This window comes from Stenotrophomonas sp. NA06056 (genome assembly GCF_013364355.1).
Taxonomy (GTDB): Bacteria; Pseudomonadota; Gammaproteobacteria; order Xanthomonadales; family Xanthomonadaceae; genus Stenotrophomonas.
The window spans coordinates 2,511,991-2,567,049 of the sequence record NZ_CP054931.1; the positions used below are offsets into that span (position 1 = coordinate 2,511,991).

Below are 55,059 nucleotides of genomic sequence, written 5' to 3' on the forward strand. Positions count from 1 at the left end.
GCCTGTATGCCGAGCTTGCACGCCTGCAGTTCATCGATTGATGACGGCCGGCTAACACCGGCCGGATCACTCTGGCGGCGTCGCGAAGAACCGCTGAAGGAGGTCACGCATGTCGTTCCGTCAGTTCCCCGCTGTCGACAGCAATGGCGAAAGCCACATCATCATCGAGTTCAAGCCCGAGGCCAGCGGCAGCGGGCATGGCTCCGAGACGACCCCGCGATATGAACTCGATGACGGCCGCCAGCTGGTGCGCAACGGTCGCGAGTTCACCACCAGCGGCGGTGAAGTCAGGTTGTCGATCTAGCGCTCCGCTGCAGCGCCGCGCCGCGCTTGGCTCACCTTCTGCTCCATGAAAAAAGGTTGGCCATTTTTTGACCAACCATCTTGACAGCCTTGCCTGCCAAGGCCTGCGGACGGTTATCCACATGTTTGCGCAGAAGCCATCCACACGCCCTGTGGATGAATGGCACTACGCGAGCACCCGACCGATCCCGCTGGCATCCACCTCGGCGGCGGCGGCGGCGATAGCCTCTGGCTGGCTGCCCGCCACGAAGCCGATGCGGAAATGCACTTCGCCCGCCGGTGTGCGCGAGGAGTGGATCGACGCCAGGCTGATGCCATGCTGCTCGAACACGTTCAGCAGTTCGCGCAAGGAACCGGCGCGGTCCTCAGGCAGATGCACCGACAGTGCGTTGCGCTCGGTCAGGTCGGCCAGCAGATAACCAACGCGTTCGAAGGTGTAGTTTCCCGCAGCCAGCGCCTGGTCGCCGAAAGCGCTCCTGTTGGCACCCAGCAGTTCCTGACGGAACGCACCACGCGCAGCATCGTCTCCCTGCCCGACCTGCGCCTGCAGGGTCTGCAGCTGGCCGATCAGGCGTTGCAGCATCGGCGCCACATAGGGATTGCCGAACTGGATGTCCTCGTAGATCGCCGGATTCAGCGACAGGATGCGCGAGATGATCGCCGTATCCAGTTCGAACGAAGCTGATCGATACGGCAGCATCGCCGCCAGCGTGCCCAACTGCGGCTGGTACTCGCGCAGCACACCGGCCTGGGCCAGATGGGTCGCATGCACCATCGCCTGCACCAGCGCCATCATCTGGTCATGGTGCTGCGGCGTGGCCCGCACGCATTCGGCCTGCAGCGCCAGGCACAACGCGTCGACCCAGGGCCGCCAATGCTGCAGGCGCGCCTCGCAGACCACCATCACCCGGCCCTTCAGGTTCGGCGCCTTGGGCGGCGCGGTCATCGGATGCAGGCCCACCACCTCGGCCCGCGAGGCCAACATCGCCTGCACCGGCGCTTCCTTCACCGAAGTCACATCCAGCCACAGGCGTTCCTGCTCGCGACCCGCCGACAGCCGCGCATACTCGGCAATCAACGCGGACGTATGCCGGATCGGTGCGGAGAACACCAGCACATCGGCCTGTTCCAGCAGCTGCTCCGGCGCATGCGAGCCCGGGTCAGCCGGATCGTGGCCGATCACCCGTACCTGCATGTGCTGTTCGAAGAAGCGAGTCAGCCAGCGCCCATAGGCGCCGGCACTGCCGACGATGCCGATCGTGCGCGGCGTGCGTTCGTGCAGCGCGCTCATGCCAGGCGTTCAGCGCGGAAGCGCATCCCGTCGGCCAGTGCCGCCGGCGCGGCCGCGATCACGTCGAATTCTTCGAAGCCATGGGCCAGGGTGGCCTCCAGCGCCGCATGAGTGCCGGCGATGGCACGCGAGATGGCCATCTGCATCGGCTCACCTCGCAGCAGGAAGGACACCATCAGCGACATCAGCACGTCACCGGTGCCTGCCACATCGACCGGCAGCAGCGGCGAGGTCCAGCGCCAGGTTTCCTCGCGACCCACAGCGAGCGTCACCAGTTCGCCCGGATTGCCGCCCACGCTGTGTGCCAGCACCCACTGCGGACCGCGTGCCAGCAGTGCGCGCGAAGCGGCGATGGCATCGGCTTCAGCCAGCGCCGGCATGCCGGTCAGGCGACCGAGTTCGAAGGCATTCGGGGTGACCAGCCAGGCGTGTGGCAGCAGGCGCTCAGCGAAGATCGCTTCCAGGCCGGGCTCCACGTAAGGACCGGTGTGGGTGTCGCCGATCACCGGGTCCAGGCAGTAACGCAGCTGCGGGCACGCCGGTAGGATTTCATCCAGCCAATCGGCAAACGCGGCACCATTTGCGGCGCTGCCGAAATAGCCGGACACCAGCATCTTTGCCCGTTGCGGAAGACCACGCTCGTGCGTGCCGAGCAGCAGGTCGGCGAACCAGTCGCTGGGCAGCACACGGCCACGGGTGGTCTCGTAGAACGGCGCATTGCTCAGCAGCGTGGTCGGGATCGAGGCCACGCGCACACCGAGCGCGCGCATCGGTGGCAGCGCGGCGCTGTTGCCGGCATGGCCGTAAACCAATTGTGATTGGACCGAAATGACATCGATCGGCGAAGGGCCGTCGGGCCGCTGGCGGCGGCCGTGGACCAGGTGGTTGTCGAGGGATTCGCTCATGCCCGCATTCTACGCCCGGTGAGGGGTTCGGCAGGGCTTGCAGCCCTGCACCTGCAGAGGCAACAGCCACGGCAACAGCAACAGCGGCATTCCGGGAGATGGCGGGGCACTGTGGGTTTGCGGGGCCGCCGCAAGTACGTCCATGTAGGCTTGGTCGCCGCTTGCTCGTGTGCGCTGTCCTGCGCACACGGCAAGACCGGGGTTGGGCATCCTGCCCAACCCGCCCGAGGCATGCCTCGGGCCCATGCGGCTCACACCCCGCAAACCCACAGTGCCCCGCCTTCGACAGTTCCCCGCGTAGATCCACGCCATGCGTGGATGAATCTCCATCGAAATCGAATATTTCGACAATTGATCGAAAAACATCCACGCATGGCGTGGATCTACGTGTCGACCAAGGTCGACACCCACCAGAGCAGAATGCTGTTCCAACGGATCGCAGAGAACTGTCGAAGGCGGGGTGGGTCCGGTTGCGGGGGCGTGAGCGCCATGGATGGCGCGACCGAGCTTACATGGACGTACTTGCAGCGTCCCCCGCAACCGGACCCACCCCGCCATCCCACGGAATGCACGCTTCTGCCGTTGCCGTTGCCGTTGCCGTTGCCGTTGCCTTGGCTTGAAGCCTCTGCGGGTGCAGGGCGCAGCCCTGCAGAAGAACCCCCTCAGTGCGCAGCAGGCCTGGACGACGGCAACCATGCCGCCACGATGCCCAGCAACGGCAGGAACGCGGTGAGCTGGTAGACGAATTCAATGCTGGTCCTGTCGGCCAACAAACCGAGCACGGCTGCGCCGAGACCGCCCATACCGAAGGCGAAACCAAAGAACAGCCCCGACACCATACCGATCCGGTGCGGCATCATTTCCTGCGCGTAGACCACGATGGCCGAGAACGCGGAAGACAGCACGAAGCCAATCAACACCGCCAATATCGTGGTCCACAGCAGATCCGCATGCGGCAGTATCAGTGCGAACGGTGCCACGCCCAGGATCGAGGCCCAGATGATCGGCTTGCGGCCGATACGATCGCCCAGCGGCCCGCCAAAGAAGCCACCCGCAGCGGACGCCACCAGGAAGGCAAACAGATGCAGCTGCGCCTGCGCCACCGGAATCCCGAAGTGATGCATCAGGTAGAAGGTGAAATAGCTGCCGATGCTCGCCATGTAGAAGTATTTGCTGAAGATCAGCACTAGCAGGATGGCCAGCACCCGGGCGATCGTGCGTGGCGGATGGCGTGCGGCAACTGCGCTGTGTGCTGCTGGACGGGGTGCGCCAAGGTGTAGCGAATACCAGCGGCCGACATAGGTCAGCAGGGCAATGCCGATCAACGCCGCACCGGCAAACCACGATGCGGAATGCTGGCCGTAGGGCACGATCACTGCTGCGGCGATCAACGGCCCCAGTGCCGTACCGAAGTTACCCCCCACCTGGAACACCGACTGCGCCAGGCCATGCCGTCCGCCGGAGGCCAAGCGCGCGATGCGCGAGGCTTCCGGATGGAAGATGGCCGAACCAATGCCGACCAGTGCGGCGGCCAGCAGCACCATCGCGTAATTGGGCGCGAAGCCGAGCAGCAGCATGCCGCACAGGGTCGAGGCCATGCCGATCGGCAGCGAATACGGGGCGGGCCGGCGGTCAGTGGCAAGCCCGACCAGCGGCTGGAAGATCGAGGCGGTGAGCTGGTAGGTCAGCGTGATCAGGCCGATCTGCGTGAAGCTGAGGTTGAAGCCCCCTTTGATCACCGGATAGATGGCCAGGATCAGCGACTGCATCATGTCGTTGACCATGTGCGAGCTGGAAATCGCCGCCAGCACTCCTGGCGATACGGGGCGGGTGGATACGGCGGGAGAAGCCAAGGCGGACATGGACACAGTCAGGTTGGGGGCGAGCCACGCATGCTACGGTTGCCCTTTCCTCCCTTCTGCCGCGTTCAGGTCATGGCCTATCGCAAAAAGGACATTCCCAGCGACGTCGATCCGGCCGCGCCATGGCGCGACGTACCTCAACATCGCCCGGTCACCTATCGGGTCACCCAGTACCCGGCCGGCACCCACATCCCAGGGCACAAGCACCAGCGTCACCAGCTGGTCTACGCCATCTCGGGACTGATGGTGGTGCGCTCGGAAGTGGGTCGCTGGGTGGTGCCTTCGACCCGCGCGATCTGGATGCCGGCCGGCATGGTGCACGCGGTGGATTGCATCGCCGCCGTACACATGCGCAGCCTGTACATCGAGCCGTCGTTCGCCCCACAGCTGCCGGCCGAACCGTTCGCCGTGCAGGTCGCACCGCTGCTGCGCGAGCTGCTGCAGGCGGCCACGCTGATCAAGGGTGAGCACATCGAAGACAGCCGCGATGGTCGCGTGGTGCGCCTGCTGCTGGACGAACTGCATCGCATGGACGTATTGCCATTGCATCTGCCCGCGCCTACCGACCCCCGGCTGCAGCGGATCTGCCAGCACCTGCAGAAGCATCCCGGCGATGACGCCACGCTGCTCGACTGGTCACAGGCGCTGGAGGTGGACGCGAAAACCATCCAGCGTCATTTTGCCGGCGAACTGGGCATGACCTTCGGCCAGTGGCGCCAGCAGGCGCGGCTGCTGGCGGCGTTGGAACGATTGGCGGTTGGTGACAAAGTCATCGATGTCGCGCTGGCGATGGGCTACGACAGCCCGAGTGCGTTCACCAGCATGTTCAAGCGGCAGCTGGGACTGACGCCAGCGGCGTTTTTCCGTTGATCCTTTGAACAGCATCCACGCATGGCGTGGATCTACCAGACCTGGCATTCCCGGTAGCGCGGGGCCAAGTCCGGCAGCATGCATTGAACAGCCGGAAACAAGAACGCCGGGCATCGCCCGGCGCTGTCGTTCAACGTTCCCGTTGAAAACTCAGGACGTCATCCGGTCCCAGAAGCCCTTCACGCCATCGATGAAGGTGGCCGACTTCGGCGAATGCTTGCGTGCGTCCTCGCCGTTGAAGGTGGCCTCGAACTGCTCCAGCAGCTTGCGCTGGTCGCTGGTGAGGTTGACCGGCGTCTCCACCACCACGCGGCAGTACAGGTCGCCTTCGCTGCGGCTGCGCACCGAACGAACACCCTTGCCGCGCAGGCGGAACAGCTTGCCGGTCTGGGTCTCGGCCGGGATGCGGATCTCCGCTTCGCCACCCAGGGTGGCCACGCGCACGGTGTCGCCCAGCGCGGCCTGCGAAATGCGGATCGGCACTTCACAGTGCAGGTCATCGCCGTCGCGCTGGAAGATGTGGTGCTCACGCACGCGTACTTCCACGTACAGATCGCCCGGCGGTGTACCGGCCGGACCGGCCTCACCCTCACCCGCCAGGCGGATGCGGTCGCCGGTATCCACGCCTGCCGGCACCTTCACCGACAGCACCTTGTCTTCTTCGACACGGCCGTTGCCGTGGCAGGTCTTGCAGGGCTTGGCGATGATCTGGCCGCGGCCACCACAGTTGTGGCAGGCCTGCTGCATGGCGAAGATGCCGCGCTGGATGCGCACCTGGCCGCGACCATGGCAGACGTTGCAGGTCTCGACCTTGCCGTCTTCCGAGCCGCTGCCATCGCAATCACCACACTCGGCCAGGGTCGGAATCTCGATGCGGCGTTCAACGCCACGCACCGCTTCTTCCAGGTCCAGCTCCATCACGTAGCCGATGTCGGCGCCACGGCGCGCCTGGCGCGGACCGCCACCGCCGGCACCACCAAAGATGTTGCCGAAGATGTCGCCGAAGATGTCGTTCATGTCCGGACCGCCCGGGCCACCACCGCCACCGCCCATGCCGTGTTCGAACGCGGCGTGGCCATGGCTGTCGTACATGCGGCGCTTGTTGCCGTCGGACAGTACTTCGTAGGCTTCCTTGCACTCCTTGAAGGAGGCTTCGGCCGCCGCATCACCCGGGTTGCGGTCCGGGTGGAATTTCATCGCGCAACGACGATAGGACTTCTTCAGTTCTTCGTCGGTGGCGGTGCGGGCAACGCCCAGCACTTCGTAGTAATCGCGCTTGCTCATATCGTGGATCGCATTCCGGAAAGTCGGGATTCGTCAAAGCGGAAGAGCGGAACCAGGTCCGCTCTTGCGTCGGGCGCCCCGACGCGCCAGAGGGCGGTCAGGACCCTGATACAACAACGGGACGCTGGCAAGCAGCGTCCCGCGTCGGTCCGGATCAGGACTTCTTGTCGTCCTTGACTTCGGTGAACTCGGCGTCCACCACGTCATCCTGCGCCTTGCCCGCATTGCCAGCATCGGCACCCGGGGCGGCACCGCCCTGGTCGGCCGAAGCGGCCGCGAACAGCGACTGGCCGGCTTCTTCCAGCACCTTCGACTTGGCTTCGATCTGTGCCTTGTCGTCACCCTTCATCGCGGTTTCCAGATCGGCCAGGGCCGCTTCGACCTTGCCGATCACTTCGCCACCGACCTTGCTGCCGTGCTCGGTGATCGCGCTGCGGGTGCCATGGATCAGGGCATCGGCCTGGTTGCGGGCCTGCACCAGCTCCTGGAACTTCTTGTCTTCTTCGCGGTTGGCTTCCGCGTCGGCGACCATGCGCGCGATTTCTTCCTCGGACAGACCCGAACCGGCCTTGATCTCGACCTTCTGTTCCTTGTTGGTCTTCTTGTCCTTGGCCGACACGTGCAGGATGCCGTTGGCGTCGATGTCGAAGGACACTTCCACCTGCGGCAGGCCACGCGGGGCCGGCTCGATGCCGGACAGGTCGAACTTGGCCAGCGACTTGTTGAAGCGGGCCTGTTCGCGCTCACCCTGCAGTACGTGCACGGTCACGGCCGACTGGTTGTCCTCGGCGGTGGAGAACACCTGCGAGGCCTTGGTCGGGATGGTGGTGTTCTTCTCGATGATCTTGGTGAACACACCGCCCATGGTTTCGATACCCAGCGACAGCGGGGTCACGTCCAGCAGCAGCACGTCCTTGACGTCACCGCCGAGCACGCCGCCCTGGATCGCCGCACCCAGTGCCACGGCTTCGTCCGGGTTGACGTCCTTGCGCGGTTCCTTGCCGAAGAACTCGGTGACCGCCTGCTGCACCTTCGGCATGCGGGTCTGGCCACCGACCAGGATCACTTCGCTGATGTCGCTCGAACGCAGGCCGGCGTCGTTCAACGCGACGCGGCACGGCTCGATCGACTTCTTGATCAGCTCTTCCACCAGCGACTCCAGCTTGGCGCGGGTCAGCTTGATGTTCAGGTGCTTCGGACCCGACGCGTCAGCGGTGACGTACGGCAGGTTCACTTCGGTCTGCTGGGCGCTGGACAGCTCGATCTTGGCGCGCTCGGCAGCATCCTTCAGGCGCTGCAGGGCCAGCGGATCCTTGCGCAGGTCGATGCCCTGGTCCTTGTTGAACTCTTCAACCAGGTACTCGATGACGCGGTTGTCGAAGTCTTCGCCGCCCAGGAAGGTGTCACCGTTGGTGGCCAGCACTTCGAACTGCTTTTCACCATCGACGTTGGCGATCTCGATGACCGAAACGTCGAAGGTGCCGCCGCCCAGGTCGTACACAACGATCTTGCGATCCTTGTTGTCGCCCTTGTCCAGGCCATAGGCCAGCGCGGCCGCGGTCGGCTCGTTGATGATGCGCTTGACGTCCAGGCCGGCGATGCGGCCGGCGTCCTTGGTGGCCTGGCGCTGGCTGTCGTTGAAGTAGGCCGGCACGGTGATGACCGCTTCGGTGACCTTCTCACCGAGGAAGTCCTCTGCGGTCTTCTTCATCTTTTCCAGCACCTTGGCCGAGATTTCCTGCGGCGCCATCTTCTTGGCATCGCTGGTGGCGACCCAGGCGTCGCCATTGTCATGGGCCAGGATGCTGTACGGAACGTGCGCGATGTCCTTCTGCACTTCGGCGTCGGTGAACTTGCGGCCGATCAGGCGCTTCACCGCGTAGAAGGTGTTCTTCGGGTTGGTCACGGCCTGGCGCTTGGCCGAGGCACCGACCAGGACTTCGCCGTCCTTGGTGTAGGCGACGATCGACGGGGTGGTGCGATCGCCTTCCGAATTTTCGATGACGCGGGCCTTGCCGCCGTCCATGATCGCCACGCACGAGTTGGTGGTGCCGAGGTCGATACCAATGATCTTGCCCATGGGGGACTCCTTGAAGGATGTTGTTTTTGTCAGTCCGGCCGTTCGGCCGGTGGATGAATGGGATGTGGGGGAGGCTCGTGGAACATTCAAGCCATCCCCCGAACGCTGTGTTTCCGTTCGCCGAATACGTTCAGCGTCGGTCGTGCCGATGCCCCGTCCGGGGCAGGGAAACCCGCGCCAGGCTTGGCCCGGCGCGCGCCGTCAATCGGCGGCAACCACCACCAGCGCCGGCCGCAGCAGGCGCTCGTTGAGCAGGTAACCCTTCTGGAACACGGTCACCACGCTGCCCGGGGCGGCACCGGGGGTGGCGACCTGGCTGATGGCCTGGTGGTGTTCCGGGTTGAACGGCTGGCCGGTCGGGTCCAGCAGGACCAGGCCATTGTCGGCGGCCACCTTCAGCAGCTGCCTGTAGGTCATTTCCAGACCTTCACGCAGCGGATGGGCATCGTCGCCGGCGGCCTTGAGGCCGGCATCGAGGCTGTCGAATACCGGCAGCAGCTCGCCCAGCAGCTTCTCGTTGGCGAACTTGCGCGCCTGCTCGATGTCGCGGGCCACGCGCTTGCGCTGGTTGTCGAGGTCGGCGCGCTCACGCAGCGCTTCGGCCTTGACCTGCTCCACTTCGGCGCGGAGCTGTTCGATCTGTTCGTTGACGCCCTCGGCGGCAGCTGCGTCGGCGGCGGCCTGCTGGGCGGCGATGTCTGGCTGATCTTGATTCATGTCTGGGTCCCTGGCGGTCACTCTCCGCCTCCACCCACCCTAGTGTGGGCGGGATGCTGCGTTTCAAGCGTCCGATGCACCGGGACTTCGTCCACCGGGCGAAAAGGCCGCACCGAGCACATCGGCGGTGGCCTGCACCAGCGGGATCATGCGGTCGTAGGCCATCCGTTTCGGCCCGATCACGCCCAGCACGCCCAGTACCTGGCCATTGGCGGTGTACGGCGCGGTGACCAGCGAGACGCCCTGCAGCGGCACCACGCCGGTTTCCTCGCCGATGAAGATGCGCACGCCGGGGGCCTGGATGGTCCGTTCCAGCAGCTGCAGGATCTCGCGCTTGCTGGAGAACAGCTCGAACAGCTCGCGCAGGCGCTCCAGGTCTGACAGGTCCTGCACCCCCATCAGACGGGTCTGGCCGGCCACCAGCATGTCATCGGCCGGCGGCTGCAGGGCCTGCTCGGCCAGCTCGATGCTGTGCGCCAGCACCTGCTCCAGCTCGGACCGCGCGTCGCGCAGCTCCAGCAGCAGGCGGGTGCGGATCTCGGCCAGCGGCAGCCCGGCGAAGTGCGCATTGAGGTAGTTGGCCACCTGCTCCAGCTGCCCGGGTGCGAAGTCCTGGCGGGTCTCGATCACCCGGTTCTGCACCTCATTGTCGGCAAACACCAGGATCGCCAGCACCCGGCGCCCGTCCAGCGCCACGAAATCGATCTGGCGGAACGCAAACTGCTCGCGGCGCGGTGCGCTGACCACGCCAACGAAATGACTCATCGCCGACAGCAGCTCCGAGGCACTGCCGAGCAGCGCCTGGGTACTGCCGCCTCCAGCCAGCTCCTGACGCAACCGGGCCAGCTCGCCTTCGCCCGGCGGCTGCATCTGCAGCAGGCTGTCGACGAACACCCGATAGCCATGCGCGGTCGGAATCCGGCCCGCCGATGTATGCGGCGAGGCCAGCAGGCCCAGGTCTTCCAGGTCACCGAGGATGTTGCGGATGGTGGCCGGACTGACCTCCAGGCCGGCCACGCGCGCCAGCGTCTGCGAACCCACGGGCTCGCCATCCTGGATGTAGCGCGCGATCAGCGTGCGCAGCAGGTGCCGCGCACGTGGCGCAAGTTGGTCGGGAGAACCGTGCATGGAATCAACCTGTGAGACAGGGACATTAGATAATGGCGGCGCATCCCCTTGGCAAGTCATTGGACGACCCCGCCGCGCGTGCTAGCGTTGCGCGGCTGCAGACACCCCCTTACCCATGCTCAGACATCTTTCAATCAAGGATTTCGCCGTCGTCCGCGCCACCGAACTGGAGTTCGGGCCGGGCATGACCGTGGTTTCAGGCGAGACCGGCGCAGGCAAGTCGCTGATGGTCGACGCACTGGGCTTCCTGTCCGGCCTGCGCGCCGACAGTGGCGTGGTCCGCCATGGCGCGGCCCGGGCCGAACTGTCTGCCGAATTCGCACTGGACCAGCTGCAGGCCGCCCGCCAGTGGCTGGCCAGCAATGAGCTGGACGATGACGACCAATGCCAGCTGCGCCGGGTGATCCGCGCCGACGGCGGCTCACGCTCGTGGATCAACGGCCGCCCGGTCACCCTGGCGCAACTGGCCGACCTGGCCGGCCTGCTGGTGGAGATCCATGGCCAGCACGAGCAGCAGGCCCTGCTGACGCGTCCGTCGCAGCTGGCCCTGCTGGACGCCTACGCCCGCAACGAAAGCGAACGCCGCCAGGTGCGCCGCGCTGCCGCCACCTGGCAGGCGCTGGTCGATGAATCCCTGGCACTGTCGCAACAGGGCGATGTGAGTGACCGCATCGGCTTCCTCGAACACCAGCTGCGCGAGCTGGACCGTGAGGATCTGGAGCCGGAGTCGATTGCCGCGCTCGGCGCCAGCCATCGCCGCCAGGCGCATGCCAGCGCGCTGTTGAGCGCCTGCCAGGCGGCTGCGGACCAGCTCAACGGTGACGAAGGCCACTCGGCACTGGATCTGCTGCAGCAGGTGCGGCATGAACTGGCGAGGGTCGCCGAACATGACCCGCGCCTGGGCGACGTCGACGCCTTGATCGACAGCGCCTCCATCCAGCTGCACGAAGCCCTGGCCCTGCTCGACCGCGTGCATGACGACCTGGACGCTGATCCGGACCAGTTCGAAGAAAACGAGCGCCGCCTCGGCCGCCTGCACGATCTGGCACGCAAGCACCGCGTGCCGATGGACGAGCTGGGTACGCAGCGCGAGCGCATGCACACCGAAGTGGAGCAGCTGCGCGGCGCCGACGAACGCCTGCAGCGGTTGGCTGGCGAGATTGAAAAGGCCGCAGCAGCCTGGCGTGTCGAGGCCGCAGTGCTGACCACCAGTCGCCGCACCGCGGCTGCCGAGCTGTCGGCCACCACCACCGGCATCATTGCCGAGCTGGGCATGGGCGGCGGCCAGTTCCTCATCGAACTGGAACCGCAGGACAACGGCAAGCCGGACCCGCAGGGCGCCGAGCGCATCGAGTTCCTGGTGGCAGCCAATGCCGGCCAGCCACCGCGCGCGTTGCGCAAAGTCGCTTCCGGTGGCGAGCTGTCACGCATTTCGCTGGCCATCGAAGTCGCCGCGCTTGACCTCGATGCGGTACCGACCATGGTGTTCGACGAAGTCGACTCCGGCATCGGTGGCGCGGTGGCCGATATCGTCGGCCAGAAGCTGCGCGCCCTTGGCGAGAAGCGTCAGGTGCTGTGCGTGACCCATCTTCCGCAGGTTGCCTCCAAGGGGCACGCGCACTACCGGGTCAGCAAAGCGCCGGTGGAAGGCATGACCCAGAGCGCGGTGGAAAAGCTCGACACCAAGGCGCGCGAGGAAGAACTGGCGCGCATGCTGGGTGGCGTGGAGGTGAGCAAGGAAGCCCGCGCCGCCGCACGCAAGCTGTTGCAGGTGTAGGCCCCTGCACGCCTGCTGGCGCGCGTGAATCGCGGGCATTCATCCACGCATGGCGTGGATCTACAGGAATCTCCCGAACGGAACCGACGTGTAGAGCCGAGCCCATGCTCGGCTTCCGCGCGGCAGCGCGGCGCATGTCACCCCAGCGGTCGCGCCAGATCCACCGTCTCCACCAGGAAATCGAGGAACGCGCGCACGCGCAGTGGCAGGTACCCCCCCTGCCCCAGGAACACGGCATGCACCTCTTCCAGGTCGCCCGGGTTGGCGTCCTCCAGTACCGGCAACAACCGCCCTGCGGCGATGTCGGCCTGCACCTGGAATGCCGCCAGCCGGGCCATGCCCAGCCCGCCCAGCACCAGCTGACGCAGTGCATCGCCATTGCTCGCGCGGGCATTGCCGCTGGGCAGCACCCGCTGCTGCTGGCCATCCTGCAACAACGGCCAGCCCTGCACCGACCGCGCGTGGCCGATATCCAATCGGTTGTGCGCCAGCAGCGCGTCGACGTTGCCCGGCAGTCCATGTCGTGCCGCATAAGCCGGTGCCGCCACGATCATCATCCGCGTTGCACCCAGCCGGCGCGCGACCAGGCTTGAACTCTTCAACGGGCCGGCCCGCACCGCCACATCGGTGCGCTGCTCCAGCAGATCGATCACCTCGTCGGTCAAGGTCAGGTCCATACCGATCTGCGGGTGCCGCTGCAGGAACTCCGGCAGCAGCGGCAACAGGAAGTGCTGGCCGAACGGCACGTTGGCATTCACCCGCAGCCGCCCGCGCGGCTCGGCGTGGGCGCTTGCACAACGCTCGGCCTCTTCCAGATCAGCCAGCACCCGCAGGCCGCGCTCATAGAACGCACAGCCCTCCGGGGTCAGCTGCAGCTGGCGGGTGGAGCGCTGCAGCAGGCGCGTACCCAGCCGCTGCTCCAGTCGGGCAACGAGCTTGCTGACCGCCGACGGCGTCATCTCCAGACTGCGGGCGGCGGCGGAAAAGCCGCCGGTTTCTATTACCCGCACGAACACTTCCAGTTCGCCGGATCGGTTGATGTCGGTGCGTGCCATTTCAGTGAATCTGGTTCACAGATGATTATCCATGCGCAGTCTAGTTCACAGATAGCGCCGGACGCACCATGGCCGTCCCTCCCATCGGGTCATTCCCATGAACCGCCTGAGCCAACTGACCGCCACCGCCCTGCTGGCCCTGTCCGGTACAACCATCGCGTCACCTCCCCCGCACTGGGTCGCCAGCTGGCAAGCCAGCCCGCAGCCGGTGTGGGGCAGCGACTTTCTGTTCCCTACCCTCATCCCCGGCCAGCTGCAGGACCAGACCTTCCGCCAGAACGCCCGCCTCAGCCTGGGTGGGCCGCGCCTGCGGATCCGGCTGAGCAATGCCTATGCCACCCGGCCGTTGCGGATCGGCGCTGCAAGTGTGGCCGCACATATGGGTGACACGCCGCGGCCGCTGCGCTTCAACGGCCAGCCCGGGGTCGTGATCGCGCCGGGGCAGGACCGCCTGAGCGACCCCCTGTCCCTTCCCACCGCTGATCGGCAGGCCTTGCAGGTCAGCGTCTATCTGCCCGAGCGCACACCGCTGCAGACCTTCCATTGGGACGGTCGGCAGACCAGCTGGATTGCCCCGGGTGACCAGCATCGGCTGCCTGCATTGCATGGCGCCAGCAGCACCACGGCCCGTCTGCTGTTGTCGGGTATCGACGTCGAGGCACCGGCCAGCGCGCGCAGTGTGGTGGTGATCGGCGATTCGATCACCGATGGCGCCACCGCCAGCCTCGACCAGGACCAGCGCTGGACCGATCACCTCGCCACGCGGCTGGCGCCAGAGGGTGTGGCAGTGGTCAATGCCGGCATCTCCGGCGGCCGCCTGCTGCGCGATGGCATGGGCGAATCGGCGCTGAAGCGCTTCCAGCGTGACGTGCTCGACCAGCCCGGCGTCGCCAGTGTGATCGTGCTGATCGGCATCAACGACATCAGCTGGCCGGGCACGGCCTTTGCCCGCGACGAGACGAGGCCGACCCTGGCCGAGCTGCAGGCCGGCTACCGCGACCTGGCCGAACGCGCCCATGCCCGTGGCCTGCGCATCCTCGGCGCCACCCTGACACCGTTTGCCGGCGCCCTGCCCGGCACCCCGCTGGACGACTACTACGCCCCCGACAAGGACGCCCTGCGCCAGCAGCTCAATGCCTGGCTGCGCACGGGCGGGCCGTTCGACGCGGTGATCGACCTCGACGCCGCCCTGCGCGATCCGTCCGATCCCTCACGGATGGCGGCTGCCTACGACTCCGGCGACCACCTGCACCCGGGCGATGCGGGGAACCGGGCGATGGCCGAGGCAGTGGATCTGGAGGTTCTGCTGGGTCCATCCACGCACGGCGTGGATCTACGGTGACAAACGAAAAACCCCGGGCATGCCCGGGGTTTCGTCGCAATCAGCTGGGTGCGGGGCTTACTTGCGCTTCTTGCGCACGTACAGCACCAGAGAGTGCTCTTCCAGCTCGTAGCCGTGATCGGCGGCGATCTTGCGCTGCAGCTCTTCGATTTCGGTACTTTCGAACTCGATGATCTTGCCGCTGTCCACGTCGACCATGTGGTCATGGTGGCCGCCGCGGTCGAGTTCGTAGACGGCCTGGCCGCCTTCGAAATTGTGCTTGAGCACGAGGCCGGCGGCCTCGAACTGGGTCAGCACCCGATACACCGTGGCCAGGCCGATCTCGTCGCCATGCTCCAGCAGCTGGCGGTAGATGTCTTCGGCGGTCATGTGGTGCTGGGCATTGCGCTGCTCGAGCAGCGCCAGGATCCGCATCCGCGGATGGGTCACCTTCAGGCCGACTTTACGCAGGTCGTGGGTTTCCATAGGTCTCCGTTCATTGGCGATTTAGCGCCAGCTGCCTCGGATTGGGTCGCGGTGGCACGCCGGGAGTGTATCATCGGATTGATTTCCCCAACCGCCAGTCCCGATGCGCAATCTCCTGTTGGTCGCCGCCGTCGCCTTGTCCACCACCGGGTGCGGCATCATCTACAAGCAACCCATCTACCAGGGCAACCTGATCCGGGAAGATGCCGTGGCCAAGCTGCAGGTCGGGCAGAGCAAGCAGCAGGTCACTGCCCTGCTGGGCACCCCGTCGGTGCCGGATCCGTTCCACGCCCAGCGCTGGGACTACACCTCGACCGAGCGCGTGAACCGCCTGGGCCGTACCGACGTGAAGAATTTCGTCGTGTACTTCGAAAATGATGTGGTCACCCGCTGGGATGGCGATTACTTCCCGGCCAACGACAAGGCCCTGGCCCAGCAGACCGTGCGCCAGTTCGGCCGCAACCTGCCGAAGGACAAGAAGAAGAAGGGCGGCCGCTGAGCCACCCTGCCCGTCCTTCGGGACGGGGCTTGAGGATCATCCGCCGCGCGCGCGTCGCCGGCGGTTGTCCTTCGGGTCGGCCTGCAGGCCGCGCAGCAGCTCCACGCGATCGCCATCCAGCAACACCTGCTGCGGCCGCGCCAGTACGCCATGCACCGCAGCAGCCGGACAGTCGGCACTGCCTTCCAGCCCGGCCGCTGCCACTGCATCAGCCACGGTCGCGCCTTCCTGCAGCTGCAACCGGCGCGACAGCACCCGCTGTGGCCAGGCCAGCACGACCTCGACCTCGATCATCGTTCAGTCCTCGTCGGCGACGCGGACGAAATCGTTGACCATCCGGTCGGCCAACCCCTGGAAGCCGATCGCCAGCGCCGGACCCAGCAGGCGTGAGCTCGGTTCGAAGTCCAGGGTAAGGGTGACCTTGCAGGCATCTTCAGCCAGGGCATGGAACTCCCAGCGGCCGTGCAGTTGCTTGAACGGCCCTTCGCGCAGCTGCATGTCGATGCTGTGCGGACGTTGCAGGGTGTTTTCGGTCTGGAACCAGGTGCTGAACGAACCCAGGCCCAGGTCCAGGCGCGCGACCAGCCGGTCTTCACCCTGCTCGAGGATGCGGGCGTCGGAACACCAGCGGAAGCGGCGCGGATAGGCCTGGACGTCGTTGACCAGATCGAACATGCGCGCGGCCGAATGTTCGACCAGGGCACTGCGGCGGATAGTAGGCATGAATACAGGACGCTTCGGCAATCGACCGGGCGGGCCCGAATCGGAGACAATACGGAAATGAGCAAGAACACCGGCAAGGATAAAGCAAAGAGCGCGACGGCCAACAAGACCATCGCGTTGAACAAGCGTGCCCGTCACGAGTACCACATCGAAGACCGCTTCGAAGCCGGCCTGGCCCTGCAGGGCTGGGAAGTGAAGTCGATCCGTGCAGGCCGCGGCAACATCGTCGACGCCTACGCCTACGTGAAGGATGGCGAGATCTTCCTGATCGGCGCGCAGATCACCCCGCTGATCCAGGCTTCCACCCACGTGGTGGCCAACGACCGCCGCGAGCGCAAGCTGCTGCTGCACCGGAGCGAGATCGACAAGCTGGTCGGCAAGGTCGAGCGCGATGGCTACACGATCGTGCCCACCGCGATGTACTGGAGCAAGAACAAGATCAAGCTGGAAGTGGCGCTGGCCAAGGGCAAGCAGACCCACGACAAGCGCGATGCGGCCAAGGATCGTGACTGGGCGATCGAGAAGCAGCGGGTGATGCGTCGCGGCAATCGCGACGCGTAAACGCTACGCTCTTGTAGAGCCGAGCCATGCTCGGCTTCGGCAAAAGAAGGCAGGCGAGCGCAGGCTCGGCTTTACAAGGCGCGGATCAGCCCGCCAGCAGGCCCTGCCCGCGCAGACGCGGTGACAGCGCCGCGTGCATCACCGCCAGGTGCATCACCACCGACAGCTCCGGCGCATGGCGATCATCACCGGCACGCCACTGCTGCGCCAGCCGCGCGGCGTCGACGGGCAGCAAGGCCAGCAGTTGCGCATCATCCAGCGCATCGGCGGAGGCCTGCAGCTGTCGGGCCAACTGCCGCGACTGCCACACGTGCACGCCGATGCTGAGGCTGGCCAGCGACATCAGGGTCAAGGCCAGACCATGCTCGAACCATTGTGAAAGCACGTCCGGGCCCCACAGCAGCGCGGCCAGCACAGCCAACGCCGGCAACCGCCAGCCCAGCCAATGAAAGCGGCCACGCCGTGGCCAATGCACCACCACCGCACTGGCAATCAGCGCGGCGGCAGCGGTGGCCGGCAGCTCGGTGGCCCAGGTTCCCGCCAGCAACACCGCCAGCACCGCCCAGACCCAGCCGGGCGGCAGCGCCCGCCGCTGGTAATCAGCCCCTACCGGGCCAACCAGCTGACGCAGGCTGCGTTGTTGCATTGCTTCGGTCACCGGCCGTCTCCGTCTCTGTGCTGGCTCGAATGGTCGTGGCCAGTGTGTCGCAAATTCGTGCCAACGACGTTAGCAATCCGCTATGACGGTGGCTCTACAACATGTTGCGGATTGACGTGACGACGGCTGGGCGTCTGCCGTTCAAGCGACAGAAAGGTCCTTGCTGAGGAAGACCCGGCTGGTGCCCGGCGGATCGCAAGGGACCTGGCCGAATACGGTCCAGCCATGCTTCACATAGAAGTCTGGTGCCTGGAAACTGATGGTGTAGAGCACGGCGGAACGGCAGCCTCGCCTGCGCGCTTCCTGTTCGGCAGCGGCAAGCATCTGCGAGCCCAAACCGTTGCCGCGGCGTTCGGGCGGCAGGTAGAACAGGTCGATGAACAACAGGCCCAGCGAGGTGCGCCCGCTCAGGCCCCCGACCACCTCGCCGCTGGCTGGATCGGTGGCCAGCACGGCCAGGGTGCGACGATCGGCATGGCCGGCGGCCTCCAGATTGAACTGATCCAGGCCATTGGCGATCAGCTCCAGCGCCTCGATAGCGGGTGCGTCGGTCACGGCGATTTCGAGCTGCATCCTGTCCTTTCCTTGGCGAATGTTGGAGCCGTCGATGTTAGCAAGCAGCCCACGGGCCGGGTGACTGTTCAGGATTTTTGGCGTAGCATGTGCAGTGTTAGGCGGGTGCTGATCGTGGCAACACGAAACAGGCCTTGTACCTTGCAGTACTTGAAGAAACCGGGGGTGCATTGGTTTCGACGGGGGTTGTGAAGTCGCCTGGCGCATGCCGAGGGGGTAGCTTTCCTCGTAAATCCAGCTGCAAAACTCTAGTTGCCAACGACGACAACTACGCTCCGGTCGCTCTCGCAGCCTAAAAACTGCGGTGCGTGACCTTCTGCCGACTTAGGCGGAGCCTCGAAACTGCTTGTGTCCATGCTCGCAGCGTAGAGTCATTATCATGGAATCGCGCTGGGCGGCTGCCTGTCAGTCCGGCACAAGAACACAACAGGCTGGTTCCCGGGTGCGCTTTGCACGCCGTGCTGCTCGGGGATGAGATTCAACGGTGAGCTAAGCATGTAGTGCTGGGGATGGAGTGCCTTCGGACGGCGGTTCAATTCCGCCCACCTCCACCATTTGTACCGCCCTTCGGGGCACGAAAAGCCAGATCTCCCGTCGATTGGGGTCTGGCTTTTTTGTTGGCTGCTCTCCGGCCGTTCCAGATTTTGCGGGCAGCGCCGATACTGCCCGTTGGACCGGCGGATAATCCGCCCAGGACAGGGAGCAGAACGATGGCGTTGGTGAATTGTGTGGAGTGCGACCGCGAGGTCAGTGACAAGGCAACCGCCTGTGTGGGCTGCGGCGCCCCGGTCGGATCGCCCCTGCCGTCACCGCCACCGCTGCGTGCGGGACAGGTCTACGCCGCTCCGCATGCACAACCGCAGCCTGTCGCCCGTACCCGCGTTGCCTACATTCTGCTGGGCCTGTTCCTGGGCGGTTTGGGCATCCACAACTTCTATGCCGGCTACCACGGTCGCGGCATCGCCCAGCTGCTGATCACCTTGTTGCTGGGTTGGCTGATCATCGGCGTGGTCATCACCGGGCTGTGGGCGCTGATCGAGGTCATCACTGTCGATACCGACGCGACCGGTGTACGCATGGTGTAAGCCTCGCGCGAGCGGTGGCGGCCGCCGGATCTTGCCCGGCCAAGCCGCCCTCCCCCACACTCCGGGCACGCGAGGGGCTGACAGCACGTCCCCTCGCTCCCCGCGAAACACGGAAGGAACTGCAATGAACACGCCCCTGATCGCCCTGCTGCTGGGCCTGGCCTCAAGCACCGGCGCACTCGCTGCTGCCCCCTCCGCGCGGGCAACCGGCACCACCTCCCTGGAAGCCCTGCTGGCCTGCAAGGCGGGTTCCGATTTCACTGAGTCACAGGTGGAGCAGGCATTCCATGACGCCGGCCTGAGCCGCGACCCCGGCAGCGTGTTCGAGCCGAAGGACACGCCGGTGGCGCTGTTCGGTGGCACCGTAGCCAGCGCGGATGTGAGCATTTCCAATCCTTACAAGAGCCTGCATGTGTATTTGAAGGGCGTCGATCACCAGCGTTTGGCCCAATCGTGGGGAGTGACGACGGTCAACGAGGCGGCCGAGACCGAAGCACCCTCTTACCTCAAGAAGGTTGATGCCAGGCACACGCTGCATGTGGGGGCCGGTGACGACTACGAGGGTTATTCGGCTGCGGTGACCTGCCAGATAGAGGGGTGATCTGCAGGGAGATCAGCTGATGGATGGTATGCGCCGGGCACGGCCCGGGGTTGCCGGAGCCCTGCTTCCGCGTTGACACGCCTGCCGCTAGAGTGGCGCCAGCGCAGGGAGTCCTCATGGCAAGAACTGGCACCGGTTTCATCGGCCGCACCACCTTCGTCCTCATTGCCCTGCTCACCCTGAGCGGATGCGCGACGCTGCGCCAGTTCGGCCCATCGGTGCAGGTGGGCACGGTCACGCCGGGCCAGTACATCGCGCTCAAACGTGGTGACATCCTCACCAGCGGCAAGCTCAGCGCAGCCACGATGGAGACCCTGCGCGTGGCAGGCCTCGACGAAGGCGCCTGCGCCAAGCCGGGCCTGCCGTGCATCGAGGCGATGGAGGCCAGCATCGTCGTCCGCGAGGAAGACAAGCGCTCGTCGCTGGCCGAGCTGTGGGTGCAGTACGCGATGACGATGCCGGCGCCGAAGCGCGAATCGGCGTCGGTGGCGCGCAGCAAGACCGCAACCGCCCAGCCCGACCCGACCTTCCAACCACGCCTGGATGCGTGGATGCAGATCGCACGGCAGTCCTATGCGTACCTGTTCTTCACCGAACGCACCGCCAACCAGCGTGGCTTCGAAGACCGCCAGACCCAGGTTCGCGACTACTACAATCTGGCCGTGCAGGAATCGGCCGTTCTGCTGTTCGATGCCTATTCGAGCAAACAGGTGCGCAACGACAACGGTCGATTCCAGCTGGGCCGCTGGACCTTCGTGCTGGCACCCGCCGACGATGGCGCGGCCGCGGACACACGCGAACCGATCGAGCTGGTACCAGCGGCATCGATGTCCTTCACCGGCACGCTGCGCAGCGTGCATCGTCGCGATGGCTTCGGCGCCGAACTGGTGGCGGTGATGGCCGACCCGGCCAGCACCGGGCTGGCGGCGGCCGCTGCAGGCACCGCACAGGCGGCCGAGCGCGACTGGAGCGAGATGCCGTCGCCGTCGATGACCGTGCTGCTGCGCTTTTCGGGCAAGAACCTGTGGGAGGTGTTGCACGACGACGAGCCGGAACTGGAGATCCACGACCCCTACCAGGTGGCGGTGGTGGAACTGCACGGCGAGCAGGTGCCGCTGGCGGCCAACTTCACTGCGGGCTACGCGCTGTGGCTGGCCCGCTCCAACTTCAGCCGGCAATCGCTGCGTTCGCTGTTCGGCGGCAAGGGCGGCATCGACAAGCCGCACCTGTTCATGATGCAGCCGTACGATCCCAAACGACGCGTGCTGCTGATGATCCATGGCCTGGCCAGCAGCCCGGAGGCGTGGGTCAACGTGGCCAACGAGCTGATGCGCGACGATGAGATCCGCGGCGACTTCCAGATCTGGCAGTTCTACTACCCGACCAACATGCCGATCGCACTCAGCCATGATGAGATCCGGCGGATCCTGCATGAGGCACTGCAGCACTTCGATCCGAGCGGCCAGGCGCTTGCCTCGCAGAACATGGTGGTGGTCGCCCACAGCATGGGCGGGGTGATTTCGCGGCTGATGGTGTCCTCCTCGGGTGACCATCTGGTCGACACCCTGTTGGCGACCGCACAGATGACCCCGGCACAGCGCGAACTGCTGCGCACGAAGGGCGCACCGGTGTTGACATTCCAGCCGGAGCCCGAAATTTCACGGGTAGTGTTCATCGCTACCCCGCATCGCGGCACCGATGTTGCCGGCACGCGCCTGGGACGCTGGCTGGGACGCTTCGTGCGCCTGCCTCTGACCGTGCTGGAAGACGTTGCAACGCTGGCAAACGACGGCAAGGTCGAGCGCAACGATGACAAGCACGGCTACCAGATGAACAGCATCCAGAACCTGGACAAGGACGATGCCTTCGTCAAGGCCGTGGCCGATCTGCCGATCTCGCCGAAGGTGCGTTACCACTCGATCATCGCGCGCTCCAAGGCAGAAGGCCCGCTGGAAAAGACCGATGACGGACTGGTCCCGTACTGGAGTTCGCACCTTCCCAATGCCGTCTCGGAAAAGGTGATCGTGTCCGGTCACAGCGTGCAGGAAGCTACGCCGGCCATCGTCGAACTTCGCCGGATCCTCCATGAGGACATGGAGGCGCATCCGCTGCCAGCAAAGTAGTGCACGAAATCCAGCAACCGTGGCCCGCGTTTTCCCGACCGGGCCACCGACAACGAGGCAATGGAATGCATATCTCAACACTGGTCGAGCTGCTCGGCAGCAAGGGCTCTGATGTCCGTCTGCAGGCATGGTTCGCACAGCACGGTATCGGCAAGCCGCCGGCCACGATCAGCGCGAACCAGGGGCAGAAGTCAGTCAAGGACAAACGCCACGACATGGAGTTCTACTTTGCCTTCGACATCATCAACGATCGCTTCTATCCACCCACCAGCGGAGCGCGTGGCAGCCTGCTGAGCCACTTCAAGTCCGCCACCCTGTTCAGTCGCCGCCCCAAGGGCAATCCGCCAAAGCCCGAAGGCTTCTGGGACGGATACGTGCAGCCTGCAGCGACACTCCAGGACTGCCTGGCGTATTTCAACGGCGTGATGGAAGAGTTTGGCGATACCGTCTACTTTGAAAAGCCGCTGACCGGGGACGTGGAAATCAAACTCTGGTTCTGCAAACGCAGGCAGCGCGTGGACACCATCCAGCTCAATCTGTGTGAGGACCGCGAGTTCATCAGCCATCATGATTTCGACCCTGGCAATGAACACAACACCACCCCGCAGGCGGCAACGCTGGTACTGAAGTGGCTGTTCGATCGCCGGCACCTGCGGGTGCCGAAGGCACTGTACGAGACAGGCCTGGAGGATGATCACCAGGCGATCCTGCGCTTTGCCGATCAACATCTTGGCAACCACGTCTGGGCAGGCCAGCTTCACGATTCACCTGCGCTGCGCAGCGTGCTGGCCCACACCAGGACCACCCGCCCCCTGCAACTGGACAACGGCAGCTCCCTGCACCTGTTCGACAAGTGGCTGTACCTGAAGGCAGGTAGGGTATGGGAACGGCATCAGGCCCTCTACAACGACGACACACTGGCGGACTGGGGTGCGAGCGTGGATGCGTTCGAGCGTGCAGTAGTGCTTGATGCCACGCAGCGACAAGCTTTCCTGGCACTCCTGGACGATGCCTACCTGCGCGTTCAGCAAGCGCGGCCGGCCTGATCGCATTGGGGGAAATCCCTCATCGTGCGTACGCATCGGGATGTCTAAGCTGACGACTCTCTTCCGCAGGAGGTTCACATGAACACGTCAGAGCCCAGCCGTCAGCCCAGCCCCGATCCGGCCGAGCGCGATGCGTTTTTCCCCTCGCCGTATTCGTTGTCCCAGTTCACCTCGGCAACCACCGATCTGTCCGGCGCGGATTATCCCGATGCCCGTCGTGACGGACGCTGGAAGGTGCTGATGATCGCTGCCGACGAGCGTTATCTGCCGACCGCCAACGGCCACCTGTTCTCCACTGGCAACCATCCGGTGGAGACCCTGCTGCCGATGTATCACCTGGACAAGGCCGGCTTCGAGATCGATGTGGCCACGCTGTCCGGCAATCCGGTGAAGTTCGAATGGTGGGCCTTCCCGCGCGAGGACCGCGAGATCGGCGGCCTGTACGAGCGCTACGAACCACGCTTCCGCCAGCCCCGGCAGTTGGACGATGTGGTGGCCGCGCTGGACGCCGGTTCGGACTATGCCGCGGTGTTCATTCCCGGGGGGCACGGCGCATTGATCGGCCTGCCGGAAAGCCGTGCGGTGAAGGCCGCCCTGCAGTGGGCGATGGACAACCAGCGCCACATCATCACCCTGTGCCACGGCCCTGCCGCGTTGCTGGCGGCCGGCGTCGATGAGGCCAACGGCGGTTCATTGTTCCGCGGCCATCGGATCTGCGCGTTCCCCGACGCGCTGGATCGACAGACCCCGGATATCGGCTACATGCCCGGGCAACTGCCGTGGTTCTTCGGTGAGCGCCTGGCCCAGCAGGGCGTGCAGATCGTCAACGAGGGCATCGATGGCAGCGTGATGCAGGACCGCCTGCTGTTGACCGGCGACAGCCCGCTGGCAGGCAATGCGTTGGGCAAGCTGGCCGCGCGTACTCTGCTTGATGCGTTGGCCACGCGCTGATCGACATGGACAGCGTCGTGCCGTCATTGCTGGTGCTGGAACGCGCACGTTCGCTGGCGGCGGTCGGCGCGTTGCTGCGCAGCATCGGCGCGCCGCTGGGCTATGACCGCACGTTGATGTTCGCCACCGGCACCGATCTGGAACGCGGCGCGCAGCGCCTGTACTGGATCGAGGGCGATTGGTTCGGGGATGGCACCAGCACTGACGTGGCGCACTATCTGCATGCGTGCCCGGTCAATCGCCATGTGCTGGACAGCGATGCGCCCTTCTTCTGGAGCAAGCAGCAGGGCATGCGCGGCGAGCGCTACCAAGTGGTGAAGCAACCACGCGGCGAAGGACTGCACGGCCTGCAGGTGCCCGTATTCGGTGCGACCGGGTTGGAAGGGGCGGTCAGCTGGGGCGGGCGCACGATCGACGCATCTCCATCGGCACGCTTGCTGCTGGAGCTGATCGGCGCCGCCGCCTTCCGTGCGGCGCATCGGCTGTCTGTCGCCCCGGCGGTTGTGCCTGCTGGCGCACTCAGCGCGCGCGAGCGTGAGGTACTGCGTTGGGTTGCCGCCGGTCGACGCCAGGCTGACATCGCTGCCACCTTGGGTCTGTCCACGCGCACGGTGGAAAACCACCTGCGCAGAGCACGCCAGCGGCTGGGCGTTGCGACCACCGCGCAGGCAGTGCGGGCGGCCGGCCGACGGGGTGAAATCGGAGACTGAACGAGGCGCGACACTTCCGGCTGCTGCGGTCGCATGCTAAACAGGCCAGGCGCATGTGCGCGATTGCAGAAGCAAGGATGATGCTGATGAAACTGCAACTGGCCTCGATGGCCGCATTGATGTTGATCGTGGGCAGCATGGCGACGATGGGGGACGCACACGCAGACCCCTCGGGTGGCGACATCTGCGTACCAGTGAAAATGGGCCCCCACTATCACCAGCGCTGCGAAACCCACGGCGTCGACGAGAACGGAAATCCCTATACCTGGGTGTACTGGATCGACCAGAACGGCCAGTGGTACCTCCCGGCGGACTGATCTGGATTGGACACCGACTACGACTACAAGGAGTGTGATCAATGACGCTGCACAATCGAATGACCGCTTTTTCCTTCGCTGCGGCAGTGGCACTTGCTGTGCTGGCCCCTTCGGCCCCAGCCCATGCCGCGGAGGTGGTTGGATTCGAGGAAGAGTGCGTCCCGTTCCGCGCTGGATTCGGTATCCACCAGCGCTGCATTGCGTATGTGATCTATGACGACGGCACCCGTGAAGCCAGCGACCACTACAACCGCGACGAGAACGGGATGATGTACGACCCCTGATCGCCCAGTAGCATCTGCCGGGCGGTCGCACGCCGTCCGCCCGGCCCTTGCAACCGCCCATCCCGGCATACCGCTGCCCTTGCCTTCCGTGGCATCCTCCATGAAACCGCTTTCATGGAATGGAGGGATTCCACGATGTTGTCACGCTTCCGCACGCCCGCGCTCTGCGCACTCCTGGCCTTGGCACTGCCTGCCGTTACCTGGGCAGCCTCGCCCGCACCGTTGAAAGTGATGTCCTTCAACGTGCGTACGCCCGCCGACACCGACCCTGGCAAGCGCTGGGAAGACCGCCGCGATGCGATGGTCAAGGTGATCCAGCAGGCGCACCCGGCAGTGATCGGCACCCAGGAACTGGTGCTGGAGCAGGCGAACTACCTGGCCGAGCACCTGCCCGACTATCGCTGGTTCGGCGAAGGCCGGCGCGGTGGCAGTGGCGACGAACACATGGGCGTGTTCTACGACAGCAAGGTGCTGGCGGTGGAAGAGTCCGGCAACTTCTGGCTGTCCGATACGCCCGAAGTCGCAGGCAGCATCAGCTGGGGCAACCTGTTCCCGCGTATGGTCACCTGGGCCGTGTTCCGCCGCTTGGACGACGGTCGCCGCTTCTGCTTCATGAACACCCACCTGCCCTACCGCGACGAGGACGAGCCGCGACGCATCAAGGGTGCCGAACTGATCGCAGCACGCGTAAGTACATTGCCTGCCGATCTGCCTGTGGTGCTGACCGGTGACTTCAACAGCGAACCGGGCGGCGGCACCTACCAGGCCTTCACCCGCGTACTTCAGGACACCCGTCGCCAGGTCAAGTCGCCGCAGGGTCCGCGGTTGACCTTCCACAATTTCACGGGAACGGCGACCGCCGAGCTGGACTGGGTACTGGTGCGCGGCTTCCATGCGCGCAGCTTCCTCACCGATGACCGCCGCATCGAGGGCGTGCTGCCCTCCGATCACTTCCCGCTGGTGGTAGAACTGGACTGGCCGAAGCACTGAGCAGTGCAGCGACTCCCGCTACGGCGGTGGTCGCTTGCCCAGCAGCCGATACAGCGCCTGATGCTGACTGCGCGCCTGGCAGATGCGTGCGCCGACGGCCAGGAACACGGCAACGCCGACAAGGCCAATACCCAGCATTGAATCGGGCAGGCGCAGGAAACCGATCACCGCGGCCATTGCGGCGAGCACCAGCAGCATCACCACGGCAACTGACAATCCGGCCCCGGGCGGACCGGGATCGCCCAGCAGCGTCCGTTGGGCCGACTGCTTCTGTTCGCTCATGTCCCGTGCTCCCTTGGCTTTTCCCACTAGTTACACGGTGGACGGTGCTTCCGGCAGAGTCAGAAACGTCATGACGGTGAGAACGCGCGAGGCAACGCACGCGCTACCCTGCCCACACCCTCATTGAGCGGAGACGGCACATGGCCCATCGCAGCCGACTGGCCGGATTCATCATCGATTGCCAGGACACGCCTGCCGCAGACAGCGCACGCTTCTGGGCCGCTGCGCTTGGCCTGCAGGCGGAACCGCCCCGTGCCGAAGGCGACGCAGAGTACGCCGACCTGACAGGTGCGCCGGCAGGCTTGAATGTGGAGGTTCAGCGGGTCGATCACCCGTCGCGGGTGCATCTGGATATCGAAAGCGACGACATCGATGCCGAGGCCGAAAGGCTGGAAAAACTCGGCGCCCGCCGGATCGGTTTCGTGAAGCGCTGGTGGGTGATGGAAGCGCCCACCGGTCATCGTTTCTGCATCGTGCGCATGCGCGATCACGATGCGCCGGCCAACGTCTGGCCATAGCGAAAAGAAGGGGACGGAAGCTGATGCTCCCGTCCCCTGCCGATCAGCGCGCCTGGGCCACGCTCGGCGCCTGCGGTGACTGGCCCCAGCCACCGAGTGCCTTGTACACACCTACCACGCTGACGTTGACCTCCGATTCGGCGGCCGCCAGTGCATCATCGGCCACCAGCTGCGTGCGCTGCGCGTCCAGCAGGGTCAGGAAGTCTTCCGAGCCCTCGCGGTAGCGGATCTGCGCCAGCGATTCGGCACGCCGTGCCGCCTGCGCCTGCTCGACCACGATCGCCAGCCGTGCCTGCTGCTTGGAATAGCGGGTCAGCGCGTTTTCGGTGTCTTCCAGTGCCAACAGCACAGCCTGCTCATACTGCGCGGCCACGCCTTCGGCCTCGGCCTTGCTGGCACGCAGACGTGCCTTGACCGTGCCGAAGTCGAAGGCCGCCCAGCTCAGCGACGGGGTCAGCGACCAGGCCTTGTTGTTGCCGTTGACCAGCCCGCTGGCATCGCCGCCGAGGAAGCCGACGAAACCAGACAGCGACAGCCGCGGGAAGAGATCGGCGGTGGCGACACCGACACGCGCGGTGGCGGCAGCCAGGCGACGCTCGGCCACCCGCACGTCGGCACGCTGACGCAGCAGCTCACGGGTATCACCCAGCGGCAATGCCTTGGCAAACGCCGGCACTTCGTGCGGTGCAAGCATGGCGGTCAACACTTCCGGGCGCTGCCCAAGCAGCACGGCAAGCCGGTTGCGCGACTGCGTCTCGGCCACTTCCAGCAGCGGGATGTCGGCCTCGATGGCCTTCAAGCGTGCGCGGCTGCTCTGCACGTCCAGCTCGCTGCCGGCACCCAGTTCCCAGCGTGCCTCGGTCAGCCGCTGCGTATCGCGCAGGTTGACCAGGGTGCGCTGGGCTACCGCGATGCGCTTCTGGGTGCCACGCAACTCGAAGTAGTTGCGTGCCACTTCGGCAGCGATCAGGACCTGCGCGTCGGCGAGGTTGGCCTGCTCGGCATCCAGGTCGGCACGCGCGGCCTCTGCAGCGCGGCGCTTGCGGCCGAACAGATCCAGCTCCCAGCCCGCATCGAAGCCGAGCTGGTAGCTTTCACTGAACACCCGCTGCCCACCCAGCTGCGGATCGGGTTGCTTGCGGCGGTCGTAGCTGCCGCCAGCGGTAACGTGTGGTGCCTGGTCGAAGCGGCTCTCGACGAACACTGCACGGGCCTGGCTGACGCGGGCGACAGCCACGCGCAGGTCCAGGTTGTCCGACAGCGCGCCGTGCACCAGTTCTTCAAGCACCGGATCATCGAACTGTGCCCACCAGCTGGCCACCGGCGAGGTGGTGCTGAACACCGGCTGCTGCGCGCCCTGCAGGACGACGGGCTCCTGCACCGGTGCCTTGTAGTTGGGACCGACGCTGACACAGCCCGCCAGCACCAGGCTGGAGACGGCCATCGCCAGGGTGCGGATCACCATGGCAGCACCTCGCCCAGGTAGGTGAAGCTGCCGCTGGCGCCGGACTCGCCGATCAGCGACATCTGTACGCTGGAGCGTGCGCCCTCGGCGATTTCGATCTCGCCGTTGCCACCGTTCATATCGGTTTTCACGTAACCGGGGTGCACGGTGTTGACCTTGATCGGGGTGCTGCGCAGTTCATGGGCCAGGGCCAGGGTCCAGCTGTTCACCGCGGCCTTGGACGCGTTGTAGGCCGGAATCTTGAAATCGTAGATGCCCGAGGTCGGGTCGGCATGCAGCGTCTGCGAGCCCAGCATGCTGGAGACGTTGACGATGCGGCCGGACTTGGCCTGCTTGATCAGCGGCAGGAAGGCCTGGGTCACCGCCACCAGCGCGTACACGTTGGTATCGAAGGTGCGACGCCAGGTGTCCAGCGACTGCTCCGACGGCAGCTGTGCCGGGTTCTCGATCATGATGCCGGCGTTGTTGACCAGGATGTCCAGACGGCCGTGGCGCTGGCGCACCTGCTCGACCGCTTCGGCGATGCTGGCGCCATCGTTGACGTCCAGCTGCAGCGCCTCCACCGGCAGGCCCTCGGCCTGCAGCTTCAGTGCCAGTTCGACGGCGGTTTCGCGCTTGCGCCCGGCCAGCAGCGTGTGTACGCCGGCCTGCGCCAGCTGGCGCACGGTTTCCAGGCCGATGCCGCGGGTTGCGCCAGTGACCAGCGCGATCTTGTTCTGATGGGTGTTCATGGATTCATTGCCTTGGTAGGGGGAAGCGGGCGCCGGTGGTTGCCGGCGCCGCTGTTTTCCATGTCAGTGGTGGATGGTCGGCTCGCCGTGCTGCACCAGCTGGCCACCACCGTTGCGGGTGACGAACTTGCGCAGTGCCACGTAGAACACCGGGGTCAGGAACAGGCCGAACAGGGTCACGCCCAGCATGCCGGCGAACACGGTGATACCGGTCACCGAGCGCACTTCGGCGCCAGCACCATGCGACAGCACCAGCGGCACAGTGCCGGCGATGAAGGCGATGGAGGTCATCACGATCGGGCGCAGACGCAGGCGGCAGGCTTCCAGTGCCGCTTCGACGATGCCCTTGCCGCCCATCTCCAGCTCTCTGGCGAACTCGACGATCAGGATCGCGTTCTTGCACGCCAGGCCCATCAGCACCACCAGGCCAACCTGCACGAACACGTTGTTGTCGCCGCCGGTCATCCATACACCGAACAGCGCGGACAGCAGGGTCATCGGCACGATCAGGATCACCGCCAGCGGCAGCGACCAGCTTTCGTACAGCGCGGCCAGCACCAGGAACGCCAGCATGATCGCCACCGGGAACACGATGAAGGCCGCCTTGCCCTGGGTCGCCTGCTGGTAGCTCAGGTCGGTCCATTCGGTCGCCATGCCCACCGGCAGCACCTTGGCGGCGATGGCAGTGAGGTTGTTCATCGCTTCGGCCGAGGACAGCACACGCGGGTCGGCTTCACCGGCCAGGTCAGCGGCCGGGTAGCCGTTGAAGCGCAGCACCGGGTCCGGACCGTAGGTTTCCTTGACGGTGACCATCGAGCCGATCGGCACCATCTCGCCACGATCATTGCGGGTCCGCAGCTTGCCGATGTCCTCGACGCTGTCACGGAACTGGCCATCGGCCTGTGCGATCACCTGCCAGGTACGTCCGAACTGGTTGAAGTCGTTGACGTACGCCGAACCCAGATAGGTCTGCAGCGTGTCGAACAACTCGGTCAGCTGTACGCCTTGGGCCTTGGCCTTGACACGGTCCACCTCGGCATCCAGCTGCGGCACGTTGGCCTGGTAACTGGTGATCGGGAAGGCCATGCCCGGGGTCTGCGCAACCGCGCCCTGCATCGACTGCACCGCGTTCTGCAACGCGCCATAGCCGAGGTTGCCACGGTCCTGGATGAACATCTGGTAGCCGTTGCCGTTACCGAGGCCGAGGATCGGCGGCGGCATCATGGCAAAGGCGAACCCTTCCTGCAGGCCTGCGATCTTCTGGTTGATCTCCGCATTGATCTGCGCGGCGGTACGGCCATGGCGCTCGCTGAAGGGCTTGAGCGGAATGAACGCGACACCGGTGTTGGGCGTGTTGGTGAACTGCAGGGCATTCAGGCCCGGGAACGAAATGGTGTGGGCCACACCGTCAGTTTCCTGGGCGATCTTGGCGACCTTGCGCAGCATTTCATCGGTACGCGCGATCGACGAACCCTCCGGCAGCTTCACACCAGCGATCAGGTACAGCTTGTCCTGGGTCGGAATGAAGCCCGGCGGCACCAGCTTGAAGATGAAGCCGGTACCGACCAGCAGCACCGCGTACACCACGAACACCGCACCACGACGGCCGAGGATCTTGGACACGCCACGCTCATACTTTTCCGAGCTGGACTTGAAGAAGCGGTTGAACGGACGGAACACCCAGCCGAACAGACGGTCGATGATGCGGGTCGGGGCATCCTTCGGCGCGCCGTGCGGCTTGAGCAGGCGGGCGGCCAGGGCCGGCGACAGGGTCAGCGAGTTGATCGCCGAGATCACCGTGGAAATGGCGATGGTGACCGCGAACTGCTTGTAGAACTGACCGGTGACGCCCGACAGGAACGCCATCGGCACGAACACCGCACACAGCACGAGCGCGATGGCGATGATCGGCCCTGACACTTCGCGCATCGCCTGATGCGCAGCGGCCAGCGGCGTCAGGCCTTCTTCGATGTTGCGTTCAACGTTTTCCACCACCACGATCGCGTCATCGACCACGATGCCGATGGCCAGCACCAGGCCGAACAGGCTCAGTGTGTTGATCGAGAAACCCAGCAGGTACAGCGCGCCGAACGTACCGACGATCGACACCGGCACCGCGATGAGCGGGATGATCGAAGCACGCCAGGTCTGCAGGAACAGGATCACCACCAGCACCACCAGCGCGATGGCTTCCAGCAGGGTGGATACCACGGCCTTGATCGAGTCGCGCACGAAGATGGTGGTGTCATACACCGCTTCGTACTTCACGTCGGCCGGCATGGTCTTCTGCATCTCGTCCATGCTGGCCATCACCGCATCGCGGATCTCCAGCGCGTTGGCGCCGGGGGCCTGGAAGATGCCGATACCTACCGCGTTCTTGCCATCCAGCTGCGAGCGCAGGGTGTAGTCGCCGGCACCCAGTTCGACCCGAGCCACGTCCGACAGCCGCACCACTTCACCGTCGGTGCCGCTCTTGAGCACGATGTCACCGAACTCCTGCTCGCTGCGCAGGCGACCCTGGGCATTGATCAGGGTCAGGAACTGGCTGTTGGGCATCGGCTCGGCGCCGAGCTGACCGGCCGAGACCTGCACGTTCTGCTCACGCATGGCACGCACCACGTCACTGGCGGTCAGGCCGCGCGCAGCAACCTTGTCCGGATCCAGCCAAGCGCGCATGGCGTAGTCGCCACCGCCGAAGATCTGCGCATCACCCACGCCCTGGATACGTGCCAGCGCATCCTTGACGTGCAGGCGGGCGTAGTTGCGCAGGTACAGGGTGTCGTACTTGCCGTTGGGCGAGGTCAGGTGCACCACCATCAGGAAGGTGGGCGACTGCTTCTGGGTGGTCACGCCTTGCCGGCGCACGTCCTCGGGCAGTCGCGCCTGGGCCTGGGCGACACGGTTCTGCACCTTCACTGCCGCTTCGTCCGGGTCGGTGCCCGGGCGGAAGGTGATGGTCATCTGCAGCACGCCGTCCGAACCGGCCACCGACTTGAGGTAGATCATGCCCTCAACGCCGTTGATGGCCTCCTCCAGCGGGGTGGCTACGGTTTCGGCGATCACCTTGGGGTTGGCGCCCGGGTAGACCGTGCGTACGACCACCGACGGCGGCACCACTTCGGGGTACTCGCCGATGGGCAGCATCGGGATCGAGATCAGGCCGGCGGCGAAGATCACGATCGACAGCACCGCCGCGAAGATCGGCCTGTCGATGAAGAAACGGGAAAAGTCCATGGAAGAATTCCTGGAAAAGGCCGTCGGCGGGCAACAGCCGCCCTGCCCCTCGCCAATCTGGCGAAGGCAGTGACGGCTGCCGCTGGCACCGGCAGCTAAGCGGGTACGCGAATCAGGAGACGGCGGATCAGTGGTTCAGTGCGGCAGTTGCATCGCGACCCGGCGCCGGCGCAGCGGTGGGCTGCATCGCCACCGCCTTCGCCTGCACCGGCATACCGGGCATGAAGACTTTCTGCACGCCATCGATGATCACCTTGTCACCGGCGGCCAGACCCTGCTCAACGATGCGCAGGCCTTCGGCGGTGCGGCCCAACTGGATGTCGCGGCGCTGGGCCTTGCCATCCTTGTCGACCACGTAGACGTACTTGCGGTCCTGGTCGGTCAGCACGGCCTTGTCGTCGATCAGCATGGCCTGGAACTGGCCGCTGCCGAGCAGCTGCACGCGGGCGAACAGGCCCGGGGTGAACTGGCGGTCGGCGTTGTCCAGCAGCGCACGGACGCGGATGGTGCCGGTGCTGCGGGTCACCTGGTTGTCGAGGAAGTCGACCTTGCCCGTGTGCGGATAGCCTTCTTCGCCGGACAGGCCGACCTTCACCGGCAGCTCGCTGTCGCGCTCGCTCGGGCGTTCGCCCTTGCGTGCCATCTGCGCATACCGCAGGAAGGTGCTTTCGTCGGCATCGAAGTAGACAAACACCGTATCCAGAGAGACCAGCGTGGTCAGCACGCTGGCGCTGTCGCCGGCGGTGACCAGGTTGCCGGCGGTGACCATCGCGCGACCGGCACGGCCGTCGATCGGCGCACGCACCTTGGTGAACTCCAGGTTGAGGCGGGCTGCATCCAGGGCGGCCTGCGCAGCCTGCACTGCCGCACCGGACTGGTCGGCGGCCGCGCGACGCTGTTCAGCCGTCTCGGTGGAGATCGCCTGCTGCTCGGCCAGGCGCTTGGCGCGCTCGGACTCGCTGCGGGCCAGGGTGGCCTGGGTGCGTGCACGGGCCAGTTCGGCGTTGGCGCGATCGTACTCGGCCTGGTAGCTGCGGGCATCGATGGTGAACAGGACGGCGCCCTTCTTCACTTCTTCGCCTTCAACGTAGTTGACCTTGTCGATGTAGCCGGACACGCGGGGGCGCAGTTCGACGCTCTGTACGGCCTCGACGCGACCGCTGAAGTCGTCCCACTGGCTGACCTGCTTGAGCAGCACGGGGGCGGCGCTGACCTGCGGCGGGGGCGGTGCGCCAGCTTCTTCGGCATGGCCACCGCTGCAGGCAGCCAGGACGGCGGCAGCGAGGATCGACACGCCAGCCATCGCCAGGCGATGACGGAAACGATGTGGAGTGGTGTTGGGGGAAGTCATGGCATGCATCCGTACGGAGGGGTGGTACAGCTATTTGAGAATTGCTATCAACTTTTTTCGGCGGCGTATCCTGCGACCTCAACCAAGGTCGAGGTCAAGCAACGCCTGCGGTATCGCGCCACAGCGGCGGTATTTCCAGATGCAGCAGGCCGCGTGGCAGTTCGGCATCACTGCTGTCGCAACGGACGATGGCGCGGTTGTCGCGGCAACCGTCGAGCAGGGAGACCACGCGGCGGCCGACCAGCAGCGAACTCGGCCATTCGATGCAGGCGTTGGCAGCGTTGGCCGGGGTGCAGACCGGGCTGCACACTTCCAGCATCTGCGCGCGCACACCTACGGCCTGCGCTTCCTGGTGCACCACCTGCGCGTACATGCGCATCGCCGCCGCGGTGATCGAGCTTTCGCCGTAGCCCGCCCACGGCTTGACCGCCGCCGGGCTGCCGATCATCACGTAGCGGCGTGCATGCACGTTGTCCTGCAGCAGCGGCAGCAGGTGACGCACCGCATGCACGTGCGGCATCAGATCGGCCTGCATCGCGCCGAGCAGTTCGTCGCCGTTGCGATCGACCACACGGCCGCGCCGATACGGGCCACCCACTGCGGCGATCACCGCCGCCAGCGGGCGCGGACGCTGCGCGATGCGCTCGGCCAGCGCGCGTGCCGAACCGTCATCACTGAGCGAGCCCAGCATCGTCTGCAGGCCCGGCTCATCGGCGAACTGCTCGTGCAGCGCAGCCAGCCGGCCCGGATCGCGGCCGACCACCAGCACCGGGCTGCCAGCCTCCAACAGTGCGCCAACCACGCCCTGGCCAACGGCACCGGTGCCGCCCAGAACCAGGACTTCGGGCGTCAGCATCCCATTCACGGGACATTTCCTCCCAAATCCGGGATAGTCCCAATTCGGCGCAGTCGGTCACCCTTGTGCGGAACCAGACGGATGGCGCCGCCACGCTGCTGACGCATGGGCGCGGTAAACTCACGAAAGTCCTTGTGCACCAAGGAACTCGGACGGGCTTCGACGGTCATCGCCAGGTCCAGGGCGTTCTGGCCGGCGTTCCGGAGTCGGGCAAGAATGTTGCGCAGGCTCATGGCGGACGGGCTCCAATTAACGAATGGCGCCACGATAGACCTCAAACCCCTACTTGATTAGTCCTGATTAAGGGGAATAATCATCCCGTCCCCGGTCCAATCGTTCTGTCACGATTGCCCCATCCCCGACGTCCAGGATCCCTGACCATGTCCCACGATCTCAACGAGACGCTGATCTTCGTCAAAGTGGTCGAGCAAGGCAGCTTCATTGCCGCTGCCAAATCGCTCGGCCTGCCCAAGACCACGGTCAGCCGCAAGGTGCAGGAACTGGAAACGCGCCTCGGTGCGCGCCTGCTGCACCGGACCACGCGCCGCCTCGGACTCACCGAGGCCGGCTCGATCTATCACGAGCATTGCCAGCGCATCGCACGCGAGCTTGAAGAGGCCGAAAGCGCGGTAAGCCAGCTGCAGTCCGGCCCGCGTGGCTGGCTGCGCTTCACCGTGCCCTATTCCATAGGCATCACCTGGATCGCACCGCTGCTGGGCCAGTTCCATGCGCAGTACCCGGAGATCCGCCTGGACATGCACATGGGCAACGAGAAGCTGGACCTGATCGCCGGCGAGGCCGATCTGGCCCTGCGCGTAGGTGCCCTGCCCGATTCCAACCTGGTGGCGCGCAAGCTCGGCAGCCTGCGCACGCAGGTGTTCGCCAGCCCGGCCTACATCGAACGCTACGGCGAGCCGCTGCATCCGGAAGAGCTGCAGTTCCACCGCATCCTGGCGATGCGCAAGCCGTACCACACGGGCAATTCACCACGCTTTACCTGGCAGCTGGGCGAGAACGGCGGCGAACTGCGCGACTTCCCGGTGACGCCGCTGATGACCGCCAACGACATGTCTGCGCTGAACGGCGCGCTGGTGTGTGGCGAAGGCCTGCTGTTGACCGGCGACGTGATGGCCAAGCCGTTCGTCGAATCGGGCATGGTGCGCCGCGTGCTGGCTGGCTGGACCGGGCCGGAAGTGGATTTCAACGCGGTGTTCGCCGGCGGCCGCCTGGTCTCGCCGAAGGTGCGCGCGTTCGTCGATTTCCTGGTGGAGAAGCTCAACTTCGACGCCAACTACATGCTTGCGCAGTGCCCCGGTGCAAAGCTGGCGCAGCAGCAGAAGGAACAGGAAGAAGCGGCATTGGCCAGCAGCGGCAAGCGGATTCTGGAGAAGGTCGCGGCTTCCGCGGCATGATCGAGGATATCCACGCATGGCGTGGATCTACCCAGGCCGCTGTGCGAGCACATGCTCCACCAGCGCGCGCAGCTTCGGCTCAGCCTGGCGACGGCTGGGGTAGTACAGGAAGAAGCCCGCGAACCGCGGGCAGAACGCATCCAGCAGAGACACCAGTTCGCCGCGCTGCAGCCAGGGACGCCAGGTCTCTTCCATGCCGATGGCCAGCCCTGCGCCGGCCAACGCCAGCCTGAGCATCACACCCATGTCGTTGCTGGTGATTTCCGGCTGCACGTCCGCGCTGAACTCCCGGCCACGCTCTTCGAATTCCCAGCGATAAGGTGCCCTGCCCGGCGCACTGCGCCAGCCGATGCAGCGATGGGCAGCCAGCTCGCGGGGATGGGCAGGCAGCACGTGTGCGTCGCGATAACCCGGTGAGCACACCACGAGCTGACGCTGCCGCGCTGATACCGGCACGGCGACCATGTCCTGGGCGATGACTTCCCCCAGCCTCACGCCGGCATCGAAGCCTGCACCGACGATATCGAACGCTTCGTCGGTGACGGTGATGTCCAGCTGCAGCGCTGGATAGCGTGCGGCGAAACTGGCCAGCATCGGGCCGGCCAGGAACGCCTCGGCAATGGAGGACACAGCAAGCCGCAGCTGCCCGGAAACGGCAGCCTGACGGCGCACGCTGGCCTCCAGCGCATCGTCCAGTTCCGCCAGTGCTGGCCTGATCGAAGCCAGCAGCGCCTGACCGGCGTCGGTAAGGCTGACACTGCGGGTAGTGCGCAACACCAGGGCAGCGCCCAGCGACTGCTCCAGTTTGGCGATGGTCTGGCTCACCGCCGAACGGGTCACCCCCAGTTGTTGGGCCGCGCCGGTGAAGCTGGAACAGTCGGCCACCCGCTGGAAGACAGCCAGGGCATTCAGATCGACGGCCATTGGTTAGAAACCCTGAACAAGGTGATCAGCGGTCGCCATCTTATCGCGACAAGGTGTGCGGTCTACCGTGGCTGCACCGGGCACGACCCGGCATTCCCCAACCCTTCAGAGACACCGCCATGACCCCTTCCCGAACCATTCTGATCACAGGCGCCTCCAGCGGCATCGGCGCCGGTATCGCCCGCTCCCTCGCTCGACCCGGCGCACGCCTGGTGCTGGGGGCCCGCCGAGTGGACCGTCTGCAGGCACTGGCCGACGAACTGCGCCAGCAAGGCGCTGACGTGCGGGTTCACGCACTGGATGTGACCCAGCGCGCGCAAGTCGAGGCGTTCGCCGACGCCGCGCGGCAGCACTTCGGCTCGATCGATGTGATCGTCAACAATGCCGGTGTGATGCCTTTGTCCCGGATGGCGTCGCTGAAGGTGGAAGAATGGGACCGGATGATCGACGTGAACATTCGTGGCGTGCTCTACGGCATCGCTGCCGTGCTGCCCGGCATGATCGCGCAGCGCAGTGGGCAGATCATCAATATCGCCTCGGTGGGCGCATTGACCGTGTCGCCGACGGCGGCGGTGTACTGCGCGACCAAGTACGCCGTGCGTGCGATTTCCGAGGGCCTGCGCCAGGAACACCGCGAACTGCGGGTGACCTGCATCCATCCTGGCGTGGTTGAAAGCGAGTTGGCCAACAGCATCACCGATCCCGCCGCTGCCGAGTTGATGGTCGGCTACCGCGCCATTGCGCTGCAGCCGGATGCGATTGGGCGCGCGGTACGGTTCGCCATCGAGCAGCCGGCCGATGTGGATGTGAATGAGATCGTGGTGCGGCCTGTCGCGACGATGTGAGCGGTTGGCCCAGCGTCTGGCAAATACCGACCTTGGTCGGTAGCGTTGGGAAAAGCTGCGAACGGAAGCGCTATCGGCGTGCCGGGCAAGCCCGGCACCTACAAAAAATGCCGCCTGCAAGGGCGGCATTTTCGTTCCGGCTGCGCCGGAACAGCAATAACGCTGCGCGTTATTGCTTCAGCGGAATCACGCGGATCTCGACGCGGCGGTTCTTAGCGCGGCCGGCATCGGTGCTGTTGTCGGCAATCGGATACGACTTGCCGGCGCCCAGGGTCTCGATGCGCACGCTCTGCACGCCCTGGCCGATCAGGTATTGCGCCACCGAATCAGCACGTTCCTTGGACAGACGATTGTTGACCGCGTCGCTGCCGATGCTGTCGGTGTGACCGACCACTTCGATCATGGTCTGGTTGTAATCGCGCAGGGTGCCGGCCACGCCGTTGAGCGAGCCGTAGAACTGCGGCTTCAGGGTCGACTTGCCGAAGTCGAAGGTGATGCCGTCCGGCAGGTTCAGCATGATGTTGTCGCCCTGGCGCTGCACATCGATGCCGGTGTTGGCGGTGCGCTCGCGCAGCGCGCGCTCCTGGCGATCCTGGTATTGACCCACGGCGGCGCCACTGAGCGCACCGATGCCCGCGCCGATCAGCGCATGCTGGCGACGTTCGGTCGCGCTGTCGCCGGTCAGCAGGCCAGCGGCCACGCCGATGGCGGTGCCGATCAGGGCGTTGCGGCCGGTGCGGTTCTGCTGCTCGGTCGGGTTGCCGTACTGGTCGCTCTGCACATAGGAGCCGCCGGTGGCGCAGGCCGACAGGACGGCCGCGCTCATCAGGGCCAGTGCGACGTTGCGGGTGGTGTTGCGGATCATGGTGTTCTCCTTGGTTTCCGGTCGGGCCGGCGGCTTGCGGGCGGCAACGAGGATAAACAGCCGGACGCGATGTCGGGATGATGATCGTACCGGTCGACAGGGACGTGTTCAGCTAGCTGTCTGGACCGCTCAGCCAGCGCTTTACCCGGCCGCCGACTGGCGGTAGGCCGCCAGTGCCGCATCCCGGCCGGCGGCCAGGTCTACCAGTGGCGTGCGCGGGTACCCAGGCGCACGTTCGGCCAACAACTGCGGGTGCTGCCACGGCGCGAAGCGTGCCTTCACCGGCAGCGCCGCCAGTTCCGGCACCCAACGGCTGATGTAGCGGGCCTGTGGATCGAACTTCTCGGCCTGGGTTACCGGATTGAACACGCGGAAATAGGGAGCCGCATCGGCACCGGTGCCGGCCACCCACTGCCAGCCCATGGTGTTGTTGGCCAGATCCGCATCCACCAGCGTATCCCAGAACCAGCGCGCGCCGTGCAGCCAATGCGCACGCAGGTGCTTGCACAGGTAGCTGGCCACGATCATCCGCACCCGGTTGTGCATGTAGCCGGTATGCCAGAGCTCGCGCAGGCCAGCATCAACGATGGGCACACCGGTGTTGCCGCGCTGCCAGGCGTGCAGCTGGGCAGCGCTGGGGTTGGCCCAGGGGAAGCGATCAAAGCGCGCATTGAGGTTGTCGGTCGGCGTCTTCGGGAAGTTGTGCAGCAGGTGGTAGGCGAAGTCGCGCCAGCCGAGCTGGCGCAGGTAGCCGTCGATGTCGGCGTCGGTACCAGCGCTGCGCAGGCCTTCCAGCGCGTGGGCGATGCGCCATGGGGCGATCTCACCGAAATGCAGATGCGGTGACAGCCGCGAGGTGCCCGTGCGATCGGGCAGGTCGCGCTGCTCGCGATAGCCGCGCAGCGCACCGTCCTCGAAGACGGACAGCGCCTCCAGCGCACCGGCCTCACCCGGCTGCCAGTGCTCCCAGAAGCCGGAGTCCCAGTCCAGCGTCGGCGCCAGCTGAAGGTCATCCAGTGCGAGGCTGTCGACCACGTGCGCCGCCAGTGCCTTCGGTGCGGCCTGCAGCGCCGGCAGGCGCCAATGACTGAGTACGTTGCGCCAGTACGGCGTGAACACTTTGTACGGCTGGCCCTGCTGGGTGGCGATATCCCAGGGCTCGAACAACAGGCTGCCGTTGCAGCTCTGCGCATCGACGCCCTGCTCCCGCAGCGTGCGCTTGATGGTGGCGTCGCGCGGTTGCGTCGCCGGTTCGTACTTGCGGTTCCAGTACACCGCCTCGGCGTGGGTCTGTTCGATCAGCGCCTGCAGGGTCGGCAGGCTGTCGCCGGCACGCAGCACCAACGATGAACCCCGCGCACGCAGGTCGGCATCCAACGCTGCCAGCGAGCGATGGCGCCACGCGTTCGACGCAGCACCCGGCGCCCAGTCGCCCTCTTCGTACGGCGCGTGGATGTAGACCGGCACCACATCGTGGCCCGCGTCCAGCGCCGCCTGCAGCGCCGGATTGTCCTGCAACCGCAGGTCCCGACGGAACCATACCAACGCTACCGACACGTGCACTGCCTCTCTGTCTCTGGGCGGCCATGATAGCTATTGAGGGTGAAGGCGATGCGTGCGACCGGCTCTGCTAGGCTGCGTGCTCTTCCGCTTTCGCCCTGCCCTCGTCATGGATGATCTTCGCGCCACGTTTGCCCGCTTCGGCCGCCTGCAACCGCAATCCGCTGACGCGTGGCAAGGGCCGTTCCCGTTGCCAGACGCGCTGGCTGGATTCTATGCGCGCGTCGGCCCGTTCGGTGTGGTGTTCAATCCTGCCAAAGGCCCCAGCGGCATCACCGTTCCGGGCGTGGAGGTGTGGCTGCCGCCGCTGCAACGCCTGTGGGCGTATCAGGCAGGCTACCGCTGGAATGGCATTGATGGCGAGCCGATCAGCGACTGGCCAGCGCACTGGCTGGTGATCGCCGACCGTGGCGCCGATCCCCTCATCCTCGACATCAACGACGGCCGCGTGCTGTTCGCCCGTCATGGCGCGGGGCACTGGGACGGCGGTGACTTCGTTGCGGACGTGCTGACGCTGATGGCCGCGCTCGCCGCGGCGGGGAGCGTGTATCTGGATGCCGATGAGGATCTGTACAGCGATGACGACGACGGTGGAATCCGTCCCGTTCATCGCACAGCGGCGCTGCGTGCGGTCACTGCGGTGCTGGGCAGCACGGACGAAGCAGAACGGTTCCTGGATGCGATGCAGTAGATCCACGCCATGCGTGGATGGTGTACCGGAAGGCTCAATCCACGCATGGCGTGGATCTACTTCATGGCTTCCCTCATCACCCACCCGACTTTCTTTCCTGCGGCGCCTGCTTCGGCGCTGCTGGGTGGTACGGATGAAGCAGAACGGTTCCTGGACGCGATGCAGTAGATCCACGCCATGCGTGGATGGTGCACGGGAAGATTCAATCCACGCATGGCGTGGATCTACTTTTCGAGCCGCTGCATGGCTTCGCCCATCTTGTTTTCCTGCGGCGCCTGCTTCGGCTGAGCGGTCAGGAACGGATGCAGTACCGTATCCGCAGCGGCCACCGCGCTGCCCATCAGCAACAGGGCAACGGCAATGGCGGCCATGGGGGCGAAGCGGGGGCGCGTGCTCATCGGTCTGTCCTCACTCCCAGCAGCGGTCGGCACGACCCTTGGCGGTCTGCGCACGCGGGCAGTCGCGTGGCGTGATGCGGCCTTCGGTCAGCTCCGTGCGCTGCTTGCCACCGTTGGCATCGCGGCGCAGTTCGAAGGCATCGTAGAGACGGCCGGTCACGGTGCGTGCTTCATAGCGCAGGTGCTGCGGATCGATGTTCAACACCTGGAACAGCTGGGTGTCTTCGGCCACCGGGTCCATCGTCCTGCGCGCTTCGTCGGAAAGGCGGTACTGCTTCGGTCCCGCCACGGTAACCACATACTGCGGCGTCGCGGCCTGCCCTTCACCACGGCGACCATAGGTGTGATCGTGGCCCTGCAGCACCAGGTCGACGTTGTGGCGGCGTACCACCGGCAGCAGCACGTCACGCAACGCGGCGTTCTCGCGCCCTTCGCGCGGCGAGTAGAACGGCTGGTGCAGCAGCACGATGGTCCACGGCTGCGGATTGCCGGTCAGCACCTTGTCCAGCCACTGTGCCTGTGCCTTGGCGGTGCCCAGGTCGAGCGCCGACGTGCCATCGACCACGGCCACGCGCACGCCCTGCGCATCGAACCAGTAGCTGGTCTGCTGGGCGGCGGTGGCGCCATTGCCCGGCAGCGCGAACGTCACCGGCCAATGCTTGCCCAGCACGCGGCGCTCCTGCGGAGTGTCCTCGAATTCCTCGAAATACTCATGATTGCCGATCGCCGGGGCTACCAGGGTTTCCTGCGCCAGCCAGCTGGTGGCAGCGAACCACTCACCCCATTCGCTGTCATCCATGTTGTCGCCACCGCTGACCAGATCACCGGCGAACAGGCTGATCCGTGCATCCGGAGCAGCCTTCTGTGCGGCCCGCACCACCCGGCTGACATGGCTCACGTTCTTGTTCTGGGTATCGCCGAAATACAGCAGGGTCAGCGGCTGGTCGGCCGCGGCCAGCGTGCGCAGCTGGTTCCAGGCGCTCCAGCTGCCGTTACCCTGTACGCGGTAGACATACAGAGTGTCCGGCTGCAGGCCATCGATGTCGGCGCGATGATGATGCGACAGACCATTCTCGGTCTGCAGCAGCTGGGTCTTCGCGCGCACCTCGCGGATGCCCTCGATGGCCGGCGAATCGTCGGCCAGTGCGATCTGCAGCAGCGGCGACTGCACACTGCCATCGGTGCGCCAGGCCACCGCAAAACCGTGGGCGGGGTCGACCGACGGAGAGGCGACGATGCGATCCGGCACCGGTGCGGCCGCGTAGTAACGGCTGCCCGACGGCACCTGGGTGTTGGGCTCGGCGGCCGCCGGCGCCAGCGACGGCAGGGCCAACAGCAGGCCGAGCGCAAGCGCGCGCATCGAACGCCCGCTCAAGAACCGCACTCCAGCGGCAGGGCCAGCTGCTTTGCAATGCTCTCCCAGTCGAACGCCACCACGCCCTGGTCATCGTGCACCGCATACAACGCGCCGTGCGGGAACCGCGGCGTCGGCTGCTGCATCATCCAGATGCCGTCGGTGTTGGCCACGGTATTGCCCTGGAACGCGCCCACCGGCTTCAGCGTATGGCGGTCGAACAGATGGAACACGCTGCGCTGCTTGCCCTGCTCGGTGGTGATCCACCAGCCGTCCTTGCCGCAGGTGCGCAACATCACGCCTTCGGCCTGCGCCTTGAACACGTCCCGACCGAAGGTGGTGCCGGTGAAGCGTCCGGCCAGGGTGTAGACCTTGAATTCGCTGGCGTAGCTTTCGTCCTCTTCGGCGATCAGCAGGCGATCATTGGCCGGATCACCCCAGATCGATTCGACCACGCGCAGCGCGCCGGCTTCGCTGGTATCACCGATGCTGGCCGCCAGCGTTGCCTGGACCTGAGTGCCGTCGCGGATCACGTGGTACTGGCGCACGCGCTTGTCCAGCTCGGCCAGCGGCGGCAGGATGTCCTTGCCCTGCGCGTCCTCGCCGTTGTCCCAGGAGTCGGTGACGTAGACGCTGTAACCATCGGCGCGACGGTCCACCCACAGGCCGTAGGGCTTGCGCAGGTCGTCGGCACCGAAGGTGGCCAACGGAGTGAAGTCCGGCAGTGACAGCACCTGCACACGGTGGTTGTCGCGCTCGACGATCCACAGCAGGTCATCGGTCACTGCAATGCCATTGGGACGATCGAACTGGCCAAGGCCGGCGCCGGTGCTGCCGACCTCACGCAGGTGCTGGCCATTGCTGCCGTCGTAGACCACCAGCTTGTCGGTGGCCTTGGCCGTGGCAATCAGCCAGGTCTTGCCATCCGGTGCCTGCCAGGCAGCCGGCGAATCGATGTTGTCGGCCGGGGTCATCGGAGTCAGGAACGCCTCGGCGATGGTCGCCACCTTGCGCTCCGCGGTTGCCGCAGCGTCAGTGGCTGCAGCCGCTGCCGGCACCTTGTCTGCTGCCGGCGAGCAGCCGGCGGCAAGAACGGCTGCCAGCGAGGCGGCCATCAGGGTCATGCCGCGCACCATCACAGTGCCACCTTCAGGCCAACGGCGTAGGTGCGGCCATATTCCTCCAGCTGCAGGGTGCGCGAGCGCGTGCCCTGGTACAGCTCCAACGGCTTGTCCAGCAGGTTCTGCGCTTCGAAGTACAGGCTCACGTTCGCGTTGAACTTGTAGTCAAGCGAGAAGTCGAGCTGGGTGTTGGGTGCCACGTAGATATCGAACGCACGGCCCTTGCCGATCGTGTCCAGGTACTCGCTGCGGTACACCGCCGCCAGGCGCGTGCTGAGGCCGTACTTTTCATAGCCGATGTGTGCGCTGTATACGTGCTTGGAGGCGCGCGGCAAGGTGAAGTCCTCACCGGCGCGATCCTCGATGCCGGCGTCGAATCCGGTGTCCAGCCAGGTGCCGCTGGCGCCCACCAGCAGGCCGTCCAGGCCGGCGGGCAGGAAGGCCAGCTGCTGCTGCCAGTTCAGCTCCGCACCCCGCACCGTGGCCTTGCGGCCGTTGATCGGCTGGGTCACGTCGAAACCGCCGTACGCCGGATCATTGGTACGCACGGTCTGCACGATGTAGCCGTCGATGGACTTGTGGAACAGACCGAGCGAGACGATGCCGGTGCTGCCCAGGTACTTCTCGACCGACAGATCGATGTTCTTCGACTCGTACGGGTCCAGCTCCGGATTACCCAGGCGCACTTCCTCGTCGCCGCGGCTGTAGCCGACGCGCGGCGAGATATCGCCGAAGGAGGGGCGCGAAACCGTCTTGTTGGCCGAGGCACGCAGCACCCAGTCGTCGGCCGCGTCATAGCGCAGGTGCAGGCCCGGCAGCACGTTGGTGTAGCTGCTGTTGGCAACGCGCGGGGTCACCGTGTAGCTGCGGCCGTTGGCAGCCACATCGACCTGGTTGCCCTCGGCCTTGAAGCGGGTGTTCTCCACGCGCACGCCACCGATGATGCGCAGCGCACCGACATCCCAGGTACCCATGGCATAGCTGGCGAAGATGTCTTCACTCGCGGTGTAGTCCTCTTCCAACGACGTCATCGCATTGGCGCCGACGTCCTGCGGACGGGCGCTGTACTGGCCGCCGTTGGCCGCCCAGAACGCACGCATGGCGTCCGAATCCATGCCGTCACCCAGAGTGCCGTGGCGGTGGTCGGGCGAGCCGGTGGTCCAGCTCGACAGCGCGACCTTCGGGCCGACGCGCAGCTCGCTTTCGTCGACGTTGACGTCGCGATCGCGCCAGCGCCCCAGCACACCGAACTTGATGCTGCTGGTGTCGCCGTCGAAGCGTACGTTGACCTGCGCACTGTGTTCCTTGTCGTTCACCTGCTTGGGCGAGAGCACGAAGCGATCGAACGCGTAGCTGCCGTTGTCCAGCCACTGCGGATTGTCGAAGCTGTAGCTGGGCAGGCGGCTGCTCTGGTCCAGGGTGCCGTTGAACGCCTTGCCGTTGAGCTTGAAGCGCGCCTCCATCTCATCGTTCACCCGCTCTTCGGTACGGGTGAAACCAACCTTGTAATCGACCACCGCGTTGGTCAACTTGTTCTCGCCGCCCAGGCTGGCCGCGAAGGTGTTCTCTTCCTTGGTGCGGTAGCGCATGCGCTTGTCGATGGAATCCTTCGGCATGCCGTCCAGCCGGTACTGGTCGGTACCGGTCTTGACCATCTTCGCGTCGTCGAAATTGAAGATCACGCGCTGGCGGGTTTCGGCATCGTCGAACTGGCTGTACAGCGCACGCAGGTAGTACTTGCTGTCCTCGTTCGGGCGCCAGTCCAGGTTGAGGTTGGCGCCGATGCGCTTGCGCTCGATTTCGTACTTGCGGTGCTGCAGGTTGATCGCGGTGACGTCGCCCGGCGCAGCATCGTCCTCGCCGTCGTACTCCACTTCGGTATTGTCCGACTCGAACGTGCGCTTCTGGTAGTTCACACCCAGCGCCACGCCGAAGGTGTCATTGAACACTTCGCTGTAGTTGAAGGCAGCCTTCGGGCTGGTTTCGCCGGACAACTGCTGGTGGCTGGCTTCGATCTTGCCACGCAGGCTGCGGCCATCACGATCGAAGGCCGAGGCCGACTCGACCAGGATCGCGCCGCCGATGGCGTCGCCCGGCATGTCCGGGGTCGGCGACTTGACCACGCGCAGGCGCTCGGTCGAATCGGACGGAATCACATCCAGCGGCGCAGCACGGCTGGAATCTTCCGGGGTGCCGATGGCGATGCCGTCGACGCTGACGCTGTTGAGGTTTGCATCCAGGCCACGCACCACCACGAAACGGCCTTCCCCCTGGTCGCGGGTCACGCTGATGCCCGGCAGGCGCTGCAGCGACTCGGCCACGTTCTTGTCCGGGTACTGGCCCAGCGCGTCGGAAGACACGGCGTCCTCGATGGCATCGCTGCTGCGCTTGAGGTCAACCGCGCGGACCTGCGATTCCAGCTGTGCACGCACTTCGATGCGGTCCAGATCGGTCGCAGCAGCGGCACCGCCTGCAACTGCAGCGGAAGCGGTTTCGGCCGCCAGCACCGACGGGCTGGCCGTCACCAGCAGCGAGAGGCTGATTGCCAGGCCCAACGTGTTCTTCTTCTGCACAGCTATCCCCAACGGTGTAAAGATTGGGTCAGCACGGTATGTCCGCGAGGTTGCATGGGCATGACACCGGTGGAGCCCGGCCTGCCGGACCGGCTCGGCAGCACCGCGCATTCCGCTTAAAATGGGGCTCTCCCCTTCTGCCAGACCCTCCCATGAAGATCGTCGAAGTGCGCCACCCGCTGGTGCAGCACAAGATCGGCCTGATGCGCAACGCCGCGCTCAGCACCAAGGATTTCCGCGAACTGGCCAACGAACTTGGCACGCTGCTGGCCTATGAGGCCACCGCCGACCTGGAAACCGAGCCGCATACCCTGCCGGGCTGGTCCGGCCCGGTCACCGTGCAGCGCATCGCCGGCGCCAAGATCACCGTGGTGCCGATCCTGCGTGCCGGCCTGGGCATGCTCAGCGGCGTGCTGTCGCTGATTCCGGCGGCCCGCGTCAGCGTGGTCGGCCTGCAGCGCGATGAAGAAACCCTGCAACCGGTGCCCTACTTCGAGCGTCTGACCGGCCGCCTGGAGGAGCGCGATGCGCTGATCCTCGACCCGATGCTGGCCACCGGCGGCACCCTGATCGCCACCATCGACATGCTCAAGCGCGCTGGCGCCCGCCGCATCAAGGGGATCTTCCTGGTCGCCGCGCCGGAAGGCATCGAAGCCGTCAAGGCCGTGCACCCGGACGTGGAGATCTACACCGCCGCGATCGACGCGCAACTCAACGAAAAGGGCTACATCCTGCCGGGCCTGGGTGATGCCGGCGACCGCATCTTCGGTACCCGCGTGGGCTGAGATCGACCGGGATCGGAGCGCTTTCGAAAGCAAGTGCTCCACCTGCTCCAGGCACCTTCACGCCGGCTTTGCGGCGACGGGCGAATGCTCCGCGCACCCGCCCTGCCCTGGAGCCACCATGAAAGCCTCTTTCCTGCTCGCCGCCGCCCTGCTGGTCAGCCTCCCGCTTGCCGCCAACGCAACCACCCCACAGCAGCAGCGCATGGCCGACTGCTCGGCCAAGAACAAGGGGCTTAAAGGCGACGCCTACAAGTCCGCGCAGAGCGCATGCCTGAGCTCACACGCAGCCGCCCCGGCAACCCCCACCACGCCGCAGGAACGCATGAAGAAGTGCAACGCCGACGCCGCCACCAAGAAGCTCGCCGGTGACGCCCGCAAGACCTTCATGAGCAGCTGCCTCAAGGCATCGTAAGAACAGCGAAGAAAGGCCCATCCACGCATGGCGTGGATCTACTGACCGTCACCTCGAACCTATGCGCGCATGGCGTGGATGTACTGGCCACCGGAAAACGGTCGAAGGTGGGGCGGTGTCGGATTGCGGGGTGTCAGCCGCATGGATGCGGCTGCCAAGCCTACAGGGACGTACTTGCGGCGTCCCCGCCATCCGACACCGCCCCGCCACCCCACGGATAGCCCGCTGTTGCTGTTGCTGTTGCTGTTGCTGTTGCTGTTGCTGTTGCCGTTGCCGTTGATTCGGCAGGTGCAGGGCGCAGCCCTGCCGGCAAACCTCACCCCAACGCCCGCGCCTTCAGCTCACCCTGCTCGTGCAGCGTAACGAAACGCCCTTTCTCATCCCGCCCAACCTGCGCCAATGCCACCTGCGGGTCATGGGTGAAGAACAGATGCACGTTGCGCGCCAGCTTGTCTTCCAGGAACTGCCGCTTCTCGTCGATCAACAGTTCGGCATTGCGGTCGTACCCCATCGTGATCGGCACGTGCACCCACGAACGACCGGGAATCAGGTCGGCGCAGAACACCACGCCGCCGTGCGCCCTTTCGCCTGCGCGCCCCTGCCCCACGATCTCGGCCAGCATCAGCCCCGGCGTGTGGCCGTCGCTGTAGCTGAAACGCACGCTGTGGCCGAGCACCTTCGAATACTCACCGTCCACCACTTCCAGGCGTCCACTGGCCTGCAGCAGGCCCGGCAGTTCCGGAATGAAGCTGGCACGATCGCGCGGGTGCGGCTGCAACGCACGCTGCCAATGCTGCGCACCGACCACGTACGTCGCATTGGGGAACAGCAGTTCCGCTTCACGACCTTCGCGCCACGCTGCCAGCAGGCCACCGGCATGATCGAAGTGCAGATGGCTGAGCACCACCACGTCGATGTCTTCGTGCTCGAAGCCGGCTTCGCGCAGTGAATCGATCAGCACATGCTGGCTTTCCTGCACGCCATAGCGCTCGCGCATGCGCGGATCGAAAAACGCACCGATGCCGGTTTCGAACAGCACCGTCTTGCCTTCCAGCGGGCTGGCCAACAACGCCCGGCAAGCCAGCTCGATGCGATTGAGCTCATCCGGTGCTGCCCATTTTTCCCACAACGCACGCGGTGCATTGCCGAACATCGCACCGCCATCCAGGCGTTGTGTATTACCGCGGATCGACCATAGTTTCATGACGCAATTATCGGTGGCCGCTCGTTAAATAATCGCTAGCGGGGAAATGAAAAACCCCGCCGTTGCGGGCGGGGTTCTCAGATCTGCGTCCGCCGGGCATGGCCCGGCGCTTCCGCCGGATCAGGGGGCCGGCACGACCTGGGCGCTGCCGACCGGGTTGCGCGGATCGCTGCCGCCAAACAGCTTGTTGGCCTTGCGGTCCCATTCCACCGTCTGCAGGTTGCCCCACACATGGCTGGAACCACGACCACCGGCGGCGACTTCACCCGGCAGGTCGATCTTGTGGCCCATCGCCTGCAGCTGCTTGATGGTGGCAGCGTCAAACGCGTTGCTCTCGGCCTCGATCAGGTCCGGCAGCCACTGGTGGTGGTAGCGCGGCAGCGCGGCGACCTGCTGCGCATCCAGGCCAGCGTCGTAGCCGAGGATGCCCAGCAGCACCATGGTGATGATGCGGCTGCCACCAGGCGTGCCCAGCACGATCACCTTGTCGTCGTTCTCCATGAACGTCGGCGTCATCGAGCTGAGCATGCGCTTGCCCGCTTTCGGTGCATTGGCGGCGTAGCCCATCACGCCAAAGGCGTTGGGCGTGCCCGGCTTCAGCGCGAAGTCGTCCATCTCGTTGTTCAGCAGCACACCGGTGCCCTTTGGAATCAGGCCCGAGCCGTACAGCAGGTTGACGGTCTGGGTGGCGCCGACACGATTGCCATCACGGTCGATGATCGAGAAATGGGTGGTCTCGTCATCCTCCAACGGCGTCGGATTACCCGACAGCAGGTCGCTGGGGGTGGCCTTTTCCGGGTGGATGGTGGCACGCAGGCCCTGCGCGTAGTCCTTGCTGGCCAGCACCTTCTGCGGGATCTGCACGAAATCCGGATCGCCAAGGAAGAAGGTACGGTCACGGTAGGCACGGCGCATCGACTCGACCACCAGATGGGTGCGGTGCGCCGCATCCATCTGCTTGATGTCCCAGCCTTCCAGGATCTGCAGCATGCTGGCCAGGGCGATGCCACCGGAGGACGGCGGCGGTGCAGTGGTGATCTTCCAGCCGTTGTAGTTGAAGACGATCGGCGCGCGCTGCTTCACGCGGTAGCCAGCCAGTTCTTCGGCGGTCCACTTGCCGCCGGCCTGCTTCACGCCGGCCAGCAGCAGCTTGCCGGTCTGGCCCTTGTAGAAGCCATCGAAGCCACCGGCAGCCAGGCGCTCCAGGGTCTGCGCCAGTTCCGGCTGCTTGAACAGGTCACCGGTGGCGATCGGCTTGCCGTTGCGCAGGTAGACCTCGCGCGTGCCGGGGTAACGCTCCATCACTTCACGGCGCGAGGCATAACCCTTGGCCATGCGGTCGTACACCGGGAAGCCCTCACGCGCGATGCGGATCGCCGGCTGCAGCGAGGCCGCCAGCGGCAGCTTGCCGTGCTTGGCCGACAGCTCGACCAGTGCCGCCGGCAGGCCCGGAATGCCGGCCGACCACGGGCCGTTGACCGATCGGTCGCGGTCCAGGTCGCCCTTCTTGTCGAGGAAGGCCTGCGGCGTGGCTGCGGCCGGCGCGGTCTCGCGCGCGTCCAGCATCACGTCCTTGCCGGTGGCCGCATCATGCAGCAGGAAGAAACCGCCGCCACCGAGGCCGGAGCTGATCGGCTCGACCACGGCCAGGGTGGAGGAGACCGCCACCGCCGCGTCGAAGGCATTGCCGCCCTGGGCCAGGATGTCGACACCGGCCTGGGTGGCCAAGGCGTGTCCGCTGGCGATGGCCGCGCCGTCAGGACGCTCGGCGCGGGCCGGGGCATCTGCCCAGGCGATGGGGCTCAGCAGCAGGCCGAGCAACAACAGGGGGCGGGCGAACGGCTTCATTCGGATGGGGGCTCCGCATAGAGTTCGGGATGATCGTGCTGCAGTTGGCGCAACTTGGCCAGCAGCTCGATTTCGGTTTCGACGATGTCCGGATCCGGGTCGATGCATTCGACCGGGCACACGACCACGCACTGCGGTTCGTCGAAATGGCCCACGCACTCGGTACAGCGGGCGGGGTCGATCACGTAGATGGTTTCACCCATCGTGATGGCCTGGTTCGGGCAGGCCGGCTCGCATACGTCACAGTTGACGCAGAGCTCATTGATTTTCAGCGACATGGCGATACTCCACGCCCGCGCCTTGGGACAAGGACCGGACTGCGCGGGCGCGCGGGCCGGTCAGGTCATCAGCGGCGCCCATCGCAGGGCGCCGCCCGGGTCGTGCCGCAGCACGACCGCCTCGGCTCGGTCTTACTTGGCTTCGACGAAAATGTACTCGGCACCGGTCGGCTGGACCACGGCCTGGACGCGGGCGTTGTCGGCGGACTGGCCGATGAACACCACGCGCACGCCCTTCATGGAATCCGGCGAGACGTCCTTGAACACGACCTGGATCATGTCAGCCATCTTGCCCGAGGCCGACGAACCGAAGGCCAGCATGTTGCCCGGCTGCACGCCACGGGCCACGGCCTGGGTCGCGCTTTCGGTCTGGCGCTCGTACTTGGCCTGGAAGTCCGGGTCGGTTTCCGGCGAGAGGTAGTACAGGAACGGGCTGTTGGTGATGTTGCCCATGTTCTGGATGGCCACTTCCTGCAGGTACTTCTTCCAGCCTGCGTCGTCTTCCTTGGCCGGCGCGACCAGCGCCTGCTTGGCTTCGTCGACCGGAGCGGCTTCTTCCTTCTTGCAGGCGGTGAAAGCCAGGGCAAACGAGGCGATCAGCATCGCGCGCATGGTGTTGTTCATGGGTTTCCTCCCGGAATGTTGCGTGTTGGTGTGCGTAATAGGGTGCGTGGTACTACAGGATCTACTGCTGGGCAGGGCTTACGACTGCGCCGACTTCGCTTCGCGGACCTTGCGCAGCGCCTCGAGCACGGCGGCCGGCACGAAGCCGGACACATCGCCACCCAGGCGTGCGATCTCGCGGACCAGCGAGGACGAGATGAAGCTGTGCTGCTCGGCCGGGGTCAGGAACAGGGTCTCGACCTCCGGAATCAGGTGGCGGTTCATGCTCGCCATCTGGAATTCGTATTCGAAGTCGGACACCGCGCGCAGCCCGCGCAGCAGCACGCCGCCCTGCACCGAACGTACAAAATGGGCCAGCAGCGTATCGAAGCCGATGACCTCGACGTTGCCGTGGTGGCCCAGAGCGCCACGCGCCAGCTGCACGCGCTGTTCCAGCGGCAGTGCAGGTCCCTTCGAGGGGCTCTGCGCCACGCCCACCACGACCTTTTCAAACAGCGGCGCGGCCCGGCTCACCAGGTCGATGTGACCGTTGGTGATGGGGTCGAACGTGCCGGGATAGACGGCGATGCGGCGGTTGGCCACGGTCATGGGCGGTTGCAGATGTTCAGATGAGGTCAAAGTGTAGCAGTGGCACGGCGGTACAGGGCAAAGCGCACCTCGCGGGTGCTGCCATCGCGGTGCAGCAGCCATTCCGGCGGCAGCACCGGCACGTGGCTGGCCGGCGATTCCAGATACAGCCAGGCATCGGCGGCCAGGTGTCGCGGCAGCTGGGCCAGCACGTCCTGCCACAGGCCATCGGCGAACGGCGGGTCGATGAAGACCAGATCGGCCTGCTGCGCCGGCGCGCTCTGCAGCCAGCGCAGGGCATCGGCCTGCACGACGGTGACCTGGTCGGAGGCCTGCAGCTTGGCCACGGCCGCGGTCAGATTGCGTCCCAGCTGCGCGTCGCGCTCGACCAGAGTGGCGTGGGCGGCGCCGCGCGAGACGGCCTCCAGGCCCAACGCGCCACTGCCGGCGAACAGGTCCAGCACCCGCGCGCCGCCCAGTCTGGGCATCAACCAGTTGAACAGGGTCTCGCGCACGCGGTCGCTGCTGGGCCGCAACCCCGGCAGGGTCGGGACCGGCAGGCGGGTATTGCGCCAGCGTCCGCCGATGATGCGGACCTGGCCGTCATTGCCCCCACGGCCGCTCATCGGCGCCCCCGGCGGGGTTCATTCGAGAATTTCAGCATGAGCAGGATTGTAGTTCGGCCGGGCGGCGCCCGGCACCCGCAGAGGCCGAAGCAACAGCCGAAGCAACTTCAAAAGCTTGATCCCTGTGGGTTGGCGGGGTGGGTCCGGTTGCGGGGGACGCCGTGAATCCGTCCATGGAGGCTCGGTCGCGCCATCCATGGCGCTCACGCCCCCGCAACCGGACCCACCCCGCCTTCGACAGTTTCCTGCGATCTGTCGGAACGACTCTTGGGGTCAGATCCGTTTTCCGTAGGAAAACGGATCTGACCCTGGTTTGGATTTCGATATCTGGGAGATTTCATCCACGCATGGCGTGGATCTACTGCAGGTCGCGACGATCTGTCGAAGGCGGGGTGGTGTGGGTTGGCAGGACCGTTGGCGCCATGGATGGCGCCATCGAGCCCCCATGGATGGGTTTACGGCGCGTCCTGCCCACCCACACCGCCCCGCCATCCCACGGAATGTCCGCTGTTGCTGTTGCCCTGGCCTCTGCGGGTGCAGGGCGCAGCCCTGCCCGACCAACCCCTTGATTTCGGGACAATCACCCTTACCCCTTGGCGAGGCCGCACGCGCTGACGCGGCACCGCACATGGAGCCCTACCTGATGACCGAGACGATCCAGACCGAAACCCTTGGCTTCCAGACCGAAGTCAAGCAGCTGCTGCAGCTGATGATCCACTCGCTGTACTCCAACAAGGAAATCTTCCTCCGCGAGCTGGTCTCCAACGCCGCCGACGCCGCCGACAAGCTGCGCTTCGAAGCCCTGACCCAGCCTGCCCTGCTGGAAGGCGACAGCGAACTGCGCGTGCGCGTCAGCTTCGATCCGGCCGCCCACACCATCACCATCGAAGACAACGGCATCGGCATGAGCCGCGCCGAAGCCATCGCCCATCTGGGCACGATCGCCAAGTCCGGCACCGGCGACTTCCTGCGCCAGCTGTCCGGCGACCAGAAGAAGGATTCGCAGCTGATCGGCCAGTTCGGCGTCGGCTTCTACAGCGCCTTCATCGTCGCCGATGAAGTCGAAGTCACCTCGCGTCGCGCCGGTCTGGCAGCCAATGAAGGCGTGCGCTGGACCTCGCGTGGCGAAGGCGATTTCGACGTCGCCACCATCGACAAGGCCGAGCGCGGCACCCGCATCGTCCTGCACCTGAAGGATGGCGAGCACGACTTCGCCGACGGCTGGCGCCTGCGCAGCATCCTCAAGAAGTATTCGGACCACATCGGCCTGCCGATCCAGATGCCGAAGGAAGACGCTGAAGAAGGCGCCGCGATCGAGTGGGAAACCGTCAACCGCGCCAGCGCGCTGTGGACCCGCCCGCGCACCGAGATCAGCGATTCGGAGTACACCGAGTTCTATAAGCACGTCGCCCACGATCACAGCGACCCGCTGGCGTGGAGCCACAACAAGGTTGAAGGCAAGCTGGAGTACACCTCGCTGCTGTACGTGCCGGGCCGTGCGCCGTTCGACCTGTACCACCGCGATGCGCCCAAGGGCCTGAAGCTGTACGTGCAGCGCGTGTTCGTGATGGACCAGGCCGAGCAGTTCCTGCCGCTGTACCTGCGCTTCATCAAGGGCGTGGTCGATTCCAACGATCTGTCGCTGAACGTCTCGCGCGAGATCCTGCAGTCCGGCCCGGTCATCGATTCGATGAAGGCTGCGCTGACCAAGCGTTCGCTGGACATGCTGGACAAGCTGGCCGCCGACAAGCCCGAGCAGTACGCCACGTTCTGGAAGGAATTCGGCCAGGTGCTGAAGGAAGGCCCGGCCGAGGACTACAACAACCGTGAGAAGGTGGCCGGCCTGCTGCGCTTCGCCTCCACCCGTGGCGAGGCCGATGCACAGAGCGTGTCGTTGGCCGATTACATCGGCCGCATGGCCGAAGGCCAGGACAAGATCTATTACCTGACCGGCGAGAGCTACAGCCAGGTGCGCAACAGCCCGCACCTGGAAGTGTTCCGCAAGAAGGGCATCGAAGTCCTGCTGCTGACCGATCGCATCGATGAATGGCTGATGGGCTACCTGACCGATTTCGACGGCAAGGGCTTCGTCGACATCGCCCGTGGCGACCTGGACCTGGGCGCGCTGGAAAGCGAAGCCGACAAGCAGGAACAGGAGGCGGCAGCGAAGGACAAGCAAGGCCTGGTCGAGCGCCTGAAGACCGTGCTCGGCGATGACGTGGCCGAAGTGCGCGTCTCGCACCGCCTGACCGATTCACCGGCGGTGCTGGCCATCGGCGAACAGGACCTGGGCCTGCAGATGCGCCAGATCCTGGAAGCCAGCGGGCAGAAGGTA

Annotated in this window: 55 protein-coding genes, 1 other RNA gene and 1 pseudogene (2 of these 57 cut by a window edge); 24 read left to right on the forward strand and 33 right to left on the reverse strand. The window is 65.6% G+C overall.

The features are described 5' to 3' along the window. Together HUT07_RS11115 and HUT07_RS11120 are read left to right on the forward strand one after the other, a co-directional pair. Positions 1 to 41, forward strand: partial view of an ABC transporter transmembrane domain-containing protein gene (locus tag HUT07_RS11115; protein WP_176021003.1) — the 3' portion only. It extends 1,738 nt beyond the left edge of the window; the window shows 41 of its 1,779 coding nt (coding positions 1,739–1,779); the start codon falls outside the window, past its left edge; the stop codon is at positions 39 to 41. A 68-nt stretch (positions 42 to 109) separates the two neighbouring features. Next, positions 110 to 304: a hypothetical protein gene (locus HUT07_RS11120; RefSeq protein ID WP_088101408.1), complete on the forward strand. Its 195-nt coding sequence runs from the start codon at positions 110 to 112 to the stop codon at positions 302 to 304. Between the two features lie 165 nt (positions 305 to 469). On the opposite strand, the gene HUT07_RS11125 is transcribed toward HUT07_RS11120, so the two are convergent. The 3 genes from HUT07_RS11125 to HUT07_RS11135 form a co-directional block, all read right to left on the reverse strand. Further along, complete coding sequence (locus tag HUT07_RS11125) at positions 470 to 1,594, reverse strand: prephenate dehydrogenase (RefSeq protein WP_176021004.1); 1,125 nt, start codon at positions 1,592 to 1,594, stop codon at positions 470 to 472. Then, positions 1,591 to 2,499 carry a pyridoxal kinase gene (gene pdxY, locus HUT07_RS11130; protein WP_059063846.1) on the reverse strand — a complete coding sequence of 303 codons (909 nt, stop codon included), beginning with the start codon at positions 2,497 to 2,499 and terminating at the stop codon, positions 1,591 to 1,593. Before pdxY ends, HUT07_RS11125 begins: the two co-directional genes overlap by 4 nt. Positions 2,500 to 3,161: 662 nt before the next feature. Further along, positions 3,162 to 4,361, reverse strand: coding sequence for an MFS transporter (locus tag HUT07_RS11135; RefSeq protein ID WP_176021005.1), 1,200 nt, complete (start codon positions 4,359 to 4,361; stop codon positions 3,162 to 3,164). 72 nt (positions 4,362 to 4,433) lie between these two features. Between HUT07_RS11135 and HUT07_RS11140 the strand changes: the two genes are divergently transcribed. Next, on the forward strand, positions 4,434 to 5,231 hold the full coding sequence (locus tag HUT07_RS11140; RefSeq protein WP_176021006.1) for a helix-turn-helix transcriptional regulator: 798 nt from the start codon (positions 4,434 to 4,436) through the stop codon (positions 5,229 to 5,231). A gap of 150 nt (positions 5,232 to 5,381) precedes the next feature. Here HUT07_RS11140 and dnaJ read toward each other — a convergent pair whose 3' ends face one another. The 4 genes from dnaJ to hrcA all read right to left on the reverse strand — a co-directional run bounded on the left by dnaJ (position 5,382) and on the right by hrcA (position 10,440). After that, on the reverse strand, positions 5,382 to 6,515 hold the full coding sequence (gene dnaJ, locus HUT07_RS11145; protein WP_025878872.1) for a molecular chaperone DnaJ: 1,134 nt from the start codon (positions 6,513 to 6,515) through the stop codon (positions 5,382 to 5,384). A gap of 154 nt (positions 6,516 to 6,669) precedes the next feature. Beyond that, a complete protein-coding gene (gene dnaK / locus HUT07_RS11150; RefSeq protein ID WP_099820185.1) occupies positions 6,670 to 8,595 on the reverse strand; it encodes a molecular chaperone DnaK in 1,926 nt (641 codons plus the stop codon). 201 nt (positions 8,596 to 8,796) lie between these two features. Beyond that, positions 8,797 to 9,312 carry a nucleotide exchange factor GrpE gene (grpE, locus tag HUT07_RS11155; RefSeq protein ID WP_176021007.1) on the reverse strand — a complete coding sequence of 172 codons (516 nt, stop codon included), beginning with the start codon at positions 9,310 to 9,312 and terminating at the stop codon, positions 8,797 to 8,799. Between the two features lie 63 nt (positions 9,313 to 9,375). Then, a complete protein-coding gene (gene hrcA, locus HUT07_RS11160; protein WP_089240450.1) occupies positions 9,376 to 10,440 on the reverse strand; it encodes a heat-inducible transcriptional repressor HrcA in 1,065 nt (354 codons plus the stop codon). Positions 10,441 to 10,555: 115 nt separating this feature from the next. On the opposite strand from hrcA, the gene recN reads away from it, so the two are divergent. Further along, entirely contained in the window at positions 10,556 to 12,217 is a 1,662-nt protein-coding gene (recN, locus tag HUT07_RS11165; protein ID WP_176021008.1) for a DNA repair protein RecN, read from the forward strand. A gap of 137 nt (positions 12,218 to 12,354) precedes the next feature. On the opposite strand, the gene HUT07_RS11170 is transcribed toward recN, so the two are convergent. Continuing rightward, the gene (locus HUT07_RS11170) at positions 12,355 to 13,272 is read right to left on the reverse strand and encodes a LysR family transcriptional regulator (RefSeq protein ID WP_176021009.1); all 918 of its coding nucleotides are present in this window, start codon (positions 13,270 to 13,272) and stop codon (positions 12,355 to 12,357) included. Positions 13,273 to 13,369: 97 nt separating this feature from the next. Here HUT07_RS11170 and HUT07_RS11175 point away from each other — a divergent pair, with 97 nt between their 5' ends. Beyond that, positions 13,370 to 14,614 (forward strand): SGNH/GDSL hydrolase family protein, encoded by a 1,245-nt coding sequence (locus HUT07_RS11175; RefSeq protein WP_176021010.1) that lies wholly within the window; start codon positions 13,370 to 13,372, stop codon positions 14,612 to 14,614. 57 nt (positions 14,615 to 14,671) lie between these two features. On the opposite strand, the gene fur is transcribed toward HUT07_RS11175, so the two are convergent. Further along, positions 14,672 to 15,079, reverse strand: coding sequence for a ferric iron uptake transcriptional regulator (gene fur, locus HUT07_RS11180; RefSeq protein WP_100552275.1), 408 nt, complete (start codon positions 15,077 to 15,079; stop codon positions 14,672 to 14,674). A 103-nt stretch (positions 15,080 to 15,182) separates the two neighbouring features. Here fur and bamE point away from each other — a divergent pair, with 103 nt between their 5' ends. Further along, entirely contained in the window at positions 15,183 to 15,578 is a 396-nt protein-coding gene (bamE, locus tag HUT07_RS11185) for an outer membrane protein assembly factor BamE (RefSeq protein WP_025878864.1), read from the forward strand. Between the two features lie 36 nt (positions 15,579 to 15,614). On the opposite strand, the gene HUT07_RS11190 is transcribed toward bamE, so the two are convergent. After that, the gene (locus HUT07_RS11190) at positions 15,615 to 15,872 is read right to left on the reverse strand and encodes an RnfH family protein (protein ID WP_176021011.1); all 258 of its coding nucleotides are present in this window, start codon (positions 15,870 to 15,872) and stop codon (positions 15,615 to 15,617) included. Between the two features lie 3 nt (positions 15,873 to 15,875). Further along, on the reverse strand, positions 15,876 to 16,301 hold the full coding sequence (locus HUT07_RS11195) for a type II toxin-antitoxin system RatA family toxin (protein WP_080149115.1): 426 nt from the start codon (positions 16,299 to 16,301) through the stop codon (positions 15,876 to 15,878). Positions 16,302 to 16,358: 57 nt separating this feature from the next. Between HUT07_RS11195 and smpB the strand changes: the two genes are divergently transcribed. Further along, positions 16,359 to 16,862 carry an SsrA-binding protein SmpB gene (gene smpB, locus HUT07_RS11200; RefSeq protein ID WP_025878861.1) on the forward strand — a complete coding sequence of 168 codons (504 nt, stop codon included), beginning with the start codon at positions 16,359 to 16,361 and terminating at the stop codon, positions 16,860 to 16,862. A gap of 85 nt (positions 16,863 to 16,947) precedes the next feature. Here smpB and HUT07_RS11205 read toward each other — a convergent pair whose 3' ends face one another. Together HUT07_RS11205 and HUT07_RS11210 are read right to left on the reverse strand one after the other, a co-directional pair. Further along, positions 16,948 to 17,520 (reverse strand): hypothetical protein, encoded by a 573-nt coding sequence (locus HUT07_RS11205; RefSeq protein WP_108264897.1) that lies wholly within the window; start codon positions 17,518 to 17,520, stop codon positions 16,948 to 16,950. 141 nt (positions 17,521 to 17,661) lie between these two features. Further along, a complete protein-coding gene (locus tag HUT07_RS11210) occupies positions 17,662 to 18,093 on the reverse strand; it encodes a GNAT family N-acetyltransferase (protein ID WP_176021012.1) in 432 nt (143 codons plus the stop codon). Positions 18,094 to 18,254: 161 nt separating this feature from the next. Between HUT07_RS11210 and ssrA the strand changes: the two genes are divergently transcribed. The 10 genes from ssrA to HUT07_RS11260 all read left to right on the forward strand — a co-directional run bounded on the left by ssrA (position 18,255) and on the right by HUT07_RS11260 (position 26,200). Continuing rightward, positions 18,255 to 18,647: a transfer-messenger RNA gene (gene ssrA / locus HUT07_RS11215) on the forward strand. Positions 18,648 to 18,803: 156 nt separating this feature from the next. Then, a complete protein-coding gene (locus HUT07_RS11220; RefSeq protein ID WP_176021013.1) occupies positions 18,804 to 19,178 on the forward strand; it encodes an NINE protein in 375 nt (124 codons plus the stop codon). Positions 19,179 to 19,302: 124 nt separating this feature from the next. After that, entirely contained in the window at positions 19,303 to 19,779 is a 477-nt protein-coding gene (locus HUT07_RS11225) for a hypothetical protein (protein ID WP_176021014.1), read from the forward strand. Positions 19,780 to 19,895: 116 nt separating this feature from the next. Next, entirely contained in the window at positions 19,896 to 21,902 is a 2,007-nt protein-coding gene (locus tag HUT07_RS11230; protein ID WP_176021015.1) for an alpha/beta hydrolase, read from the forward strand. A 65-nt stretch (positions 21,903 to 21,967) separates the two neighbouring features. Next, positions 21,968 to 22,948, forward strand: a complete 981-nt coding sequence (locus tag HUT07_RS11235) for a hypothetical protein (protein WP_176021016.1) — start codon at positions 21,968 to 21,970, stop codon at positions 22,946 to 22,948. Positions 22,949 to 23,026: 78 nt separating this feature from the next. Next, positions 23,027 to 23,899, forward strand: a complete 873-nt coding sequence (hchA, locus tag HUT07_RS11240) for a glyoxalase III HchA (RefSeq protein WP_176021017.1) — start codon at positions 23,027 to 23,029, stop codon at positions 23,897 to 23,899. A 5-nt stretch (positions 23,900 to 23,904) separates the two neighbouring features. Then, positions 23,905 to 24,609, forward strand: coding sequence for a PA1136 family autoinducer-binding transcriptional regulator (locus tag HUT07_RS11245; RefSeq protein WP_176021018.1), 705 nt, complete (start codon positions 23,905 to 23,907; stop codon positions 24,607 to 24,609). 86 nt (positions 24,610 to 24,695) lie between these two features. Continuing rightward, on the forward strand, positions 24,696 to 24,926 hold the full coding sequence (locus HUT07_RS11250; protein ID WP_089241262.1) for a hypothetical protein: 231 nt from the start codon (positions 24,696 to 24,698) through the stop codon (positions 24,924 to 24,926). 41 nt (positions 24,927 to 24,967) lie between these two features. Further along, positions 24,968 to 25,210 (forward strand): hypothetical protein, encoded by a 243-nt coding sequence (locus HUT07_RS11255; RefSeq protein WP_176021019.1) that lies wholly within the window; start codon positions 24,968 to 24,970, stop codon positions 25,208 to 25,210. A gap of 135 nt (positions 25,211 to 25,345) precedes the next feature. After that, positions 25,346 to 26,200: an endonuclease/exonuclease/phosphatase family protein gene (locus HUT07_RS11260; RefSeq protein WP_176021020.1), complete on the forward strand. Its 855-nt coding sequence runs from the start codon at positions 25,346 to 25,348 to the stop codon at positions 26,198 to 26,200. Positions 26,201 to 26,218: 18 nt separating this feature from the next. Here the strand turns inward: HUT07_RS11260 and HUT07_RS11265 are convergent, their stop codons facing one another. After that, a complete protein-coding gene (locus HUT07_RS11265; RefSeq protein ID WP_176021021.1) occupies positions 26,219 to 26,482 on the reverse strand; it encodes a hypothetical protein in 264 nt (87 codons plus the stop codon). Between the two features lie 140 nt (positions 26,483 to 26,622). Between HUT07_RS11265 and HUT07_RS11270 the strand changes: the two genes are divergently transcribed. Continuing rightward, positions 26,623 to 27,000, forward strand: a complete 378-nt coding sequence (locus HUT07_RS11270; RefSeq protein WP_176021022.1) for a VOC family protein — start codon at positions 26,623 to 26,625, stop codon at positions 26,998 to 27,000. Between the two features lie 43 nt (positions 27,001 to 27,043). Here HUT07_RS11270 and HUT07_RS11275 read toward each other — a convergent pair whose 3' ends face one another. The 6 genes from HUT07_RS11275 to HUT07_RS11300 form a co-directional block, all read right to left on the reverse strand. Continuing rightward, complete coding sequence (locus tag HUT07_RS11275) at positions 27,044 to 28,465, reverse strand: efflux transporter outer membrane subunit (protein ID WP_025878845.1); 1,422 nt, start codon at positions 28,463 to 28,465, stop codon at positions 27,044 to 27,046. Beyond that, complete coding sequence (locus tag HUT07_RS11280) at positions 28,459 to 29,196, reverse strand: SDR family oxidoreductase (protein ID WP_089240412.1); 738 nt, start codon at positions 29,194 to 29,196, stop codon at positions 28,459 to 28,461. Before HUT07_RS11280 ends, HUT07_RS11275 begins: the two co-directional genes overlap by 7 nt. A 63-nt stretch (positions 29,197 to 29,259) precedes the next feature. Then, on the reverse strand, positions 29,260 to 32,430 hold the full coding sequence (locus HUT07_RS11285) for a multidrug efflux RND transporter permease subunit (RefSeq protein ID WP_176021023.1): 3,171 nt from the start codon (positions 32,428 to 32,430) through the stop codon (positions 29,260 to 29,262). A 127-nt stretch (positions 32,431 to 32,557) separates the two neighbouring features. Then, a complete protein-coding gene (locus HUT07_RS11290; RefSeq protein ID WP_176021024.1) occupies positions 32,558 to 33,781 on the reverse strand; it encodes an efflux RND transporter periplasmic adaptor subunit in 1,224 nt (407 codons plus the stop codon). 94 nt (positions 33,782 to 33,875) lie between these two features. Continuing rightward, positions 33,876 to 34,646, reverse strand: coding sequence for an SDR family oxidoreductase (locus tag HUT07_RS11295; RefSeq protein WP_176021025.1), 771 nt, complete (start codon positions 34,644 to 34,646; stop codon positions 33,876 to 33,878). Next, a complete protein-coding gene (locus HUT07_RS11300) occupies positions 34,643 to 34,870 on the reverse strand; it encodes a hypothetical protein (protein WP_176021026.1) in 228 nt (75 codons plus the stop codon). The genes HUT07_RS11295 and HUT07_RS11300 overlap by 4 nt, the downstream gene beginning before the upstream one ends. 147 nt (positions 34,871 to 35,017) lie before the next feature. Here HUT07_RS11300 and HUT07_RS11305 point away from each other — a divergent pair, with 147 nt between their 5' ends. Then, a complete protein-coding gene (locus tag HUT07_RS11305; RefSeq protein ID WP_176021027.1) occupies positions 35,018 to 36,049 on the forward strand; it encodes a LysR family transcriptional regulator in 1,032 nt (343 codons plus the stop codon). A 27-nt stretch (positions 36,050 to 36,076) separates the two neighbouring features. Here HUT07_RS11305 and HUT07_RS11310 read toward each other — a convergent pair whose 3' ends face one another. After that, positions 36,077 to 36,973, reverse strand: coding sequence for a LysR family transcriptional regulator (locus HUT07_RS11310; protein WP_176021028.1), 897 nt, complete (start codon positions 36,971 to 36,973; stop codon positions 36,077 to 36,079). A gap of 119 nt (positions 36,974 to 37,092) precedes the next feature. On the opposite strand from HUT07_RS11310, the gene HUT07_RS11315 reads away from it, so the two are divergent. Beyond that, the gene (locus HUT07_RS11315; protein WP_176021029.1) at positions 37,093 to 37,818 is read left to right on the forward strand and encodes an SDR family oxidoreductase; all 726 of its coding nucleotides are present in this window, start codon (positions 37,093 to 37,095) and stop codon (positions 37,816 to 37,818) included. Positions 37,819 to 37,987: 169 nt separating this feature from the next. Here the strand turns inward: HUT07_RS11315 and HUT07_RS11320 are convergent, their stop codons facing one another. Further along, the gene (locus tag HUT07_RS11320) at positions 37,988 to 38,683 is read right to left on the reverse strand and encodes an OmpA family lipoprotein (RefSeq protein WP_010484399.1); all 696 of its coding nucleotides are present in this window, start codon (positions 38,681 to 38,683) and stop codon (positions 37,988 to 37,990) included. 141 nt (positions 38,684 to 38,824) lie between these two features. Beyond that, positions 38,825 to 40,240, reverse strand: a complete 1,416-nt coding sequence (locus HUT07_RS11325) for a deoxyribodipyrimidine photo-lyase (protein ID WP_176021030.1) — start codon at positions 40,238 to 40,240, stop codon at positions 38,825 to 38,827. Between the two features lie 112 nt (positions 40,241 to 40,352). On the opposite strand from HUT07_RS11325, the gene HUT07_RS11330 reads away from it, so the two are divergent. Then, positions 40,353 to 40,934: a hypothetical protein gene (locus tag HUT07_RS11330; RefSeq protein ID WP_176021031.1), complete on the forward strand. Its 582-nt coding sequence runs from the start codon at positions 40,353 to 40,355 to the stop codon at positions 40,932 to 40,934. 263 nt (positions 40,935 to 41,197) lie between these two features. Here the strand turns inward: HUT07_RS11330 and HUT07_RS11335 are convergent. The 4 genes and pseudogenes from HUT07_RS11335 to HUT07_RS11350 form a co-directional block, all read right to left on the reverse strand. Continuing rightward, positions 41,198 to 41,332 (reverse strand): annotated as a pseudogene (locus tag HUT07_RS11335) (inorganic diphosphatase); the annotation flags it as partial. A gap of 10 nt (positions 41,333 to 41,342) precedes the next feature. Then, positions 41,343 to 42,692: a metallophosphoesterase family protein gene (locus tag HUT07_RS11340; RefSeq protein ID WP_176022536.1), complete on the reverse strand. Its 1,350-nt coding sequence runs from the start codon at positions 42,690 to 42,692 to the stop codon at positions 41,343 to 41,345. An 11-nt stretch (positions 42,693 to 42,703) separates the two neighbouring features. Then, on the reverse strand, positions 42,704 to 43,822 hold the full coding sequence (locus tag HUT07_RS11345; RefSeq protein WP_176021032.1) for a phytase: 1,119 nt from the start codon (positions 43,820 to 43,822) through the stop codon (positions 42,704 to 42,706). Next, entirely contained in the window at positions 43,822 to 46,380 is a 2,559-nt protein-coding gene (locus HUT07_RS11350; RefSeq protein ID WP_176021033.1) for a TonB-dependent receptor, read from the reverse strand. Before HUT07_RS11350 ends, HUT07_RS11345 begins: the two co-directional genes overlap by 1 nt. Before the next feature lie 152 nt (positions 46,381 to 46,532). On the opposite strand from HUT07_RS11350, the gene upp reads away from it, so the two are divergent. Both upp and HUT07_RS11360 read left to right on the forward strand, forming a co-directional pair. Further along, entirely contained in the window at positions 46,533 to 47,165 is a 633-nt protein-coding gene (gene upp, locus HUT07_RS11355) for a uracil phosphoribosyltransferase (protein ID WP_089240393.1), read from the forward strand. Between the two features lie 118 nt (positions 47,166 to 47,283). Then, positions 47,284 to 47,577, forward strand: coding sequence for a PsiF family protein (locus HUT07_RS11360; protein WP_176021034.1), 294 nt, complete (start codon positions 47,284 to 47,286; stop codon positions 47,575 to 47,577). 316 nt (positions 47,578 to 47,893) lie between these two features. On the opposite strand, the gene HUT07_RS11365 is transcribed toward HUT07_RS11360, so the two are convergent. From HUT07_RS11365 to rsmD, 6 genes are all read right to left on the reverse strand, one after another. Continuing rightward, positions 47,894 to 48,781 carry an MBL fold metallo-hydrolase gene (locus HUT07_RS11365; RefSeq protein ID WP_176021035.1) on the reverse strand — a complete coding sequence of 296 codons (888 nt, stop codon included), beginning with the start codon at positions 48,779 to 48,781 and terminating at the stop codon, positions 47,894 to 47,896. A gap of 120 nt (positions 48,782 to 48,901) precedes the next feature. Further along, positions 48,902 to 50,629, reverse strand: coding sequence for a gamma-glutamyltransferase (ggt, locus tag HUT07_RS11370; RefSeq protein ID WP_176021036.1), 1,728 nt, complete (start codon positions 50,627 to 50,629; stop codon positions 48,902 to 48,904). Beyond that, entirely contained in the window at positions 50,626 to 50,907 is a 282-nt protein-coding gene (locus tag HUT07_RS11375) for a YfhL family 4Fe-4S dicluster ferredoxin (RefSeq protein ID WP_025878828.1), read from the reverse strand. Before HUT07_RS11375 ends, ggt begins: the two co-directional genes overlap by 4 nt. 132 nt (positions 50,908 to 51,039) lie before the next feature. After that, entirely contained in the window at positions 51,040 to 51,531 is a 492-nt protein-coding gene (locus HUT07_RS11380; protein ID WP_089240385.1) for a hypothetical protein, read from the reverse strand. A gap of 78 nt (positions 51,532 to 51,609) precedes the next feature. After that, positions 51,610 to 52,119, reverse strand: coding sequence for a pantetheine-phosphate adenylyltransferase (gene coaD / locus HUT07_RS11385; RefSeq protein ID WP_006433094.1), 510 nt, complete (start codon positions 52,117 to 52,119; stop codon positions 51,610 to 51,612). A 26-nt stretch (positions 52,120 to 52,145) separates the two neighbouring features. Further along, complete coding sequence (gene rsmD / locus HUT07_RS11390; RefSeq protein ID WP_176021037.1) at positions 52,146 to 52,724, reverse strand: 16S rRNA (guanine(966)-N(2))-methyltransferase RsmD; 579 nt, start codon at positions 52,722 to 52,724, stop codon at positions 52,146 to 52,148. A gap of 643 nt (positions 52,725 to 53,367) precedes the next feature. Here rsmD and htpG point away from each other — a divergent pair. Further along, positions 53,368 to 55,059: the 5' portion of a molecular chaperone HtpG gene (gene htpG, locus HUT07_RS11395; RefSeq protein WP_176021038.1), read on the forward strand. 201 nt of this gene lie beyond the right edge of the window; the window shows 1,692 of its 1,893 coding nt (coding positions 1–1,692); the start codon lies at positions 53,368 to 53,370; its stop codon lies beyond the right edge, outside the window.

What these genes read in the sequence shown, in the direction of transcription:
- HUT07_RS11120 (WP_088101408.1), top strand. Translation starts at nt 110, where the DNA reads ATGTCGTTCCGTCAGTTCCCCGCTGTCGACAGCAATGGCGAAAGCCAC.
- HUT07_RS11125 (WP_176021004.1), bottom strand. Translation starts at nt 1,594, where the DNA reads ATGAGCGCGCTGCACGAACGCACGCCGCGCACGATCGGCATCGTCGGC.
- pdxY (WP_059063846.1), bottom strand. Translation starts at nt 2,499, where the DNA reads ATGAGCGAATCCCTCGACAACCACCTGGTCCACGGCCGCCGCCAGCGG.
- HUT07_RS11135 (WP_176021005.1), bottom strand. Translation starts at nt 4,361, where the DNA reads ATGTCCGCCTTGGCTTCTCCCGCCGTATCCACCCGCCCCGTATCGCCA.
- HUT07_RS11140 (WP_176021006.1), top strand. Translation starts at nt 4,434, where the DNA reads ATGGCCTATCGCAAAAAGGACATTCCCAGCGACGTCGATCCGGCCGCG.
- dnaJ (WP_025878872.1), bottom strand. Translation starts at nt 6,515, where the DNA reads ATGAGCAAGCGCGATTACTACGAAGTGCTGGGCGTTGCCCGCACCGCC.
- dnaK (WP_099820185.1), bottom strand. Translation starts at nt 8,595, where the DNA reads ATGGGCAAGATCATTGGTATCGACCTCGGCACCACCAACTCGTGCGTG.
- grpE (WP_176021007.1), bottom strand. Translation starts at nt 9,312, where the DNA reads ATGAATCAAGATCAGCCAGACATCGCCGCCCAGCAGGCCGCCGCCGAC.
- hrcA (WP_089240450.1), bottom strand. Translation starts at nt 10,440, where the DNA reads ATGCACGGTTCTCCCGACCAACTTGCGCCACGTGCGCGGCACCTGCTG.
- recN (WP_176021008.1), top strand. Translation starts at nt 10,556, where the DNA reads ATGCTCAGACATCTTTCAATCAAGGATTTCGCCGTCGTCCGCGCCACC.
- HUT07_RS11170 (WP_176021009.1), bottom strand. Translation starts at nt 13,272, where the DNA reads ATGGCACGCACCGACATCAACCGATCCGGCGAACTGGAAGTGTTCGTG.
- HUT07_RS11175 (WP_176021010.1), top strand. Translation starts at nt 13,370, where the DNA reads ATGAACCGCCTGAGCCAACTGACCGCCACCGCCCTGCTGGCCCTGTCC.
- fur (WP_100552275.1), bottom strand. Translation starts at nt 15,079, where the DNA reads ATGGAAACCCACGACCTGCGTAAAGTCGGCCTGAAGGTGACCCATCCG.
- bamE (WP_025878864.1), top strand. Translation starts at nt 15,183, where the DNA reads ATGCGCAATCTCCTGTTGGTCGCCGCCGTCGCCTTGTCCACCACCGGG.
- HUT07_RS11190 (WP_176021011.1), bottom strand. Translation starts at nt 15,872, where the DNA reads ATGATCGAGGTCGAGGTCGTGCTGGCCTGGCCACAGCGGGTGCTGTCG.
- HUT07_RS11195 (WP_080149115.1), bottom strand. Translation starts at nt 16,301, where the DNA reads ATGCCTACTATCCGCCGCAGTGCCCTGGTCGAACATTCGGCCGCGCGC.
- smpB (WP_025878861.1), top strand. Translation starts at nt 16,359, where the DNA reads ATGAGCAAGAACACCGGCAAGGATAAAGCAAAGAGCGCGACGGCCAAC.
- HUT07_RS11210 (WP_176021012.1), bottom strand. Translation starts at nt 18,093, where the DNA reads ATGCAGCTCGAAATCGCCGTGACCGACGCACCCGCTATCGAGGCGCTG.
- HUT07_RS11220 (WP_176021013.1), top strand. Translation starts at nt 18,804, where the DNA reads ATGGCGTTGGTGAATTGTGTGGAGTGCGACCGCGAGGTCAGTGACAAG.
- HUT07_RS11225 (WP_176021014.1), top strand. Translation starts at nt 19,303, where the DNA reads ATGAACACGCCCCTGATCGCCCTGCTGCTGGGCCTGGCCTCAAGCACC.
- HUT07_RS11230 (WP_176021015.1), top strand. Translation starts at nt 19,896, where the DNA reads ATGGCAAGAACTGGCACCGGTTTCATCGGCCGCACCACCTTCGTCCTC.
- HUT07_RS11235 (WP_176021016.1), top strand. Translation starts at nt 21,968, where the DNA reads ATGCATATCTCAACACTGGTCGAGCTGCTCGGCAGCAAGGGCTCTGAT.
- hchA (WP_176021017.1), top strand. Translation starts at nt 23,027, where the DNA reads ATGAACACGTCAGAGCCCAGCCGTCAGCCCAGCCCCGATCCGGCCGAG.
- HUT07_RS11245 (WP_176021018.1), top strand. Translation starts at nt 23,905, where the DNA reads ATGGACAGCGTCGTGCCGTCATTGCTGGTGCTGGAACGCGCACGTTCG.
- HUT07_RS11250 (WP_089241262.1), top strand. Translation starts at nt 24,696, where the DNA reads ATGAAACTGCAACTGGCCTCGATGGCCGCATTGATGTTGATCGTGGGC.
- HUT07_RS11255 (WP_176021019.1), top strand. Translation starts at nt 24,968, where the DNA reads ATGACGCTGCACAATCGAATGACCGCTTTTTCCTTCGCTGCGGCAGTG.
- HUT07_RS11260 (WP_176021020.1), top strand. Translation starts at nt 25,346, where the DNA reads ATGTTGTCACGCTTCCGCACGCCCGCGCTCTGCGCACTCCTGGCCTTG.
- HUT07_RS11265 (WP_176021021.1), bottom strand. Translation starts at nt 26,482, where the DNA reads ATGAGCGAACAGAAGCAGTCGGCCCAACGGACGCTGCTGGGCGATCCC.
- HUT07_RS11270 (WP_176021022.1), top strand. Translation starts at nt 26,623, where the DNA reads ATGGCCCATCGCAGCCGACTGGCCGGATTCATCATCGATTGCCAGGAC.
- HUT07_RS11275 (WP_025878845.1), bottom strand. Translation starts at nt 28,465, where the DNA reads ATGGTGATCCGCACCCTGGCGATGGCCGTCTCCAGCCTGGTGCTGGCG.
- HUT07_RS11280 (WP_089240412.1), bottom strand. Translation starts at nt 29,196, where the DNA reads ATGAACACCCATCAGAACAAGATCGCGCTGGTCACTGGCGCAACCCGC.
- HUT07_RS11285 (WP_176021023.1), bottom strand. Translation starts at nt 32,430, where the DNA reads ATGGACTTTTCCCGTTTCTTCATCGACAGGCCGATCTTCGCGGCGGTG.
- HUT07_RS11290 (WP_176021024.1), bottom strand. Translation starts at nt 33,781, where the DNA reads ATGACTTCCCCCAACACCACTCCACATCGTTTCCGTCATCGCCTGGCG.
- HUT07_RS11300 (WP_176021026.1), bottom strand. Translation starts at nt 34,870, where the DNA reads ATGAGCCTGCGCAACATTCTTGCCCGACTCCGGAACGCCGGCCAGAAC.
- HUT07_RS11305 (WP_176021027.1), top strand. Translation starts at nt 35,018, where the DNA reads ATGTCCCACGATCTCAACGAGACGCTGATCTTCGTCAAAGTGGTCGAG.
- HUT07_RS11310 (WP_176021028.1), bottom strand. Translation starts at nt 36,973, where the DNA reads ATGGCCGTCGATCTGAATGCCCTGGCTGTCTTCCAGCGGGTGGCCGAC.
- HUT07_RS11315 (WP_176021029.1), top strand. Translation starts at nt 37,093, where the DNA reads ATGACCCCTTCCCGAACCATTCTGATCACAGGCGCCTCCAGCGGCATC.
- HUT07_RS11320 (WP_010484399.1), bottom strand. Translation starts at nt 38,683, where the DNA reads ATGATCCGCAACACCACCCGCAACGTCGCACTGGCCCTGATGAGCGCG.
- HUT07_RS11330 (WP_176021031.1), top strand. Translation starts at nt 40,353, where the DNA reads ATGGATGATCTTCGCGCCACGTTTGCCCGCTTCGGCCGCCTGCAACCG.
- HUT07_RS11340 (WP_176022536.1), bottom strand. Translation starts at nt 42,692, where the DNA reads ATGCGCGCGCTTGCGCTCGGCCTGCTGTTGGCCCTGCCGTCGCTGGCG.
- HUT07_RS11345 (WP_176021032.1), bottom strand. Translation starts at nt 43,822, where the DNA reads ATGGTGCGCGGCATGACCCTGATGGCCGCCTCGCTGGCAGCCGTTCTT.
- upp (WP_089240393.1), top strand. Translation starts at nt 46,533, where the DNA reads ATGAAGATCGTCGAAGTGCGCCACCCGCTGGTGCAGCACAAGATCGGC.
- HUT07_RS11360 (WP_176021034.1), top strand. Translation starts at nt 47,284, where the DNA reads ATGAAAGCCTCTTTCCTGCTCGCCGCCGCCCTGCTGGTCAGCCTCCCG.
- HUT07_RS11365 (WP_176021035.1), bottom strand. Translation starts at nt 48,781, where the DNA reads ATGAAACTATGGTCGATCCGCGGTAATACACAACGCCTGGATGGCGGT.
- ggt (WP_176021036.1), bottom strand. Translation starts at nt 50,629, where the DNA reads ATGAAGCCGTTCGCCCGCCCCCTGTTGTTGCTCGGCCTGCTGCTGAGC.
- HUT07_RS11375 (WP_025878828.1), bottom strand. Translation starts at nt 50,907, where the DNA reads ATGTCGCTGAAAATCAATGAGCTCTGCGTCAACTGTGACGTATGCGAG.
- HUT07_RS11380 (WP_089240385.1), bottom strand. Translation starts at nt 51,531, where the DNA reads ATGAACAACACCATGCGCGCGATGCTGATCGCCTCGTTTGCCCTGGCT.
- coaD (WP_006433094.1), bottom strand. Translation starts at nt 52,119, where the DNA reads ATGACCGTGGCCAACCGCCGCATCGCCGTCTATCCCGGCACGTTCGAC.
- rsmD (WP_176021037.1), bottom strand. Translation starts at nt 52,724, where the DNA reads ATGAGCGGCCGTGGGGGCAATGACGGCCAGGTCCGCATCATCGGCGGA.